The organism is Ruegeria sp. F11 (assembly GCF_056533855.1).
In genome coordinates, this window is record NZ_JBQFOW010000003.1 from 230687 (window position 1) to 288357 (window position 57671).

Below are 57671 nucleotides of genomic sequence, written 5' to 3' on the forward strand. Positions count from 1 at the left end.
CGATGGGCCTTTGCTCGTCGAAGGGGCGGTCGGTGTGATGGTCCCGCTGAACCGCGAGGCGTTTTATCTGGATCTTTTGCCCGCTGACTGAGCGCATCCGGGTTTCGGCCCGAACGGTAGGTCGCCGTTAGAGGCACGTTGCACCCGGCCAGCGCAGAGTATGGGGTTGCGTCCGACTTGATCGGCGCGATGGCGGAGCAGCTCTCACAACCCGGTTTTGCCAAGTTCTGCCGCCGCGTCGGGTCGAACGGCGATCCCCAGCGTTGGACTTCGACGCCGCCCGTGTTGAGTTTCATGCTATCACACAACGCGGACCCGCCCGGGACCCGGGCTTTGACCGGATCTGGATTCCGGATCGCGACCGGATCATCCCGTCGGCCGAGCACGATGCGGCGTTGGCACCTCAACCGGAAAAGGCCCGACGCATTTTCGGGCCGCGCCTTCCCTGCAAGCCGGAGCAAAGCTGGGCAGATTGGCCGGCATGACCGTTCAGTTTGCAGACAGAGTCCAGCGCAGCTTTAGCCGAAGCTTCGAAACCTATCGCAACAATGCCAGCCAGCAGGCCTGGATCGCCAATCGGCTGGTCTCAGAGTTGCGTCAGCACGGCGCGCCGGACAACTTCGCCCACGCTTTCGAACTGGGCTGCGGCACCGGTCATCTGACCAGGCATCTGTGCTACGTCTTCAGTTTTGGCACGTTAATCCTGAGCGATCTGGCCCTGCAGGCCCGCGTACCTGCGAACGCGGCACGGGCAAGCTTTGTCGACAGAAACGCCCGAGAGTTCGCATTGCCGGAGGAGATCGACCTTTTGGCCTCATCCTCGATGATCCAGTGGATGGAAGACCCGACCAAACTGCTGACCAAGACGACAAACGCGCGCGCCCGGTGGATGGCTGGCGATTCCCAGATTCGGACCCGAACAGTACCGCGAACTGACCCCGAACGGCACGTCGGCCCGTGCGCCCGGGCTGTGTCGGCCCGGTGACCTGTCATCCGGTCTGGGTCATTTCCCCCAAGCGATAGCGAGCGACGTACACAGGACTATCTTAATACCTTTCAGCACACAGAACTGCGCCGCCCCCTATTGCGCTTGGGCGCACAGGTCGCCACGGTGGCGAATAAGATTCTGGTGCCGCATCAGCGCACCGCGGGGGACATCAAGGAGACAGCAACGTGGCGGCAACACTCACTTTCGAACACCTCAAGACCCAGGTTTCTGCCGGTGAGGTGGACACGGTTCTCGTCTGCATCGTCGATATGCAGGGGCGCTTGATGGGCAAACGGTTCCACGCCGCTCATTTCGTTGCCAGCGCCTGGGAAGAGACCCATTGCTGCAACTATCTGCTGGCCACCGACCTCGAAATGGGAACGCCGGACGGATATGCCTCGACCAGTTGGGAGGGAGGGTATGGTGACTATGTGATGAAACCCGATCTGGACTCGCTGCGCCCGGTGCCATGGCTGGAGGGCACGGCGATGGTGATGTGCGACGTTCTGGATCATCACACTCACCAAGAGGTGCCCCATGCGCCCCGATCGATCCTGAAGAAACAGGTCAATCGCCTAAAGGCCATGGGCTATGAGGCAATGACTGCCACGGAACTGGAGTTCTTCCTGTTCGAAAAAAGCTTTGATCAGATCCGCAAGGACCGGTTCCGCGATCTGGAGCCGATCTCGGGCTATAACGAGGATTATCACATCCTTCAGACCACCAAGGAAGAGCATGTGATGCGCCCGATCCGCAACAATCTGTGGGAGGCGGGGATACCGGTCGAGAACTCGAAGGGTGAGGCCGAGACCGGGCAGGAAGAGTTGAACATCAAATATGCGCCTGCGATGGACACGGCCGGATATCACACCATCGCCAAGAACGCCGTGAAGGAGATCGCCTGGCAGCACGGGCATGCCGCGACTTTCCTGCCAAAGTGGCATCATGAAAAGGTGGGCAGTTCGTCCCATGTCCATCAGTCGCTGTGGGCAGATGGACAACCCGCGTTTTATGACGAAAGCGATGAGCTGGGCATGTCGGCGCTGATGAAAAGCTATATGGCCGGTCTGCTGAAATACGCCGCCGATTATACCTATTTCATGGCACCTTACATCAACAGTTATAAGCGTTTCCTGAAGGGCACCTTTGCGCCAACCCGGATCATCTGGTCGGTAGACAACCGGACCGCCGGGTTCCGCCTGTGCGGTGACGGTACAAAGGCGGTGCGGGTGGAGTGCCGGATACCGGGCTCGGACATGAACCCCTATCTAACTATTGCTGGGATGCTGGCTGCTGGTATCGCCGGGATTGAAGAAGGGCTTGATCTGCAGCCCGCGGCGACCGGTGACGTGTATCAGGGCGAAACCGGCATGATCCCCGGCAACCTACGTGCGGCGCGGGACGCGCTGCATGGATCGGCCATGCTGCGCGCGGCGATGGGTGATGATGTGGTTGATCACTATTCCCGCGCTGCGGAAGTGGAGATTGAAGAATTCGAGCGCGTGGTTACGGATTGGGAAATTGCCCGGGGGTTTGAGCGAGCTTGATGGGTTGGGTGCGAGGGGCCAGCCCCTCGCGCTCCCCGGGATATTTATTGGCCAGATGAAGCAGGGATCCTGTTTCTTTCGGGAATGGAGAGAAGATGGGGCAGATGTTGCAATGTGTCTCGCCGATTGATGGGTCGGTTTTTGCGGAACGCGAAGTGTTATCGTACGAGGCAGCGTTTGGGATTGCCGCGCGGGCAAGGGCGGCACAGGCGGATTGGGCCGCGCGGCCATTGCAGGAACGGATTGATCTTGTGATGGCTGGCGTGGCCGCGGTTGGCGCGATGAACGATGAAATCGTGCCGGAACTGGCCCACATGATAGGCCGCCCGGTGCGGTATGGCGGTGAGTTCGGCGGGTTCAATGAACGTGCTAGCTACATGGCTGAGATTGCTGAGGCGTCTCTGGCCGATATTGCGGTGGGCGAGGACGAGACATTCAGGCGTTACATCAAACGCATCCCGCATGGGGTGGTATTTGTCGTGGCACCCTGGAACTATCCTTACATGACGGCGATTAACACCGTCGCCCCGGGGCTGATCGCGGGCAATACGGTGATTCTGAAACACGCCACGCAGACCCTGCTGGTGGGGGAACGGATGGCGCGGGCGTTTAATGCGGCGGAGGTTCCCAAAGATGTGTTCCAAAACGTGTTCCTGAGCCATGATGTGACCAACGATCTGATCGCGGGAAAGGCGTTTGACTTCGTGAACTTCACCGGCTCGGTCGGCGGCGGTCAGGCGATGGAGCGCGCGGCGGCGGGGACCTTTACCGGGGTTGGCACCGAATTGGGCGGCAAGGACCCGGGTTATGTCATGGACGATGCCGATCTGGATGCGGCGGTCGACACGCTGATCGACGGAGCCATGTTCAACTCCGGCCAGTGCTGCTGCGGTATTGAACGGATCTATGCGCATGAACGCCTCTATGACGATTTTGTCGCCAAAGCGGTTGAGATCGTGAGGGGGTATAAGCTGGGCAATCCATTGGACCCGGAAACGACGCTCGGCCCGATGGCCAATGTGCGCTTTGCGGATGAGGTGCGTGCGCAGATTGCAGAGGCGGTCGCCGACGGTGCCGTGGCCCATATCGAAACGTTCCCCAAGGATGACGGTGGTGCCTATCTGACGCCGCAAATCCTGACCAATGTCACTCATGACATGCGCGTGATGCGGGAAGAGAGTTTTGGGCCTGTCGTGGGGATCATGAAGGTGTCCTCGGACGACGAGGCCATCGCGCTGATGAATGACAGCGAGTTCGGCCTGACCGCGAGCCTTTGGACCCGCGATGTGGAGCGTGCGGCGCGGATCGGCGACCAGATCGAGACCGGCACGGTGTTCATGAACCGGGCCGATTATCTGGATCCGGGGCTGTGCTGGACCGGCTGCAAGAATACCGGGCGTGGTGGCGGATTGTCGGTGATCGGCTATCACAACCTTACGCGCCCAAAATCCTACCATTTGAAGAAGGTGACATCATGAGCCTTGTTGGAAACTGGTCCTACCCGACCGCGATCAAGTTCGGCGCTGGCCGGATCAGGGAACTGCCCGAGGCCTGCGCGGCGGCGGGGATGAAGCGCCCATTGCTGGTGACGGACAAAGGGCTGGCCGATCTGCCTATCACCAGCGCCACGCTGGATATTATGGAAGCTGCAGGTCTGGGGCGGGGTCTGTTTGCGGATGTGGACCCGAACCCGAATGAAAAAAACCTCGACGCCGGGGTCGCGGCGTATAACGCGGGCGGCCATGACGGGGTGATCGCGTTTGGCGGCGGTTCGGGGCTGGATCTGGGCAAGATGGTCGCCTTCATGGCCGGTCAGACGCGCCCGGTCTGGGATTTTGAAGACATTGGCGATTGGTGGACGCGCGCAGATACGGACGCGATTGCGCCGATTATCGCGGTGCCGACCACTGCCGGGACGGGGTCCGAGGTGGGGCGCGCGAGCGTGATCACAAACTCCGAAACCCATGCCAAGAAGATCATCTTCCACCCCAAGGTGTTGCCGACCGTGGTGATCTGCGATCCAGAACTGACGGTGGGTATGCCTAAATTCATCACAACAGGCACCGGGCTGGATGCCTTTGCCCATTGTGTCGAGGCATTCAGCAGCCCGCACTACCACCCGATGAGCCATGGCATCGCGCTGGAGGGCATGCGGTTGGTGAAAGAGTACCTGCCGCGCGCCTATACGGATGGAAACGACATCGAGGCGCGCGCCCAGATGATGAGCGCGGCGGCGATGGGGGCCACCGCCTTCCAAAAGGGCCTCGGGGCGATTCACGCGATGAGCCATCCGGTGGGCGCGGTGTTCAATACCCATCACGGCACCACGAATGCGGTTTGTATGCCTGCCGTGCTGGACTTCAACGCGCCTGCGATTGCGGATCGCTTCCAAGCAGCTGCCGCTTATCTGGGGATTGAGGGCGGTTTTGATGGGTTCCGCGCCTTTGTGCAGGAGTTCAACGACAGCCTCGGCATTCCGCGCAGACTGTCCGATCTGGGCGTGACTGAGACCGCGATCCCCGAACTGGTTCAGGGGGCTATCATTGATCCGTCCTGCGGCGGTAACCCAATTGAATTGACTGAAGAAAACTTGACCCAGCTGTTCAAAACAGCGCTGTAAGCGGGTGGGTCCGGCGGATGCCGCCGGACCTGCAAACCGCCGGATTACTCGGCAGCTATGGCGCGGTTTGCACCGGCGGGGCCTGCCATCGGAACCCAGTGCAGATCGCGTTGGTACCGCCACGCGAGATCGCCGTTCTCATCCATCGCGATCAGGTGCAGCCAGCGGTTGTCGAACAGCTCCTTGACGCCTGCGTGGCGTTTCAGGATGTCATTCATCGCCTCGCGCGGGGCCTCGATGATCACCGACAGGCGCAGCGGGTCGTGTTGAAAGCCCTCTCCGTCATGGACAGACTGCCAGGGCAGGCCGGGGCGCAGGGCGCCGCCATTGCCCTCGATGACGCCGATCCCGCCCACAACGTTGTGCAGCAGCTTGTTGCCGCCGCCGAACAGGGCGGGCGCAACGGTCGAGCCGTAATATTGCAGGCTGATCCAACTGGCGACCACGACAGGGGCAGTCATGATCAGTTCAAGCACTCCAAAACCGTCATCTGCGCGCCAGTCATAGCTGTGCAGGAAGGACTGTCCGGCGAGGCCTGTGCCGCTTGTCCGGCTGCGTGGCGCAGCGATAAAAGCGCGGCATCCGGCAAGACCCCATTCGGGGCGCAACTCGGCCCAGTCGAGGGCGCGGCGGGCAATGTCGTTTGCATCGGCGGCCCTCGGCAAGCGGTCGGCGCGCTCGGCCCGGGCCATTTGCCCTGCCGTTTGCAGCCATGTTTTTAGCTGAGCAATGTCCTTGGCCCATTGACCCACCGGGTGATCCTGATCGAACAGAGTCACCTTGTCCGTCGTGGTGTGGTGCAGCGCTGGCAGGAACAGAGTATCCGCCGGGATATCAATACCCTCTTGCCGCAAGCCGTCCCGCACCGTGCTGTCATTCAGCAGACCGGCCAACAGGCGGGCGCTGACGTCACCGGCGTACCCTCCGCACGCGCCACATTGCAGTGCGCTTTCGTGGGGGTTGTTGGTTACATCCGCTCCGTGGCCCGCCAGCATGACAATCCTGGCGAAGTTACCGGTCAGTGACATGGCCGACAGAATACTCCGCGCCATGCCGACACGCGTTTGCAGATCAATCGACGGATCAAGCTGCGGGGCGGGGTCGGTTTTCACCGGCTTCGACTTGATCGCCAGCGCGTCAAGCAGCAGCTTTCCGGCATAGACCGGGCCGGTTGCCTCGACAAAGGCAAACGAGGATACGGCGGCCAGCTTGAACCGGCCCCAGGCGCGTTTGGCGCGGGCGGTGTAGCGTCGGTTGAGATCGGCCTGAGTTCCTTCGGCGGCTTTCGATGAGACGTTCGGGCGTAGCAGAGCAGGCCCACGCAACTCGGTCACGTCCGAACCGGCGGCCTTATGGGCGCTGGCGAGGCCGAAGAACCCTGCGAAACCAATGGTCTCAATCCCTTCGCCCTGCGCTTCGAGCGCACGGCGGAAGACCTCGGACCGGACGTCGATGCAGAATGCGGCCTGCACCTGCGGGCGACCGTCGGTCTTGCGGGGGTGATGCGTGGCCAGTGTATGCGCCAGCTTGCGCTGTTGCGCGCGCTCGGCAGCGTCCTGCAGAACCGCGTCGATCACCAGATCGCGGGTCGGTGTCACCGGGGCTTCATGCTGTGCAACGGTCTCGGCCCATCGGTCGGCGATCTGGTCGCGGTAGAGGTTGAACAGGGCCTCTTCGAACACCAGTCGGATGGCCAGAAGCTCGGTTACCGTCGTGTCGCTTTGGCCTTCCAGTTCGGCCTGCCAAAGCAGGTAACGGGCATATTGCGCCCAGCCGCCCAGCGTGATCAGCCAGCGGTGGAAGGTGGTCCCAGCGGCCTCGGGCGTCACGCCAAGCGTTTCCGACGCACGGCCAATGGCCCGCCATTGCGAGCGGTTGGTACCCGCCACAAACGCGCCAAACCCCTTAAGGCCATGGATCTCCAGCGTCAGATCGCGCGAGGCGAACTCGCGCCACGCGCTATAAGCCCCGCCGGCCCGGCTGGGTTGCCACAGGGCCTGACCCTGATCGAAATGGCTGGCTGCCCACGCGCCGATGCGCTCTTCAATCAGGCCAGGCCAGTCGATGCCCGACACCTCGGCCGCCAAATCGGCAACAGTCGGCAGGGGCGGCGGGGTGCTTGGCTCGGCGGTGAGCGCTGACTTGACCTCCTCCATGCTGGGCAGATCAAAACGGGGTTCCGCATTGGCCAGCGCGTCGGCCAAATCCTCATCCAGAATATCGCCTGCCTCCAGCTTGTTCGCAAAAGCAGCGCGGTCGGGTGTGATACGCGCACCCGCGACGCGGGCAAGGCGGGCGGCGGTCACGGCCAGCGGCGCGTCCGTTTGGCCAAGAAACGGGTTCACCGCAACGTTTGAGGCCAGAGGGAACAGCGGCGGGATCTGACGCACCGCGTCATTGGCAATCGCAACCAGTTCCAGCAGCGCGGCGGGATAGCTTTCGTGTTTCATATACATGTGAGGTCCCCGTTTAAGCGGTTTGCCGTCTGGACCATCCGTCCAGCAGCCGATCAAAGAGTGCGTTTGCATAAAGCCCGTTCGACAGATGCACGCGGATACCCGCCGCCGCAGGGTGCGAGGCCCAAAGCGGGAAGGTCGATTGCGCCAGCGCAACCGCGCCAAAGCTGATAAGGGCCAGCACGATCAGCGCCCATTCCAAGGGTCCCGGTGCGGGAGTTGCGGGCAGCGTGCCTGCCGTCAGATGCTGGGCCGCGACTTGCAGAACGAAGTAACTGACCGAGGTCAGACCGGCGTAGATCACCGTGCGGCGGGTCAATGCGCCCGGTGCCGCATCGGCAAAACCCTGTGCCAGCAGATAGGCGACGCCGAAGATCAGGATCACTCCTAACGCGATGGCCTGCATGGATTTTCCGTCAATTCCGAAGACGGCGGCCACCGCACCGTAAATCAGGATGCCGGTCGCAAAGGCCAGCAGCACATTCCGCGCGCTTGGCACCGCGACAGGTCCGGGCCGCCGGATCGCCGCCACGTTGCGCACGGCCTCACCGGCGCTGAGGAAGGCGTGCGCCTTGTACAGCGAATGCGCCACGATATGCAGCAGCGCCAGCGGGAACAGCGCCAGACCGCATTGCATGATCATGAATGCCATCTGGGCAATGGTGGACCAGGCCAGCGAGGTTTTAACTGCAGGCTGTGTCAGCATCACTAGCCCGCCGAACAAGGCGGTGAACCCGCCCAGCATTACCAGCATAGCCATGATGCCCGGAGCCACCAGCATCACGTCGGCGAAGCGGATCAATAGGAACCCTCCGGCGTTGATTACTCCGGCATGCAGCAGGGCCGAGACCGGAGTCGGGGCCTCCATCACTTCGGTCAGCCAGCCGTGGATCGGGAACTGGGCCGAGGCGGTGATGGCCGCCACAGCAATCAGCAGCGCGGCAATGATGGTCATCGCATCGGGTTGCGAGGCGGACAGGATCGCCGAGATATCGGTGGTCCCGTACCCCAAGATCAGAAGCAGGACGGCCAGCGTCAGTGCGCCTTCGCTGATCCGAGCGACGACGGCCTTTTTGCGGGCGGCGCGCTGTGCGGTTGTGCGGCCGGGGTAGAACAGCAGCAGTTGATGCAGGGACAAGCTGGTGGCAATCCACGCCGCCAGCAGCTGTATCAGGTTACCGGACATGACCAGCAACAGGACCGAGGCCAATGTCACCGACATCCAGCCTGTAAACGCCCCCTGCCGCGCCTCGCCATCCATGTATGTTGCCGAATAGCGCAGAACGACCCAGCCGATGAAGCTGACCAGCACCAACATCGTGGCGCTGACGGCATCCAGCCGAACCGACAGGCCGACGCCCCAGACACCAATCAGCGCCGACGTACCCGCGCCATGTGTTATCAGGAGCAGGGCAGACAGCATCGACATGCCGAAAGCCGCCAATGCGGCCCATTCGGCGCGTTTGGGCAGCTTGCCCGGGCGCAAACCCGGATGGCGCGCAGCATAGTATGCCGCGACTAGAAGAATCAGCGGGCCAAGCAAGGGAATTAGCAGATTGTTCACAGGGTACACTCCTTGATCTTTCAGGCTGAGCCAGCCCGTCGGTCATGACATATTCCACCGCTCAACATCATAAAAATTCATTGTTCTCCAAATAAGGTTCTATTAATTAGAATATTATGCCATTGAACTATCACCACCTCCGCTACTTTTGGGCCGTGGCCCATGACGGGAACCTGACGCGGACGGCCGAGCGTCTGAATCTGTCTCAATCCGCGCTGTCCGTTCAAATCAAGGAGCTGGAACAGCGGCTGGGCCATCAACTGTTCGAACGACGTGGGCGCAAGCTGCATCTGACCGAGGCCGGGCGCATCGCGTTGGACCACGCAGATGCAATTTTCGCGACGGGGCAAGAGCTTGTGGCGACCCTGCAGGACGCAGGGAAAAGCAGGCAAGCGCTGCGTGTAGGGGCGCAGGCAACGCTGTCACGGAACTTTCAGATCGGGTTTCTGCGGCCCATTTTGGCACGGTCCGATGTCGAGGTCATCCTGCGATCCGGCAACCCCAGCGAGTTGCTCGAAGGGTTGGAGACGCTTAATTTCGACCTTGTCCTGATGAACCACGAACCCGCCAGCGACAGCCTGACCCGGTTTGAAACACATCATCTGGCCGAACAGCCGGTCAGCATTGTCGGCACCCCGTCCAGACTGGACCCCAGCCGCCCGATCCGGAGTTTGCTGGAGGAACAGCCGTTCATTCTGCCGACCACAAGTAACTCGGTCCGCACCGCGTTTGACGCAATGGCCAGCCGCATGTCGGTGCGTCCGCAAATCGCCGCTGAGGTGGACGACATGGCCATGATGCGTCTGCTGGCGCGCGAGGATATCGGGCTGGCTCTTGTGGCACCCATTGTGGTTCAGGACGAACTGTCCTCGGGTCGCTTGGTCGAAGCGCAAGAGCATCCCCGCATCAGAGAGAACTTCCACGCCGTCACATTGAAACGACGCTTCCCCAATCCGTTAGTGCGGGAATTGCTGTCAACTGACCCGGGTTGATGGCGGCTCAACCGACGGTGCACCACACGCAATCATGATCCGATAGCGGCGTCCCGTCTGCCGAGATTGAAGTCAAAACACCTTTGCCCCGACAGTTCAGGTCTCGTCCGGCCAGCCAGTCCAGCTTCATCACGCGCGAGGGGTGCGGCGTGATCAGGCTGGGGCGGGTCGTCATGCCATCTGCGGTGAAGTCCCAGGAATAACCACGCGTTTTTGCAAGATCGAACAGGGTTTCCCGTTGCCAATTGAAATCGGGAGGCAAATGGTTGCCGGTATTCAGGTCTCCACCAATCAGGATCGGCATATCTGGGGCAAAGGCGTCGATTGCATCCAGCAGGATCTCGAATTGCCCATGACGGTGCGGCGCGCCTGCGTTGCTTTCCAGATGGGTCGAGACAACACACACAGGGCCATTTTCGGTCGGCACGACTGCGGCAATAGCCATACGGCCCCCGACGCGCGGCTGGTCCGGGTCAACCGTACCATCATCGCTGCAAAACCAATGGCCGTGATCGTCCAGGCGGATCAAAGCGGTGCGCTGGAAAGGAACCGAGGACAGGATCGCGTTGCCGTGCCAGCCCAGGGTGTTGAAGTCGTCCTTGCAGAAATGCCGCTCGGTCGGGCCGCCCAGGTCAAGCTCGTGGAACTCGACGCCAAAGGCATAGGCCATGCCCAGTTCGGCGGCCATCACCTCGGTGGTGTGACGCTGCGCGGTGCGGGCCATGCCGTGATCGACCTCGGACAGCAGGACAATTTCAGGGGCGATCTGTTTCAGATGCGCCGCCGTCGCCTCGGGGAACAGGCAGCGTTCCACATTCCAGGCGGCCACGTTGAACTCTGCAGGCAAGCGAGCCCGGCTTGCCTCACCACCCAGTTGCAGGGCGTTCATTGCCCCTATGCTGCGCAGTAGTTCGCGATGGGCTTGCGTTGTGCGGGGGGCGGACAGGATGCTAGCCCGCTGATCCGGAGTCACGGCGGGCAGATCATCCAAAACGTCTGTGATCAAAGGACTTTCCCCGTCTCCGCATCAAACAGCCGAACCGCATCGGGCCGAAGTGAAACCTGTGTCTCACCGATCTGCGCCTTGTGATCCTTGCTGACCATCACGGTGAACGGCTGACCGCCGAGCGCGCCGTGCAGCAGGCGGTGGGCTCCGAGTTCTTCCAGGATGTCGACCCGAAACGGGACAGTGCCCTGATCATCCAACTCGATATCCTCGGGCCGGATGCCAAGCGTGACGGGGCCATTCGCAGACTCCGGCGCGGGCATCAGACCCTCATAGCCGTTGATCCGGACCTGTCCCTGATCCACCTGAGCCTCGATCAGGTTCATCGGCGGGGCACCCATGAATGAGGCCACAAAGGTCGAAGCCGGGTTGTGGTAGATCTCGGACGGCGTGCCGATCTGTTCGATCCGGCCCGAATTCAGAACAATGATACGGTCGGCCATTGTCATGGCTTCAACCTGATCGTGGGTCACATATACAGCGGTGGTGCCGAGGCGTCGTTGCAGGGCCTTGATCTCAATCCGCATCTGGTTGCGCAGCTTGGCATCGAGGTTCGACAGCGGCTCATCAAACAAAAACAGCGCCGGGTCGCGGACCACGGCACGCCCCATGGCAACCCGCTGCCGCTGACCACCGGATAGCTGCGCCGGTTTGCGGTCAACATACTCGGTCAGGTTCAGCATGGTGGCAGCTTCCTGAACCTTGGCATCAATTTCAGCCGCTGGCATGCCCCGGTTCTTGAGCCCGTAGCCAATATTCTTGCGAACGGTCATATGCGGGTACAGAGCATAGTTCTGAAACACCATCGCAATGTCCCGATCCGCCGGGTCCACATTGTTGACTACCCGGTCGCCGATTTTGAGCGTGCCTTCTGTAATGTCCTCCAACCCCGCGATCATCCGCAGCAGGGTGGACTTGCCGCAGCCCGAGGGGCCCACCAGCACGACGAACTCGCCGTCCTGAATTGTGAAGCTGGTGGTCTCGACCGCCTGAAAACCGTTGGGATAGACCTTGCGGATGCCCTCTAATGAAACCTGAGCCATGCGCGTATTCCTTATTTGTCGGATTCTGTAAGGCCCTTGACGAACCAGTTTTGGAAGAAGATGACGATGGCCACGGGCGGGATCATCGCCACGATGGCCAGCGCCAATGCCTGCCCGTGCTCGGGGATCTGACTGTCGGTATAGGTCAGAACGATCTGCTTGATCCCGCGCACCAGCGTAAAGAAGCTTTCGTCGGTGGTGATCAGCGTTGGCCACAGATACTGGTTCCAGCCAAAGACGAACATAATGATAAAGATCGCTGCGATCATCGTCCGGCTCAGCGGAACAAGGATGTCGATGAAGAACTTCCACGGGCCCGCACCGTCAATACGGGCGGCCTCAGCCAGTTCTTCCGGCACCGACATAAAGTACTGGCGGAAGAAAAACGTACCGGTCGCCGACGCGATCAAAGGAACGATCAAACCGGTATAGGTGTTGGTCAGGCCCAGCTTCTGGATCGCTTCGTATGAAGGCAGAATCCGCACCTCGAGCGGCAGCAGTAGGGTGGTGAAGATGACCCAGAAGGCCAGCGTGGCAAAGCGCAGCCGGAAATAGACGATGGCATAGGCCGCCATCATCGAGATGATGATTTTCCCGACCGCAAAGCCGATGCCCAGAATGAACGAGTTCATGAGCATCAACATGCCGTCCACTGTCTGGGTAAACCCGCCTTTTTCGAACATCGCGGCGTGAAAGTTTTTACCCAGATCGTCGCCGATCCCCAGTTGCAAACCCTGACGATGGATCGTCACCGCATCATGGCTCGCGGTGGTCAACGCCAGCAGCGGCGGCAGCATCATGAGCAGAGAGCCGAGGATCAGAACAAAGTGGTCTCCGATCGTCTCCCAGCGGATTTTCCGGGTACGTTTGGCAACGGCAGGGGTGTCGAGTGTTGTATCAGCCATGTCCAGCCCCCTTAAGTATAATGAATCCGGCGTTCAACCAGCCGGAATTGGAAAACGGTCAGGATCAGAACCAGAACCATCAGAACAACCGATTGCGCCGAGGACCCGCCCAGATCGTTGCCCCGGAACCCATCCAGGTAGACCTTGTAGACCAGGGTCATCGGATTGTTGCCGGGCTCACCCTTCATCAGCGCGTCGATGACACCGAACGTGTCGAACATGGCGTAGGTGATGTTGATGATCAGCAGGAAGAAGGCGGTCGGGGCCAGCAGCGGGAAGGTAACCTGCCAGAACCGGCCCGTGGCCGACCGGTTGTCGATCATGGCGGCCTCACGCACGGAACGCGGAATGGATTGCAGGCCGGACAGGAAGAAGATGAAGTTGACCGGGATCTGCTTCCACACGGACACGATGATCATCGCCGTCGCGGTGGCGTTGTAGTCGACGCCCAGTCGGAAATCCCATCCGAAGGACTGAAAGAACTTGGTCATCGGGCCAGTGCTCTGGTCAAAAAACAGAATGCCCAGGAACCCAGCGATGGGCGGGGCGATGGCGTAGACCCACATCAGCAGCGTGCGATAGGTCTTGGCCCCGCGGATCACTTTGTCGGCCTTGACGGCCAGCAACAGGGCAATGGCCAGCGAGAAGAACGTGACCAAAACCGAGAAAACGACAGTAAACCAGGCGATGCGCTTGTACTGATTGTTGCCCAGCAGCGAGGTGTAGTTGTCACCCCCCACAAAAGTCGATCCGAACCCGAACGGGTCTTGCAAAAAGAACGAGGATTGCAGCGCCCAGCCTGCGGGCCAGTAGAAGAAGATCGCAATGATCATAAGTTGCGGCAGCAGCAGCGCCACCGGTAGCCAGATATTGTCAAAGCCCGCGCGTTTCATGGTCCGTCCAGTAGAAAAGAGGGATGGCCGCGCCCAGAAAGCGCGACCATCTTTGGGGTGATCCGGGGCTTAGCCCTGGGTCTTGGCGAAGCGGGCCAGCAGTTCGTTGGCTTCCTCTTCGATTGTCTTGAACGCTGTGTCCACGTCGGTTTCACCGGTCAGGATACGTCCATATTCGCGGTTCATGATGTCGCGGATCTGCACGTAGAAACCCATACGGTAGCCCTTGGTGTTGTCGCCCGCTTTTTCCTGCAGCTGGTTCACACCAACTTGGGCAGCCGGATAACGGTCATAGTGGCCATCTTTCTTGGCAACCTCATAGGCCGCTTCGGTGATCGGCACATAACCGGTTTCCTGATGCCAGAAATACTGGGTGTCAGGTGCGGTCAGGAAGCGGAAGAACTCGGCAGTGGCTTTGTTCTCTTCATCCGACTTGCCAGCCATGGCAAACAGGGCCGCACCACCGATGAAGGTCTGTGTCGGCTCGGCGGTCACGGCTTCCCAATAGGGCAGTTGAACGGCGCTGAATTCGAACGGCAGGTCTTTCTGCAGCAGGCCACCAAACGAGCCCGACGACCCTAGCCACATGGCCACTTTGCCTTCTTCGAACGGCTTCGCGTTGTCACCCCAACCGGTACCGTACCATTCGAAAAGACCGTTTTCCCTCCAATCGTTCACCGCAGTGAAATGTGCTTTGATGGCGTCATTGTTGACCAGAATTTGGGTGTCGGTGCCGTCATAGCCGTTGTTGTTGGTCGCAAACGGCAGGTTGTGGCGCGACATAAAGTTTTCGGTGAAAATCCAGGGCAGGTGCGACTGGCTGAGCGCGATGTAGCCTGCGTCTTTCAGGGCCGGAGCGGTGGTCGACTGGAACTCTTCCCAGGTTTTCGGCGGGGTGACGCCTGCGGCTTCCAGCGCGTCCACGTTGTAATACAGAATCGGGGTCGACGAGTTGAACGGCATGCCGATCATCTTGCCGTCGCTGTCGGCGTAGAAGTAGCGCACACCAGCGATGTAGTCATTGATATCGAAGTCGACGCCATTGTCGGCCAGCAGGTCCTGAACCGGAACGGTTGCGCCCTTGGCAGCGATCACGGTCGCGGCACCAGCGTCGAACACCTGCATGATGTTTGGCTGTTCGCCTGCACGGAAAGCGGCGATGCCTGCAGTCAGCGTCTCTTCGTAGCTTCCCTTGTAGATCGGAGTGATCTTGTATTCGTCTTGCGCGGCGTTGAATTTCTCAGCCACCTTGTTGACGGTTTCCCCCAGCTGACCGCCATGGGCGTGCCACCAGGTGATTTCGGTTTCGGCAAAGGCCGCAGTCGCGGTGAACGCGAAAGCCGCAGCAGTTGCGCAGAACTTGAGATTGGTCATGTTGATTCTCCGGTCCAGTAATGGCGCAGGCGATGCCGCAATTCACGTCATCACGCCAGATTACGGGAGGTCTGCCCCCCAGAAGTGAATTCATTTGCGCGCGCCGGGAGATTCGAAAATCAGACCCGATGTGCACACGTGGTCACATACGCGCATCATATGACGGTTTTTTGAAACTTGCCTAGCAATATTGACAAATTCGACCAAAAAAGGGGAAGCCTTGGACGTGAGCGACGACGTGATCAATCCAGCCGAAAGGCCGCGCCGGGTAACGGCGCAAGCTGTTGCAGATGCTGCAGGCGTGTCGCGTTCGTCGGTCTCGCGGGCGTTCACGCCCGGGGCCTATCTTGATGCAAACAAACGGAAAAAGATCCATGAGGTCGCAACCCGCATGGGCTATCAGCCCAACGCTTTGGCAGCGGGTCTGAAAGGTGGTCGGTCGCATCTGGTGGCGGTTTTCGTGGGCAACATGCGCAATACCTACGATTCAGAATTCGTCAACCGGCTGGTGGGCGAACTGAACATTCTAAACAAGTGGCCGATCCTGATTGATGGCGGCGACACGCGGGCCGAAGCCGCGATTGATCAGGTTCTGCGCTACCCGCTGGATGCCCTGATTCTGAGGGGCGGCAGCATGCCGGAAGCGCTGGTCGCACAGTGCAGTAAATTTGGTGTGCCCATGATTTCGTCCGGACGAATCGTTCACGCACCGGGCGTCGATAATGTGTGCTGCAAGAACGCCGAAGGCACACGGCTCGCCGCGCAGACTCTGATCAAGCGGGGCCGCAGGAAATTCGGATACATCGCCGGGGCGTCTTGTTTCGCCTCCTCGGCCGAGCGCAGATCGGGGGTGATCACCGCCCTCGAACAAGCCAGCCTGCCGCTGATCGCGGAAAAGGCCGGAGAATTTACCGTTGAGGCGGGCTACCGCGCGGCGATGAGGATGCTGCAAGATCACGATCTGGACGCGCTTGTCTGCGCCAATGACGCCAGCGCCATTGGAGCCCTGACGGCAGCGCGCGAGTTGGGCGTGGATGTACCGGGGTCGCTGTCGATTGTAGGGTTTGACGACATCGAGATGGCTGGCTGGCCGATGTTCAACTTAAGCACCGTGAACAACCCCATAGACCAGTCGGTCGAGCACGTCATCCGATTGCTTGAACGCCGGCTGGAAGACCCCGCCAGCCAGAGTGAAACGCTGTTGATTGACCCGTATTTCGTGCCGCGCGGGACGCATTAACAACGTCAGTCACTCCGTGCCGATTTGAACAGGTACAAAAACACGAACAGCGACCCGATGGAGGTGGTCACGATCCCCACGGGCAGTTCCTGCGGCGCGAGAAGAAGCCGAGACAGGATGTCGGACAGGGTCAACAGAATCGCTCCGACAATTGCTGAGGCCACCAGCAAGTTGCGGTGCAGGGTTCCGGCAATGCCCCGGGCGATGTGGGGGACCATCAGGCCGACAAACCCGATCACACCCGCGACCGAAACAAAGCTGGCTGTTGCAAGCGCGGCGACAAAGAACATGCTGAACCGCAGGCCCTGTACCGGAATGCCCAACGTGGCAGCCGTAAAATCCCCGGTCAGCAGCGCGTCCAACCATCGACTGCGGTAGAGAGCATAGCTCAGGATCAGACCGAGGCCGATCAGAACCAGCGGGAAGGTCTCCCACCGGGCCAGACCCAGCCCGCCCAGCATCCAGAAGATTACAGAATGGGCGGCGCGGCTGTCTCCGGCGAAGATCAGGTAGTTGGTGATGGCCGAGAACAGGAAAGACACCGCCAACCCAGCCAGGATCAGTTTCTCCGGCGCGCTGGTGCGCAGGCTGTGAACAAGTGCGAGGACAATGCCCGATGCAATCAAGCCGCCGCAGAACGCGGCTAGCGGCAGGGTCCAGATGCCCAGAACATCGCCGGTGACCGTGATCACCAGAACTGCACCCGCCGCAGCACCCGAGGACAGGCCAAACAGAAACGGGTCCGCCAGATCGTTGCGCGTGGTGGTTTGCAGAACTACGCCAACAACACCAAGCCCAGCCCCGATGACAGCGGCGAACAGGGCCCGAGGCAGGCGCAGATCGAACACGATCCGGTGCATGGGCGACATCTCACCATCGGTCAGACCAGTGCCAAGGCCAATCGCCGAGATAACGTCCCGCACCGGGATCGGCGTTGTTCCGTAGACCACGGACAACAGCAAAAGGGCGATCAGAACGACCGCCCCCAGCAATATCAAACGGCCCGTTTGGGCCATATCAGTTGCTCACCGGGTGCATGGCCCTTGTCATTTTCTCGATGGCGTCGATGTTGGCCGGTCCGGGGGTCAGCTCTTCGTAGCGCAGGCCAATCCAGCGTTTGTTGATGACCGCATCGGTCTGCGACATCACCGGGTGTTCCTGCAGGAACTTGAACGTGTCTTCCGCCCCGTTGCCGGTCTGATAGTCCAGTAGCACTAGGAATTCCGGGTTCGCGGCGGCAACGGCCTCCCACGAGGTGCGGCCCCAGCTTGTATCCAGATCATGGGTCACGTTCACACCGCCAGCAGCCGTGATCATCGCGTCGGGGATGGCGAATTTGCCAGCGGTAAAGGGCGCATCAGCGGGCCCGTCCAGCAGGAAGACACGCGGCTTGGTCACATCTGCGGTTTTGGTTTTGATCGCGGCAAGCTGCTCTTTCCAGCCGGACACCAGCGCCTCGGCCCTGTCTTCGACATGCATCACTTTGCCCAGACGCAGAACATCGTCAAACAGCAGGTCCATGCTGGCCTCGGGACGGTCCTTGTCCAGATGCACGCAGCTCTCAGACAGGATCATGGTCTTAATGCCGAAGGGGGCCAGCGTGTCCGGCGTGACATCACCGCCCGGTTTCATGCCGTAATACCAGCCTGCGAAGAACAGGTCGGGTTCCACCGCGACAAGGTTCTCGATGGTGGGGTACTTCGGCGCAAGCTCGGGGATGTCGCCGCGCTGCGCGTCGAAATCGGGGCTGGTCTTGTACCAGCCGGTGATGCCGGTCAGGCCAACGATCTTGTCCTGCAGGCCAAGCGCAAAGGCCATATCGGTCATGTTCATATCATGCACGACCAGGCGCTCGGGCTGGGTGTCAAACACCAGCGGCTCACCGCAGTTATCGACCGTGACTTCATGCGCCGCCGCGCCGCTTGCAAGACCGGTGATCAGCGCCACGGACCAGAGTTTCTGCTTCATCCTAAATCCTCATAAGGTGACAGTTTACGTTTTCGGATATCGAGCGCGGGGATCACGCGGCCTTCATGCTGAAAGCACAGGTAATCCACGCCAAAGGTTTCGCGGACGCGGTCTGGGGTCAGTACCTCGCTCACCGGTCCAAAGCCGGTCAGGCGCGTGGCCTTCATCAGGGCGACATGGGTCGCGAATTCCGGGATCATGACCAGATCGTGCACGATCATGACAACCGTCACGCCCAGTTCAGCCACCAGCGACAGCATGTGGCCCTTGGCATCGGGGTCCAGATGATTGGTGGGTTCGTCCAGGAACAGCAAATCCGGATTTTGGGCCAAAGCCCGCGCGATATGGGCGCGCTGCCTTTCCCCACCGGACAGCCTGCCCAGCGGCTTTTCTGCCAGATGCGACAGCCCGGTGACATCCAGAACCCGCTTCAGATCGGTTGCATGATCCTTGGCCGATCTTTCCGCTTTGATGGGAATTTGGCCCAACGCCACATATTCCCGCAACCGCAGCCGACTGTCCGGGAACTCCTGCTGGCCGACCACAGCAATCGTCCGCGCCCGCTGCGTGGCAGAGAGTTTGCGCAGGCTTTGACCGCGAATACGAACATCCCCGAACGCGAGGCGTTCGGCCCCGCAGAGCAGTTTCAGCAACGTGGTCTTGCCCGCGCCATTCGGGCCAGCAATCGCCAGAATCGAACCCTCTTCGACGCTGAACGAGGTGTCCTGCAACAGAACGTCGCCGTTCAGCGCGTAATACTCCAAACCCTCGGCCACCAGAAAGCTCATGCCTCATCCTCCGATGGCAGGCGGGGCAGGCGCGATAGGGTTTTGGTCAGCAGGGCAGGGGGACGGTCCGAGGCACTGGTCCAGCCGTCTGGCGTGTCGCGATACTGGCAGGCGAACTCGACCAGCGCGGTCAGGTCCTTTTCGGTCTGAATATCGCCGAACAGATACTGGGCCTTGCCCGGTGCCTGCAGGCCCACGGTCATGGGCCGTTCACACCCTGCCATGCAGGCGATCAGGCGGGTTTTGAAACCTTCAGGAAGCTGGCGGTCCAGAACGTCTTTCGCAACGTCCGCCGAAACAGGCCCCTGACAGGTCTCACAAATCAGCACGTAGTGATCAGTATCGTTCGGCATTCTTCGCCCCGAAAAATGCCAAATGCAGACAGATGCTGCCGGTATCTTGAACACGCACGCGTGCCATCAAAGCCTCCTTCCAGGACGCCCCGCCCCGGGTTGGTTGAACATATGATGGCAGGTCTCCTGACTTGCGGGTCGTTGCTCGACCAACCTTCCCGGCCCTCGGGCCAGTGGCGATTTGGCGTCGCTCTCCGCCTACAGTTGCGGGGGCAGTCACGGCATTGGCCCACAAAGGCCGCACCGTATTCCCATTTTCATCCCTCGGGCACGCCGTCGGGAACCATCCCGTGCAGCTAGTCCGGGGACGGAATATTTGTCAAGAGCGTGGGTTCGACTGCGCCACGCTGACGCCGGTCAATAATCCGCGACAAGAAGGAAATCGGGTTCGGCGTCTTCCTCGATCGTGGCGAAGCGCGGGATCGGGTCTTCGAACACATTGTCGGTGCGGTCGTCATTAACGGTCGAGACCTCGCCAATCAGACAGTCGCCGCGTTCCGCCCAGAAGGCGTGCCAGATGCCGGGCATGAGCGTGACGCTTTGCCCCGGCGCGAGCCGCAAAAGCTCACCGGGCTGGATGGTCACGGGGCAACCGTCGCTGGGCACGACAACGGGAGTGTCCCGGTCGATCCCTCCATCTGCGTCCGAGGCGTAAATCTCCATCACCAGATCACCGCCACCCCGGTTGATGATATCCTCGGCCTTCACGATATGGCGATGCATCGGGGACAGTTGCTTGTCGCGCGAGATCAGCAGTTTCTCCGCGTATAGCATCCCGCGCCCGAGACTCAGGTCATTTGCGTCGCCATTGCGCAGGGTGAACAGAAACAGGCCCAGCTCATCAAACCTGCCCTGACCGTAGTCGGTAATGTCCCAGCCCAGACTGCGATCCCGGATGCCAGCCGCCTTTTCGCTGCGCATCTGGTCGGGGGACCAGTCGGCAAAAGGGGGCAGCACAGCGCCGAAAGAATGGATAAAGGCCTGCGCCTCGGCCTTGATGCGGTTGATATCGGATCGTTTCATGGGATTGCCCTTATTAGGGGTTAAAGCTCGTGCGCCCAGGGCGGGTTCGCCCCGGCGCGGGATACTGTGACGGCGGCAACAGCCGCGCCAGAGGACAAGGCGGCGCGAAGATTGTCGACACCCAGCGCCTGAAGACTGTCTTTGGTCAGGTTTCCGGCTTTGTGCAACTCGGCCAGAACACCGGCGTTGAACGTGTCGCCCGCACCGACCGTATCGACAACATCGACCGGCTGACCTGGCACCGACACTTCGGTTCCGTCCGCCAGATAGCCCGTGGCCCCTTCGCTGCCTCGGGTGACAATAACCACCGAAGGCCCCGCCTGCAGCAAAAGCGGCACTTTCTCGGCCAGAGGTTCCGGGCCCGGCACGATCCAGTCCAGATCCTCGTCCGAGACCTTGACGATATCCGCCTGCGCGATCATCCGGTTCAGCCGCGTGCGATACCGGGTCGGGTCCTGAATGAAACCCGGGCGGATATTGGGATCCAGCATGACCGCACGACCCGCGCCGTGGCGGTCCAGAAGGTCGGCATAGGCGTCGGCGCAAGGCTCGCAAGCCAGGCTGATACCGCCAAAATACAGCGCTGACACGGCGGGCAACTGGTCCGGCATATCCTCGGCCCGCAACATCCGGCCCGCGGTGTTTTCGTCAACGAAAGTGTACGAGGCGTGCCCGTCCTTCAATTGCACGAAAGCCAGCGTTGTCGGTCTGTCCGAGCGGATCACATGCGCGGTGTCCACGTGGCTGTCTTTCAGCGCCTGCGCCAGTTGATCGCCAAACATATCCGAGGACAGACCCGTCAGCATGGCCGCCGGAGCACCCAAACGGCCAAGGGCAATCGCCGTATTGAAAATAGCCCCGCCCGAATGCGGCACAAACCCGCTTGCACCCGAGGTCGTGGGCTCGGCGATCATGTCGATCAGGGCTTCACCGCAGCACAGGATCATCCCGCATTCCTTCCGCGAAATTCAGTTCAGGCGGCAAGTTTACCGCGCGAGCGCATTTTTGCAGAAATTGTTAGCGCCAACAATGCCAAATTCGGCCTGTTCGGACACATAAAGGTTCATCGAACGGCGCAGATCGCTGAACCGCCCACCCGCGTTGAATGCCGCCCGGAACGTATCGCCAAAAAGCCAGCGGTTCTTTTCAGCGACTCCACCGACCAGAAACACCCCTCCGGTCGGCATCAGAGTCACTGCCATATCGCCCATCAAAGCCCCCAGTTGTGTCGTGAACATCTGTGCCGTTTTGACAGCGATGGGGTCAGAGCCATCGCGGGCATCCTGCAGGATGTCCTTTGCCGTTCGCACCGGCGTGTCGGCTTGGCCACTTGCCATGCCGACGGCCTGATATAGGATCGGCAGGCCCGTGCCGCTCAGGAACATCTCTGCCTCCAGCGTCAGACTGTCATCAAAGAAGCTCTCGGGCGAGATGCGGCGGGCGGCGTCGAACACGTCCACCTCATCCCGATGGCGCGGCGACAGACCCACATGGCCACCTTCGCCCGAGGCGGTGTGATAGTGGCCTTCGGAATACAGCAGCGCACCAACGCCCAGTCCGGTGCCGGGGCCCACAACAAGACGGGTTCCGGGTGGCGGAGTATCCTGCCCCTGCAGAACTGCCACATGGTCGCGTGTCACCTCGGCCACGGACCAAGCGGCGGCTGTGAAATCATTGATGACAAACGTATTCTTCGCGCCTGTGGCCTGCGCAAGTTCGACCTCGGACAAGTCAAGATGGGCGTTGGTCAGGCGGATAACCCCGTCTCGCACCGGCCCGGCCCCGGCGGCCACAACCGCCTGGGGATTGGTTCCGATTTCGTCGCGCAGGCTGTGGAAAGCCTCAAGCAGATCAGGCAAAGTACCGGTCGGATGTTTACGCAGATCGACCAGCTCTCCGTTCGAAACAACGCCTAGGCGGGTGTTTGTACCACCGATATCCGCGACCAGATTCCAATGTTCATGCACAGCCCCTGCCGGTTGCGCCAGCGGTAGGGAAACCTTGCCCGCGCCGAGCATTGATTTCACCGCATGGAACGAGGCTTTGGGGGTCCGTTCCAGCGTCTCGAAATCCACATCCACCAGCCCGAAGCGTTTTTCGTACCCGAAAGCCCATTCGTAGTTGTCCAGTAGCGACCAGATGAAATAGCCGTTGACTGGAACGCCCTGATCCAACGCGTTCTGAACGGCAGCCAGATGGCTGTTCAGATAGTCAATCCGGTCATCATCTTGCTGCCGCTTCGGGCTCGCCATGCCGTTTTCGGTCACGAACAGGGGCAGGTCGCCGGTGTACTCGTGACACGTCCGCGCAAGGAAACGAGTCAGGGCGGCGGGGTCGATCTCCCATCCCATCTGGGTTTTGGGCAGCGGGCCGGGCACCTCGGTCAAGCCCGGCCATGCGGAATCAACCGGGGCGATCAGCTTACGGGTATAGTAGTTCAGCCCGCACCAATCGACCGGTGTTCCGATGGTGTCGAAATCATCCTCCCAACCGATCGGCAAGTGAGGCTCCAGCCCCTTCAACACGTTCTCAGGATATGCTTTTTTGAACACGCCCCCTAGAAAGAACCGGTTGTAAATACCGTCATATAGGTCAGCAGCCTCCCGCGCCTCGGGGCTGTCATCGGCGGGTTCGGCCCATTCCAGATTGAACACACCGCCCAGATTGGACATGCCCAGCCCGCGCATCGCCTGAATGGCGCGGCCATGGGCCAGAAGAACGTGATGCATCGCGCGGGCCGTGGCGCGGATATCGCGCAGGCCCGGCGCGTGGTGGCCCTCGAAATGGCTGAGCCAACTGACACACCAGGGCTCGTTGATCGGCGCGACGGAATACATCCGGTCGCCGATGCGACCCATGATCACCTCGGCGAAATCGGCAAACCAACCGGCGATGTCCCGATTCCGCCAGCCGCCCAGATCGGCCAGCGGCGAGGGGAGTTCCCAGTGATAAAGCGTCGCGCAGGGGCGAATGCCGCGCTCCAGCACGGCGTCGACCAGACGGTCGTAATAGTCCAGACCAGCCTGATTGACCGGCCCGCGCCCCTCGGGCAGCACGCGGGCCCAACTGGTCGAGAACCGGTAGCAATCGAACCCGGCCTCGCGCACCAGATCGAAATCCTGCTCGAACCGATTCAGGTGATCGCAGGCCAGATCGCCGTTTTCCCCCCGCACCACATTACCGGGCGAGGCCGCAAACGTATCCCAATGGGTCTGCCCCGCGCCGCCCTGCGCGTGCCCTTCAATCTGATAGGCCGAGGTCGCCACGCCAAAGAGGAAATCTTTGGGAAAATCACTGCGGGTGTATTTCATGATCATATCCTGTTTGGTGCCGGACCGGTTGATCGGCCAACGACCAGTTCCGCCTCGAGCAATCGGGTTTTGATCGGGTCCTCGGGCGACTTGATCCGTTCGATCAGCATGTCGGCTGCCAATTCACCCGCCTGCCGGACCGAGGATCGGGTGGCGGTGAAAATGGGCACATCCTGACCGTTTTTGAGGTAGGACAGATCATCGTCATGGGCAATGACAGACACATCACGCCCCATCTGAAGCCCGGCTTCGTCCAGCGCCCGGCGCACCCCGATGGCCGAGATCATGGACGCGCACAATATGGCCGTTGGCGGGCTGTCCAATTGCAGCATGTCGCGGGTCTCGTGGTGGCCATAGACCTCGGTCATCTCGGCACTGCGCATCAGGTCCGGGTCGGGGTCCACGCCGCTTTGTTGCAATGCCTCAAGGTATCCGTCGCGCCGTCGTTGGGCGAAATCCATATCCTCAAGCCCATTGATCAGTGCGATGCGGCGATGGCCGAGGTCGATCAGAAACCGGGTGGCCCGCAGGAACGAGCTTTTGTTGTTCACGTCGATCCAATCATAGGGAACGGTGATGCCGGTCGACCGTCCATGGACGATGAACGGGACGGACATGCGGTTGAGAACCTCGATCCGGTGTTCGTTCACTTTTGGCCCCTGCAGAACGACGCCATCCACGGCCCCGCGCTGAAACAGGCTGCGATACGCCTCTTCGATCGAGGTGTCGTCGGCGCTGGTGAACATCATGTCGTAGCCATGTTCCGCGTATTTACGCGCGGCACCGGCCACGAAATCCCCGAAAATCGGGTTTACCATTTCATGCTGCGAGGAACTGGGAATCACATGCCCGATCACCATGGACTTCCCCGTCGCCAGCCCCTTGGCGCGGCTGTTCGGTCGATAGCCATGTTTGGCGGCTGCGGCCTGAACGCGAACCCGCGTATCCTCGCTCACCTCGGGATAGCCGTTCAGCGCGCGGCTGACGGTTGTCTGCGACAAGCCAAGGATTTCCGAGAGTTGTTTCAGGTTCATTTCGGTTTCAAAGCGCCTTCAAACGCGTGCTCTTTTCTGTATTGTGGCCAATTTACCGTTCCGTCAACCCGTTTTGCTCAGAATGTTAATTCTATGAGCAGCGAGAAACAGAATATTGACAGGGCATGAATGTTAGCGGATAACACCGTTTATCCAAAGCGCTTTGAAAATATTTAAATGCGCAAGATATCGTCGGGAGGACTATTCATGAAACACGCGCTTTACGCAGGTGCGGCGACGCTCGCCCTGATGGCAGGGGCGGCACAGGCGCAGGGTGAATTGATCCACCCCGCGGGTGAGGGCAGCTTTGACTGGGACGGCTATCAGGCTTTTGCCGATGCGACCGACCTGTCCGGCGAAAGCCTGACAATCTTTGGCCCATGGCTGGCGGGTGAGGGGAAATCGTTCGAAAACCTGGTCGCCTATTTCGACGCGGCGACGGGGGCGAATTCGAGCTATGTGGGCTCGGATTCGCTGGAGCAGCAGATCCTGATCGACGCCGCTGCGGGTTCCGCGCCGAACCTCACGGTGTTTCCGCAACCCGGGCTGGCCGCGAACATGGCCAAGAACGGCTATCTGACGCCACTGCCCGAAGGGTCGGCGGACTGGATCAGGGAAAACTTCGCCGCCGGTCAGTCCTGGGTCGATCTGGGGACATTTGAAAACGCCGAAGGCGCAGACGGCTTCTACGGTTTCTTCTTTAACGTGAACGTCAAATCTCTGGTCTGGTACATCCCCGAAAACTTCGAGGATTTCGGCTATGAGGTCCCCGAGACGATGGAAGACTTCAAGGCGCTGATGGATCAGATGGTCGAAGACGGCGAGACGCCGCTTTGCGTCGGTCTGGCCTCTGGCGGCGCGACCGGTTGGCCTGCAACGGATTGGGTCGAGGACCTGATGCTGCGCACCCAGCCGCCCGAGGTTTATGACGATTGGGTCTCGAATGACATGAAGTTCGACGACCCGCGCGTCATCGCCGCGATCGAGGAATATGGCAGCTTCACCCGCAATGACGACTACGTGGTCGGCGGCGCGGACGACACCGCCGCGATCGACTTCCGCGACAGCCCCAAGGGCCTGTTCGACAGCCCGCCCGCCTGCATGATGCACCGCCAGGCATCCTTCATTCCGGCCTATTTCCCGGAAGGGACCGAGTTGGGCGTGGATGCGGATTTCTTCTACTTCCCGGCCTATGCCGAAAAGAACCTGGGCACACCGGTTCTGGGCGCAGGAACGCTGTTCACGATCACCAATCCCAACCCGGCGGCCGAGGCATTCATGGAATTCCTCAAGACCCCCTTCGCGCATGAGATCATGATGTCGCAGGACGGATTCCTGACCCCACATCTGGGTGCAAACCCCGAGAATTACTCGAACGACACCCAGCGCGGGCAGGGCGAGATTCTGACCAATGCGACAACCTTCCGCTTTGATGGCTCGGACCTGATGCCCGGCGCGGTCGGCGCGGGGACGTTCTGGACCGGCATGGTCGACTATTCCTCGGGCGCGAAGGACGCGGCGACGGTCGCCAGCGAAATCCAGTCGTCGTGGGACGCAGCAAAGTAACCAAGGTTTGGGGCGGTTTCTGAGCCGCCCCGCCTTTCAACGGACGAGGGCGTCATGACTCCGGCACTTCAGGGCCTGCTGACCATCGCCATCGGCGTGTCGGGCTGCGTGGGCTATTTCTACCTCTCGAACCAGTTTCTGGACAAAGTCCTGTTCCCGCCGCGCGGGCCCAATGCAGGCCGCAACATCAACCGGGCGAACATGATCCGGCCCTGGCTGTTTCTGTTCCCGGCGCTTGCCGCGCTTGGCCTGTATCTGGCCTATCCGGTTGTAGAAACCTTGCGCCTGTCACTCACGGAACGCGTGCCCGGCGGCGGGTACAGATGGGTCGGTCTGGACAATTACACCCAGATGGCGGCTGAGCCGAAATTCTGGGAAGCCATGCGCAACAACATGTTCTGGCTGATCGTCGTGCCTGCCATGTCCACCGCCTTTGGCCTGCTGGTGGCGCAGCTGACCGACCGCATCCGCTGGGGAAATTTCGCCAAGTCGCTGATCTTCATGCCGATGGCGATTTCCTTCGTGGGGGCTTCGGTCATCTGGAAGCTCGTTTATGACGCACGCCCAGCGGAACAGGATCAGATCGGCATCCTGAATGCGCTCTACATCTTCTTTGGCGGAACCGAGCCACAGACATGGCTGACGGTTCCGTTCTGGAACAGCTTTTTCCTGATGATCGTCCTAATCTGGATTCAAACCGGCTTTGCCATGGTGATCCTGTCGGCAGCCCTGCGCGGCATCCCGGAAGAAACCATCGAGGCCGCCATTCTTGACGGTGCAAACCCGTTCCAGGTTTTCTTCCGCATCAAGGTGCCGCAGATCAAGACCACCATTCTGGTCGTGTGGACCACGATCACCATCACGGTGCTCAAGGTTTTCGACATCGTGTTCGCGATGACCAACGGCCAGTGGGAGACGCAGGTGCTGGCCAATTACATGTACGACAAACTGTTCCGCGCCAATGACTGGGGCGTGGGATCTGCCTCGGCCATGGTGATCATGCTGCTGGTGGCCCCGATTCTCGTCTGGAACGTGCGCAATGCGCGCAAGGAAATGGAGTAGGGGCGATGAGCGATATTGCAGGAACCAAACCGGCGCTGCGCTGGGTCGTCCATGCCTCGGTCGTTTTTCTGGTCGTATTGTGGATCATTCCGACGCTGGGGCTTTTGATCTCGTCCTTCCGGACGGCGGATCAGATTTCGGGCAGTGGTTGGTGGCGGTCTCTGTTCCCGTCCGAACAGAACCTGACCCTGCGTAGTGCTGCGCCCGAAACGCAGGTGCTGGAAAACGGCGTCTACGTGATCGAAGGACAGCTGTTCGACGGTGACCAGCAGGCCGTGATCTCGCGTTGGGGTATCAGCTCGCGCGACGTTGACGCTTATGTACCCGGAGACATTGCCGAGCTGCGCCGGGGCGGCACCATCACTGTGGATGCCGAGGGCAACTACCGCATGGAGAACACCGAAGAGTTCAGCGGCAATCGCGGCGCGCGTATTTTTGTGACCGCCGAACTGCCACCCGAGTTCACCTTCGGAAACTACCAAAAGGTTCTACTGGACCAGAGCAGTACCGACAGCATGGGCAAGGCCTTTTTCAACACGCTGACCGTGACGATTCCCGCGACGATCATTCCGATCCTCGTTGCCGCGTTCGCCGCTTATGCGTTGGCATGGATGGATTTTCCGGGCCGCGCGCTTTTGATCGCTGCGGTGGTCGGCTTGCTGGTGGTGCCACTGCAACTGGCGTTGATCCCGCTGCTGAAGTTCCACCTGAATATCGGCATCGGCAAAGGTTATCTGGGCGTCTGGCTGGCCCATACCGGATTCGGAATGCCGTTGGCGATCTACTTGCTGCGCAACTACATGGCCGGACTGCCGCGTGATCTGATCGAAAACGCGCGGGTGGATGGTGCGACCGAGTTCCAGATCTTCACCAAACTGATCCTGCCGCTGAGCTTTCCGGCGCTGGCGTCCTTTGCAATCTTCCAGTTCCTCTGGACATGGAATGACCTGCTGGTTGCCAAGGTGTTCCTGATCGATGCGACAGGCCAGACCACGGTCATGACCAACCGGATCGTCGAACTGCTGGGTACGCGTGGCGGCAACTGGGAAATCCTTGCCACCGCGGCCTTCGTGTCGATTGCTGTGCCGCTGGTCGTATTCTTCGCAATGCAAAAATATCTGGTCCGCGGCCTGCTTGCCGGGTCCGTCAAATAGAGGCGTCTGATGAACGTGCAGAACACCGTAGAGCTTTCCCATGCAACCAAAGCCGCCTCGGAATGGTGGCGCGGCGGGGTGATCTATCAGATCTACCCGCGCAGCTTTCAGGACAGCAATGGCGACGGGATCGGGGACCTGAGGGGGATCACTCAGCGTCTCGGCTATATCGCTTCGCTGGGCGTCGATGCGATCTGGATTTCGCCATTCTTCAAATCTCCGATGAAGGATTTCGGCTATGACGTCAGCGATTACCGCGACGTTGATCCGATGTTTGGTACTCTGAGCGATTTCCGGGAATTGCTGGATCAGGCGCATGCTCTGGGTCTGAAGGTGATGATCGACCTCGTGCTGTCGCACACGTCCGACCAGCACCCGTGGTTTAGTGAAAGTCGCGCCAGCCGGGACAATGGGAAATCCGACTGGTATGTCTGGGCCGATCCGAAACCGGATGGCACGCCGCCGAATAATTGGCTTTCGATATTTGGTGGCCCGGCGTGGCAATGGGATTCGCGCCGCCAGCAATATTACCTGCACAATTTCCTGACCTCACAACCGGACCTGAATTTCCATTGCCAGGATGTGCAGGACGCATTGCTGGACGTGGCACGTTTTTGGCTGGATATGGGCGTAGATGGCTTCCGCCTGGATACGATCAACTTCTATTTCCACGACAAACAGTTGCGTGACAATCCCGCGCTGCCGCTGGATCAGCGCAACGCCTCGATCGCGCCGCAGGTAAACCCGTATAACCATCAGGATCACCTGTATTCCAAAAGCCAGCCCGAAAACCTCGCGTTCCTGGAACGGCTGCGCGCCCTGACCGACGAATACGAAGGCCGCGCCTGTTTAGGTGAGATTGGCGACGCCCAACGCGGGCTTGAGATCATGGGCGAATACACCACCGGCGATAAGCGGATGCATATGTGCTACGCGTTCGAATTCCTCGAAAAGCGCGCACTGACGGCGACTTACACCAAGCATGTCTTCGATCAGCTTGAAGACAAAGCGGGCGATGCCTGGCCCTGCTGGGCGTTTTCGAACCATGACGTGCAGCGCCATAGCTCGCGCTGGAATTTGGATGAGGCCGCCATTCGTCAGCACGCGGTCCTGATGATGTGCCTGCGCGGGTCGGCTTGCCTGTATCAGGGTGAAGAACTGGGTCTGCCCGAGGCAGACGTGCCCTATGAGCAGTTGCAGGACCCCTATGGCATCGAATTCTGGCCCGAGTACAAAGGCCGCGATGGCTGCCGAACCCCGATGGTTTGGGCCGCGCAGGATGAGCAATCCGGGTTCAGCACCGGCTCTCCATGGTTGCCTGTCAGTTCACCGCAAGCAGAACGGGCCGTTGACCGGATGGAGCATGATCCGCAGTCAATGTTGCATCACTATCGCCGGGCCATTGCGCTGCGCCACGCGCACCCCGCATTGGCCTCTGGTACGCAAACGGAGATGACCCAATCAGGACCCGCGCTGACATTTCTGCGCACAGATGCGGCTGAACAGATTTTCTGCGCCTTCAACCTCGGCTCTGAGCCGGGCGAGGTAGCTTTGCCCACCGGCAACTGGCGTTCCATCGGTCAGGATCTGGGCGGGGTAGAAGGTCAGGGTGAGGTGGCGCTGAACGCGGCACAGTTCTGCCTGATGGTCAAAGACGAGGGATAAGCCATGTCGGAACTCAAACTTACGGATGTGGCCAAGTCTTATGGGCCGGTTGATGTCCTGAAACATATCGATCTGGACATCGAACAAGGCGAACTGATCGTGTTTGTCGGCCCCTCGGGCTGTGGCAAATCCACGTTGTTACGGATGATTGCAGGGCTTGAAAAGATCACCGGCGGCACGCTTGAGATCGAAGGGCAGGTCATGAATGACGTGCCACCCGCCCAACGCGGCATTGCGATGGTGTTCCAGTCTTACGCGCTGTATCCACACATGACGGTGCGCGAGAACATGGCCTTTGCGCTGAAAATCGCCAAATTGCCTACGGCTGAAATTGACGCCGCCGTCGACCGCACCGCGCGTATCCTGCAGCTTGATCCGTTCCTAGACCGTCTGCCCAAAGCCCTGTCCGGCGGACAGCGCCAGCGCGTCGCCATCGGGCGGGCAATTGTGCGCGACCCCAAGGTCTATCTGTTTGACGAACCACTCTCGAACCTCGATGCAGCCCTGCGCGTCGCCACCCGGATCGAAATCGCGCGGCTGAAAGAGGCGATGCCCGACAGCACGATGATCTACGTCACCCATGATCAGGTCGAGGCGATGACGCTGGCCAGCCGCATCGTGGTTCTGGCCAACAAAGGCATCGCGCAGGTCGGAACGCCACTGGAACTGTACGAGACGCCTGATAACGAATTCGTCGCGCAATTCATCGGCTCGCCTGCGATGAACCTGCTGCCCGGCAAGATTACCGGGACAGGGGCGACAACAACCGTCGCGCTGGACGCGGGGGGAGTCGCCGTTTCGACAATTCCGACGACCGCTGCGGATGAAGGCAAACAGGTCAATATCGGCGTTCGGCCCGAAGATTTCGTGATGACCAACAGCAACGCAATTCTGACGGGCGAGGTAGATTTCACCGAAGCACTGGGCGAAGTCACTCTGTTGTATTTCGCCAAGACAGGCGGCGCGGATCAGGTCATCGCGAAATTGCCCGGCGTGCAGCGAAACCTGCGCGGGCAGAGTGTTTCGGTCACAGCCACCCCAGAAAAAGTGCATTTGTTCCATAACGGAATGTCCATGCGCTAGTGCCAGCTCACGGCGCTTGACAACGCAGGCCTGCCTGTTTCACCATAATTGAAACGTTTCAAAGGTGGGAAATGCGGGTTTCAGCGCAGCTTTATACAGTCCGGCACTGCGGTGATCTAAGCGATCAGTTGCAGCTGGCGGTGGCCTGCGGCTTTACCGATGTTGAAACAACAGGCTTGCACGAACTTTCTGCGCCAGAGATGGCAGGTATCGTAAGGCAATCCGGCCTGCGCGTTCGATCGGCCCATTTTGACTGGGAAGAGTTCAAAGATCGGTTTCCCGAAGTATTAGAAGTTCTGCGCCTTCTGGAATGCCCAGTGGCCGTCATGCCTTGGCTGGCGCCCGAGGCGCGGCCCGACACTGCAAAGGGATGGATAGCAGTGTCGGGCCAGTTATCCGAATGGGCGAACCGCCTGTCCCAGCAGGGTGTGAAACTGGCCTATCACAATCACGATTTCGATGTGTTGGGCGATACAGAGGAAACGCCGCTAGACCTGATCCTGTCGCAACCCAAAATCTACTGGCAGCCTGACATCGGCTGGCTGGTCGCCGCGGGGCTGAACCCTGCGCGCCTTATCCGGCGATATGGCGACCGCATCCTGTCCGTCCACGCTAAAGACGTGAACCCGGCAGACCATGGAGACGCGCGTTGGCGCGATCCGGGGGATGGGGTTGTGGATTGGACTGCCGTTCTCAGGTCGCTGCGCGCCACCCTTTGCATTGACCTGTTTGTGGAACATGATGACTCGTCGGACCCTAAACAAACGCTGAAAAAGGGTCGGCAGTTCCTGATGGAACAGTTGGAAGGGGTCGCTTGATGGCGCGGCCTACGATCAAATCGATCGCCAAACTAACAGGCTATTCCGTCGGCACGGTTTCGAACGCCTTGCGCGGCTCGAAAACGGTCAAAGCTGAGACACGCGAGGACATTCAAAAGGTGGCGACCCGTCTGGGCTACCGGGTAAATCTCGACGGGCTCAAATTGCGCACCAACAAATCCTACCGGATTGCCGTGCTGGTTGGTGTCTCGGCGGGCGCGTCCGAGGAATGGGAGGGGGTGGAGTTCACTCAAATTCTTGCCGGGATTGCCGCCGCCCTGCAGGGCTCGCGGTATGATCTGAGCGTTTTCAGCGTGGCCAGTCTTCAAAATGCGATGGAGAGCCTGCGCAGCATTGTTCAGGAAGGACTTGCCGACGGCGTCATATTCTCGGGCACTCGGCACAACGATCCTCGCATTTCCTACCTGCAGGAACAGGACTTTCCCTTTGTAACCTATGGCATGAGCGACAGCGACATCCCGCACGCGTTCGTCGATTTCGACAGTCAGGCCGCCGCACAGGAGGCCACGGCCCGGTTGCTGCGGCTTGGCCATCGACGCATTGCTATGGTCAATCCTCCGATCGATCTGGTTTATGCCGCGCAACGGCAGCAGGGATATTCTAATGCGCTGGCCGCTAGCGGAGTGGCATTCGACCCGGCTCTGGTATTCAACGGCCCGACCACGGCGCAGAGCGGAAAGCGGGCATTCGACGCCCTGATGCAATTGCCCGACCGTCCCACCGCCATCATCTGCGCCAACGAGGCGATGACGCTGGGCGCCCTGTCGACTGCGGCCAAGTCCGGTATTCAGGTCGGGCGCGATGTGGTCGTGATTTCCACTGACGACCTACGGCTCAGCCAGTATTTTGTCCCTCCACCCAGCACCTATTACGTACCAATTGGCGAAACCAGTCGCCTGCTGGGGGAATTCATGCTGAAATCTCTGGACGGGGCCGACCCGTCCGAGACCCAGAAAAAGATCAGGGCCACCTTTATCGAGCGGCAACCTGACAAACCCGCGCCGACATCGGCGTGAACCAAGTGATCCAACACAGGAGTAACCGGACATGTTCAAGAAACTGCTAGCCGCCGCAACTCTGGCCGCACTCACCGCCCCGGCCGCATTTGCTGCCGATCTGGAGGGGCGCGTGCTCAAGATCGGAACCGATGCCACCTATCCGCCGATGGAAACGGTCGATGAGGCGACGGGTGAGATTGTCGGTTTTGATGTCGACGTGATGAATGCGATCTGCGCCAAGGTCAATTGCGTACCGAACTTCGTCAACACCGCATGGGACGGTATCTTTGCGGCCCTGCAACAGGGTGAGTTCGACCTTGTGATTTCAGGCGTGTCGATCACGCCCGAGCGGGAAGAGACGATGGATTTTTCCGAGCCCTATATCGTCGTCAGCCAGGCCGTCCTGCTGCAGGTTGATAATGCCGACATGACGCTGGACGATTTCAAGGCTGGCGGTCAAAAATTGGCGGCTCAGACTGGCACCACCAATGCGCAACTGGCCGAGGATCTGGTCGGGCGCGAGAACGTTAGCCTGTATGACAACTTCTCAGCCGCGATTCTCGCTCTTCAGAACGCAGATGTGCAGGGTGTGATCATCGATGGCACCTCGGCTTCGGCCTATGAACAGGAGTTTGCAGGCGAGCTGACCGTTGGCATCACCGGCCTGCAATCTGACCCGCTGGGTATCGTCTTCCAGGAAGGCGACGCGACTGTTGACGCCATCAATGAAGGGTTGGCGGCGATCAAGGAAGACGGCACGCTGGACGCGCTGGTCGGCAAATACTGGAGCACTGAGTGACCCTGTAGCATCCTCTCAGGCCCGGCGGTTCGCACCGCCGGAGCCACAGCCCAGCGGAGAACTCCATGTCTCGCCTACGTTCGATCCGCCCGAGCAACCTCGTGTTGCTCGCAGCCGCCCCGTTCATCATCTATCTGTTCGCCACCTCGTCGAAATACCTGCGATCGCTGGTGGCCATTCTGGGGATCGGCAACAATGCAGGGCCGATCTTTGTGGGCTTCCTGCTGGTCCTGATCGTGGCCGTTCTGGGCTACCTCTGCGCCCGGCACGCCCGGTTCGCAGTGCAGGCACCCCTCTGGCTGCGCCTTTCGGCACTGGTGGCACTTCCGGCGGCAATCGCGCTGACTGTTCTGGGGTTCCTCGCACCCCAGATATTGATGCCATTCGCCGAGTCGGTCTTCTTTCACGCGCTCAGCGAAAACACTTCGACCCTGATCGACCGATCCAGCCAGACCTGGGTGTTGTTCCCCGAGGTCGTGGCGCAGGTTCAGCAGGGGCTTCAAATTCTGCTGCTTGCTTATGCTGGCCTAGTTGGCCTGTCTTTGCTTTCTGGACGGCTGCCCGCAAAGCCACGAAACTATGCGCGGTTGGGGTTTGAATTCCTGACCGGAGCGGTTCTGTTCTTCCTGATGTTCATGGCCCATTGGCAGTTCGCCACGGGGGTCGCGATCACCTTCCGGGCGGCGATCTTCGCTTACATTTTCGCAGCTATTCTCGGACTGATCTGGGTGGGTCTGCAATCGTTCAAGCCCAAGGCGCGGACAACGGTCGTCTATGGCTCTATCAGCCTGGCCTTGTTGGCGGTTTCCACCTTCTTCTTCATGCAACCTCAGGTGAATTACGTTCTGGTCGGTAGCACAGAGGCGCGAATTGCAATCGTGCGCGGCACGCCGCAAGCGCAGGCGGATATCATCCGGTTCGGCGAATTTGAGGGCGGCGAAGGTCAACAATACCGCATCCGCAGCGCCACGGATGCCGCCAGCGCGCTGGAACAGATTGAAACGGTCGATAGCGTCTCGGGCGCGTTTGTTCCGGTCAAAGCGCACACACAGGGCTATCCCATTCTTTGGCAGACAAGCTTTCTGCCCGACAGCTATCGCAACCCGGCGCTTGCCTTCGCGGTCTTTGGTTTTTTGCTGATGACCCTGACCATCGGCGGGGCACAGCACAATTTGCACCCGCTGGCTGTCGGGGCCGAGTTCTTTGTGGACACGATTCGGGGCATCCCGATGCTGGTCATCATCCTCTATATCGGCCTTCCTCTGGCCGGGGCGGTCAAGGATGCCACCGGTGGGGGTATTGATATGACGAACATGACGCGCGGGATTATTGCGATATCGGTGGGCTATTCCGCTTACATGGCCGAGATTTTCCGTTCCGGCATCGAAGCGATCCCGAAAGGGCAACTAGAGGCCGGAAGCTCGCTAGGCCTGTCACGCTGGCAGACTGCGCGGCTGATCGTATTGCCACAAGCATTGCGCATTGTGACTCCGCCGCTGGGCAACGAATTCATCGCGATGATCAAGGATACTTCGCTGCTGTCGATCCTGTCGGTCCGCGACATGACCCAGCGCATGCGCGAGTTTCAGGCCGCGAGCTTCCTGCCTTTCGCGCCGTTCAATACGGCGGCCATCCTATATGTCGTCATCACGTTGGGTTGTGCCAGCTTCCTGAAATGGATCGAACGTCGCACCGCAAAGGACCACCGATGAGCAAGCTGGAACTGGGCGTATGCTACTACCCCGAACAATGGGACCCGTCCCAATGGCGCGAGGATGCCGCGCGGATGGTTGGGATGGGGCTGGATTGGGTGCGTATTGCCGAGTTCACCTGGGGGCTGATCGAACCTGAACGGGGCACGTTCCGCTGGGACTGGCTTGACGAGGTAATCGACATTCTGGGGCAGGCCGGGTTGCGCATCATGATGTCGACCCCCACTGCCGCACCACCCAAATGGCTGATCGATGCGCACCCTGACATTTTACCGGTCGGCCCCGACGGGCGCGTGCGCGGCTTCGGGTCCCGCAGGCATTACTGCTTTTCCAGCGAGACCTATCTGGCCGAGGCCCGCCGGATCGCCACCGAATATGCCCGCCGCTATGGCCAAAATCCGCATGTTCATGCGTGGCAGATCGACAATGAATACAACGACCACGACACCGTCCTTAGTTACTCCAAGGCGGCCCGGCAGGGGTTCCGGCGCTGGCTTGCGGATCGGTACGGATCGATCGAATACCTGAACCGGACTTGGGGAACCGTATTCTGGGGTGCAGTGTATTCCGACTTCGATCAGATCGAACTGCCCAACGGGCTCGTTGCCGCGCCAAACCCAACCCACGCGCTTGATTTCATGCGCTATTCCTCGGATCGGGTTCGGCTGTTCAACCAAGCACAGGCAGCGATCCTGCGCGAATATGCGCCGGGGCGCGACATCACCCACAACTTCATGGCCGGAAGTTTCGAGTTCGATCACTACGCCGCAGCCGAAGATCTGGATATCGTCGGGTTTGACAGCTATTCGCTGGGTAATCTGTTGGGTTCAACGCTGCCCGAGGACCAAAAACGCCGCTACCTACGCACAGGCGCGCCGGACTACCAAGGGTTTCACTGCGACCTCTATCGCGCACAGGGGAAAGGCCGGATGTGGGTTTTGGAGCAGCAGCCGGGACCGGTGGACTGGGCCCAAAAGAACCCGTCGCCTGCCGACGGTATGGTGCGTCTGTGGACGTGGGCCGCCTATGCGCACGGGGCGCAGGCGGTGATGTTCTTTCGCTGGCGGCAGGCGAAAAGCGCTCAGGAACAGTATCATACGGCCTTGTTCAGATCAGATGACAGCCCGGATCAAGCGGCGGAGGAACTGGCGCAGATCATGAAAGACCGCAGGGTTTTGCCACCGGCAACGCGAGGGCGGGCCAAAGTGGCTATGTTGATCGATTACCCCTCAATCTGGGCGGCCCATATCTTGCCGCATGACGATGATTTCCCGAATGCTCAAATCTTGCGGGACTGGTATGCCACCTTTTCACAAATGGGGGTTGATCTAGATTTCATCGGCCCCGATGACGAATTGAGCGCTTATTCTCTGATCGCACTGCCTCAAAGCATGATTGTGACCGACGCGCTTGCAGCCCGGTTGCGCAACAGCAAAGCCAAGCTACTGATCGGAGCCCGATCCGGCAGCAAGACGCCAGATATGCACACGCCCTCCAATCTGGCACCGGGGCCGTTGGCGGACCTGACCGGAGTTCGGGTTCTACGTGTGGAATCTTTGCCTGATCTGGCGCAGGAGGACGTACTACTGACTGGCGGCGCTCGCCTGAACTTCACCGGCTGGAGAGAGGTTCTAGAAACCGATGAGGACGTTATCGGCCAATTCGTCAGCCCGTACAGAAACGGGAGTCCGGCTGTGATCCGATCACAGCGCGCGACCTATCTGGCGATGGTGCCACAAGGCGCGTTACTGTCCGAAATTGTTAAGGACGTGCTAAATTGGTGCGGCCTGGAATGGGCGGATCATGGACCCGACCTGCGGATAACCCGGCGCGGCAGCCTGAGCTTTGCTTTCAACTTTGGAGACACCGCAGTGTCATTGCCCACACAGCAAAAATTGCTTGTTGGTGAAAACCCGCTCCCCCCGCATGACGTCGCTATTTGGCACGCGGACGCAGCATCTGACTAAGCCTGTTTCAAAGGACCCGCTACAAACTGGACTTATGAATTTCGCCAACTGTCACTTTTTGGCTGACCAACGCGCGCAGAAAGTCCTATCAATAAGAAATAACAAAAAGACTCAGTCCAATATCGGGAGGAAAAATAATGGCTGACACCAAAACTCTATCCAGACGCACGGTGCTGAAGGGCGCGGGGGCTGCTGCTCTGGCGGCGCCGCTCTACAGCAAAAGCGCACTGGCCTCATCGGGTGAGATCAACATCCTGATGTGGTCGGATTATCTGCCGCCCACTTTCCTGCAAGAGTTCGAAACCCTCACCGGGATCAAGGTGAACTACACCGGCATCGGCTCGAACGAAGAAATCATCAACAAGATGAAGGCCACCAAGGGCCAGGGCTTTGACATCGTCTCGCCCACCAACAACCGGTCCCTGCAATGGGAGCCGCTGGAACTGTTGCAGCCCTTCGACATGAACAAAGTGCCGATTGATCTGGTGAACCCGGCGATGGCCAAGATCGGCACCGACGCCTGGGATTTCGGGGGCAGCGGTTCGCACTGGCTGCCGCATATCTGGGGCACCGAAGGCATCGCCTATCGCACCGACCTGTGGCTGCCGGAAGGCGACGCGCCCTCCTACGGCGACGTCTGGTCGGAAGCGAACGCGGGCAAGACCATGGGCCGCGCCCATTCGATGATGCTGGGTGCCGGTCTTTACATGGAGCGCGCTGGCGAGATGGACCCGGGTTCGGTCTGGGCCGCTTACGGTGACGAAGAGACGATGCGCAAGGTCTGGGGCCAGATCACCGATTGGTGTATTGCCCGCAAAGACCGGATCAAACTGATCTGGAACGACGCCGACACCCAGAAAAACGGCCTGCTGAATGAAGGCGTTATTGTCGGTCAAACCTGGGACGGCCCGCCGCTAGCGCTGAAATCTGCGGGTGAACCGGTGCACTATCAGGCTCCGGTCGAAGGCGCGATGGCATGGGTGGACGGCATCTCGATGCCCACCGGTGCGGCGAATATTGATCAGGTCTACGCCTTTATCGACTTCGCCTATCAGGCGAAACCGGCTGGTGTTGCGATTGACAGCCATGGCTACAACTCGCCTGTTCTGGGGGCCGACCAGTATTCGGGCGACACCTACAAAAAGAACTTTGCCGAGGCCTATCCGGGCGACTCGCTGGCCAACCTCAACCCGTGGCCGGCCGAAGCGCCGTGGTATGCGGAAACCCGGACCGAGTTCGTCAACAAGTTCAAAAGCGCCTGATCGCTTTGCAATCTGGCCCCTCGCAGTGATGCGGGGGGTTCCAACCCCGCGCGTCCAGGGACGGGTCGGGACCAAATGTGGTGCGGCTAAGTCCGGCCAATACGGAGATATCAGCCATGAGTGCAGGGGTCGGAGTAGATCTGGAAAACCTGTGGATCCGTTTCGGCGATTTCGTCGCCGTCCGCGATGCCAACGTCAACATCAACGGGGGCGATTTCTTTTCGTTTCTGGGCCCCTCGGGCTGCGGCAAGACCACGATCCTGCGGGCGGTCTCGGGCTTTCTGGAACCCAGCGAAGGCAACGTCCTGATCGGCGGCAACAACATGCGGGGGATTGGTCCCAACAAGCGCCCGACCGCGCTGATTTTCCAGAACCTCGCGCTGTTCCCACTGATGAAGGTGTGGGAAAACATCACCTTCTCGATGGAGATCAAAGGTGCCAGCGCTGCGGAACGCCGCAAGCGCGGGGACGAGCTTTTGGACATGATCGCGCTGCCGGGGCAGGGCGACAAGCTGCCCAGCGAATTGTCCGGGGGTCAGCGCCAGCGCGTGGCCATTGCCCGTGCGCTTTGCGCCGAACCGGATGTTCTGCTGCTGGACGAACCTCTGTCAGCGCTGGACCTGAAGCTGCGTCAGCACATGCGCACCGAATTGCGTGAAATCCAGCAGCGCGTCGGCATCACCTTCATCTACATCACCCACGATCAGGGTGAGGCACTGACCATGTCGGACAACATCGCCGTAATGCGTGCAGGCGTGATCGATCAGATTGCCGACGGTAAAACCATCTACAACGATCCATCGACGGCCTTCGCGGCCTCGTTTGTGGGGGAAAACAACGTTTTCCGGGGCAAGGTCCAACGCGTCATGGGGAATGAGGCGGTGATCCAGACCAACCGCTCGGGCGATCTTGTAGCTCGGATTTCCACAGCAAATCAGGGCAAGATGAAAGAGGGTGACGACGCGATGATGTTCATCCGCCCCGAGGCCCTTGCCATCGCCCCGGACGGCGCAACCGGCGACCATTTTGTCACCGCGCGCGTAAACCATGAGGAGTTCGAGGGCAACGTCTTCAACATCTTCACCGAAGGGGAAGGCGGCAAAGAGATCAAGGTGTCCCTGCCGAACCTTGGCCAGTCGTTTGAAGATCACACAGGCCAGAACATCACGCTGGAATACGAGACCCGCAATGCGGTTCTGGTTCCGGCGGGTGAACTGGCAGCGGAATAGGGGGTCGGTTGCATGCCCCAGTTCCTGAAAGATTTCTTTAATCGCAACGGCACCGGCATGGGGATTGCGATTCTGGGCTTGGTCCTGTTCTGGACCATTGGCCTGATCATTCTGCCGCAGCTGTCGATGCTGGACTTTTCCTTCCGACCCAACTTGCCCCCACCTGAGATTGGCGGGCCGAAGGATGTCTATACGCTGGAGAACTACAAGTACCTGATCTACGGCCCCGAAGGCGGCAGTCAGGACTACAACACGGTCGATCTGAGGGTCTTTTTCCGCACCCTGCTGGCTGCGATCTGCGTGACGATCTTCAATCTGATTATCTGCTACCCCATCGCCTATTATCTGGGCCAGTCCAAGGGCAGCCATATCCGCATCTTCGCGATCATGCTGATCATCCCCTACTGGATCAACGAAATCCTGCGCGCCTTTGCCCTGCGGATCATCTTTGGCGAGACCGGAGTGCTGAACACCCTGTTCATGGGTCTGGGCATCTGGGACACGCCGTTTGACTTTATCCGCAACGACATCGCGCTCTATGCCGGGCTGGGCTATGCCTACATCCTGCTGATGATCTTCCCGATGTACAACGTGATCGAAAGCCTGGACGGAAACCAGATCGAGGCCGCACGTGATCTGGGCGCGCCCTGGTGGCGGATTCACTGGCGGGTGGTCATTCCCTACGCCAAGCCTGGGATCAGCTCGGGCTGCACAATGGTCTTCATGCTGAGCGCTGGTGCGCTGGCCGCACCGCAGATTCTGGGCGGGCCGTCCTCGCTTTGGTTCACGCAACTGATCTATCAGCAGTTCAACGACAACAATGACTGGCCGCAGGGGGCCGCCTACGCCATCGTGCTGCTGGTGACCTGTATACTGTTCGTGCTGGCGGTGATGCGCCTGTTCAAGGTGAACATGGGGGATATCGGGAAATGAACCTGTCCTTCCTTCGTGTAAGCATCTGGGTCTATCTGGCCATCTTCTTCCTGTACTTGCTGGGCCCGCTGGTGATCATGTCGGTCACGGCATTCAACTCATCCTCATTCCCGCGAATGACGCCGTGGGAATGCCTGACCTTCCAGTGGTTTGGAGAGCTGTTTCAGGATCAGCGTATTCTGAACGGCATCAAGAACTCGCTGATCATCGGGGCCGGAACGGTCGTTCTGTCGGTTGCAATGGGTCTGGCGGGGGCGCTGATGCTGACGCAGATCTGGCCCAAGCTTCGGGCGACCTATTACACCATCATCATCGCTCCGATCCTGATCCCCGGCGTTGTGCTTGGTATCTCGACGCTGGTGTTCTGGGACCGGATCAACCGGATGCTGGGGCTGGGTGCGGATAGCGTGCTATCGAATGGCATCTTCCTGACGGTGATCGGCCAGTCCACCTTTATCGCCAGCTATTGCATGCTGGTTCTGGTGGCGCGATTGCAGCGGTATGACATCGCGTTGACCGAGGCCGCGCTGGACCTTGGCGCATCCCACGCGCAGGCATTCCGCAAGATCCTGCTGCCGTTCATGCGCCCGGCAATTGCGTCTGCGGCGGTGCTGGCCTTTCTCGCCTCGTTCGAGAACTACAACACCACCACCTTCACCTTCGGGGAATACCCGACGCTGACCATCGAACTGGCGCAGAAGGTACGCTATGGCATCACGCCGTCGATCTCGGCTTTGGCCTTTATCATCGTGGCGCTGACCGTGTTCTTTGCCCTGCTGAACGAAGCCAAGCTGAAACGTCAGGAACTGGTCGCGGCTGCCCGCAAGGAGGCCACGGTCGAGGAACTGGCTGGCAAAATCAAACTGCCCAGTTTCTTCGCCGGAAACATGGCGGCGGTTCTGGTTATTGTGTTCGCAGTCGCCACGATCACCGTGGTTGGCACTGCGACGGCCTATGATCCCGGCCAATGCATCGCCGACGTCCGCGAGCAAAAGCAGCTTGAGGCCGAACAGCGTATTCAGGAGTTGCGTCAACAGCGCGAAGAGCAGCGCAGACAGCGCGAGGAAGAGCGCAAGCAACGTTTTGAGGGTGTGTTCGAGCCTGATGAACTGCAACCCGGCGCAACACAAGAGGACGCGCAGCCGGAGGCCGAGGGCAACAACTCTGGCTTCGGCAACGTGTTCTCTCCGAACGCGCTGAGCGGCGATGATGAGGAAGAAACCCAGGAAACCGAAGACCCGCCTTCAAACAATGGCGGTTTCGGCGGGGCCTTTGATCCCAACTCTCTGCAAAGCGACTGATTGCGACGCAGAAGGCGCCCGGATTGGCCTCAGGCCTGTCCGGGCGCGTTGGGTTTCAGGATAGCCACGTCGCAGCCCTGGATTGTGTGACCGTTCCACGTGACCGGATCGGCATTGTAGTTGATCAGGAATTCATGATCTGCCGTTTCCCTGCGCCGAAGCCCCTCTGGCATATGGTGCAGATCCAGACCGGTTTCCTGCGCCGCCATTGCAACCACACGGTTCCACAAGGCTTCGTCCGGGAAACCTGCGAGATACCAGACGCCCTCTGCGCCTTTCAGCGCGGGCGTCCCGTCAGCAAAAGACAAAAGATCCGGCGCGTCGCCCGACACCCGGTCAATCCAATGTTGCGCCGCACCGCCGCCCTCGACTGGGCGCAGCACGTTTGGCGGCAGGGATTCGACCAGATCGACGTTGCAGTCCAAGTCACTCAGGCCGGGGCGGCCCTGTTGCGGGATTTGGAAACCATGCGTGATCGCACCTGTTCTGGGGCCGAGGATCGCGAGGTCACACCCATCAATCAACCGCTGCGCCAGATCGTCTTCCAGCGTTGCCAGCCCGGGCGCGAGGATCAGTTTGTACCCACCTGCCGGGATGTCCGTCGGGGGGACGAAATCCACTGACAAACCAGCGCGCCGCAATGCGCGGTAGGCTGAGAAAACCAGCCGGAAATAGTCAAACCCGGCCCCTTGCGGCTGCGTCGCCCAGGCCCAGTCAGACGCATAGTCGAACAGGATCGCAACATCGGCATTCTTCGGGTTTACCGACCCCAAGCCCGCCAGATCATCCGCGGTTTGTCGCGCTTCGGAAAGGCCCGGCGCTGCGCGGTTGTTCGGCGTCAGCAGCCCCGCATGCATCTGTTCCTGCGCGAACGGGGCCTGCCGCCAGCGGAAATAGCTGACCACCTCGGCCCCATGCGCCACGGCTTCAAGCGACCACAGGCGCACCATGCCGGGCAGGGGGGCGGGGTTGTAGGGGGCCCAGTTCACCGGGCCGGGCTGCTGCTCCATCACCCACCAGCGGCCACGTCCGACTGCTCGGTACAGATCGTGGTGAAAGGCCTGCATGTCGGGGTCGCCTTGCTGCAGAAAGGCGGTCTTGTGCGTCTCGTCCGCCTCGAGCCGGTCGGACAGGAAGCCGATGGGATAGCTGTCCCATGTGGCGATATCCAGATCGTCGCCCACGGCGAAATGGTCAAATTCCAGCACCCGGCCCATATAGTTGTGCAGCAGCGACGCGTCGGTCAGTGGGCGCAGCACGTCCACCTGCGCCTTGTTGAACGCCACCACCTGATCCGAGCTGAACCGGCGGAAGGCCAGCACATGCGCCGGGTTGGCCTCGGTCACGGTCTGGTTGGGCAACTCGATCTGGTCAAAGCTGTTATACTCCATCGACCAGAACACATTGCCCCACGCCGCATTCAGGTCTTCGACCGTGCCATACTGCACCGCCAACCACGCCCGAAACGCCAGCAGCGCCGGGCGGCTATAGCTGACGGTGGTCTCGTGGCAAGCATATTCGTTGTCGATCTGCCACGCAGCGACATGGGGGTTGCGGCCATAGCGTTCGCCCATCAGCCGTGCGATGCGGGCGCATTCCTCGATATAACCGGCGTGGCTAAAGCAATAATGCCGGCGCGAGCCGAACTTGCGCGCGGCCCCCTGCGCATCCACCGCCAGCATATCGGGGTGCCGGTCCAGCATCCAACGCGGAGGCGTGGCGGTCGGCGTGCCCAGCACCACTTTCAGCCCCGCCGCGCCCAGCGTCTCAATGGCGCGATCCAGCCAGCCGAACTGCAGGTCTCCGGGGGTGGGCTCCATCCGGCTCCAGCCGAACTCGCCGATGCGCACCCATGTCAGGCCGGTTTCGACCATGCGGGCGGCATCCTGTGCCCATATCTCTTCGGGCCAGTGTTCGGGGTAATAGCAAACGCCAAGTTCCGGTTTCATAATATCACCCGATGTTCTGCCTGACCTTGCCCCGCACCGGGTGCCGAGAAGGTCATGCCGTTGCTGGGCTGCTGCGCCAGCGCCTCGGCGTCCAGCCCCTGACGGGCGGTGGTGCAGAAAAGCGTGGTCAGATCATCCCCGCCAAAGCCGGGGCACGAGGTATGGGCGGCCTCGAACGAAACCGCCCGCAGGAACTGCCCTGTTGGGTCATAGGCCGCGACCCGCGCCGCGCCCCATTGCGCCACCCACAGGTTACCCGCCGCGTCGACCACCGCGCCATCGGGGTTCAGCCCCTCGGCGCGCAGGTCCAGATGCACGGAGGCTTGGCCCTCGGGCCAGCCGGTTTCCGGGTTCAGCGGTTGGCGCATCACCTGTTGTGTCACCGTGTCGGCATAGTAGGCGCAGGACCGGTCCGGCGCGAAGCAGATCGCGTTCGAGATGGTCACATCCGGCACCAGTTTCCGCAACTCTCCGCGCCACAGGCGATAGATCGCGCCCGCGCCCGGTTCGGCCTGTTTGCCCATCGTCCCGATCCAGAACCCACCCCATGGATCGGCCCGCCCGTCATTCGAGCGCGTCACGGGGTTGTCGGCCTCAAGCGGGGCAACCAGCGTTTGGGCGCCATTCGTCAGCCCAAACCGCCACAGCCCGGTTTCCGAGGCGATCAGCAGCGTGTCCCGATCCACCCATCCGGCGGCCGAGACATGCTCGTCAAATTGCCAGGCCCGGGCTGTATCGCCCTCGCGGGTCATCAGGCGTTTGGCGATGATGTCGAACCAGAACAGTTGTTTGCGTTCGGGATGCCACAGCGGTCCCTCGCCCAGCTCGCAGGGGCGGTCGTCAAAGACCTGACTCATGCGGCGGCCTCGTCATAGGCAGAGACGATGCGGCGAGCGCGGTCGGCGACCTCGTCCACCGTCAGGCCCGGTTTATAAAGCGCCGAGCCGATGCCGAATCCGTCGGCACTGGCTGCGAGCCATTCGCCGAAATTTTCGGGCCCCGCGCCGCCGACCGCAAAGACCTGTGTGCCCGCTGGCAGTATCGCGCGCAGGGCAGACAGGCCCGCGGGGCCGGCCATTGATCCGGGGAACAGTTTCAGGCCGGTGGCCCCGGCGGTCAGCGCGGCAAAGGCCTCGGTCGGGGTGAAGATGCCGGGCCAGCTTTGCAGCCCCAGCGCGGCTGTGCGGCGGATCACGTCGGTATCCGCGTTGGGTGACACGACCAGCTTGCCGCCCGCGTCGGCCACGGCCTGAACCTGATCGGGGGTCAGAACGGTGCCCGCACCGATCAGCGCCCGGTCGCCGCATTCGCGCGCCAGAATGCCGATGCTGTCCAGCGGGTCGGGGGAGTTCAGCGGCACCTCGATCCGGTCGATGCCAGCGTCGATCAGGGCGCGGCCCATGGCGGCGGCCTCGGTCGGGCGCAGGCCGCGCAGGATGGCGATGATGGGACGGCTCATGCGGTTTGCCTCGTCAGGGTTCGGGCTTGCGACAGGCCTGCCAGAGTGGCCTGCGTTGCGGTGATGGTCTCGGACGGCGCGCCTTGTTGCTGCAGCGCTTGCGCATAGATGGCAGACAGGCGATCGGCCCCGATGATGGCCAGTTGCTGCCCCAGCCAATAGGGCCGGGCTGCTGCCAGTTCGGCCCCGATCAGCAGGCCCGACAGGCGGGCGCGGGCGGTGTCGCCATCCTGCCCATGCAACAAATCCGCGGCCCGCAGACCGAACAATCGCGCGGCAAGCTGTTCCGGTTTGGACATCGCGTCGCTTACGGCCTCGGCAAAGGCGTCATCGTTCCAACCGGTGCCGATGGAGTGCCCCAGCACCGATTGGCCACGCAGCAGTTCGAACATCTCGCCGGTCATGAAGGTGCGAAAGCTGATGACCTCTCCGGCGCTGATCTGAGCCCATTTCGTATGTGTCCCGGGCAGGCAGATTACGCCATCCCAATGGGGGCGCGTGGCCAGATAGCCCGCGATCTGCGTTTCCTCGCCACGCATCACGTCCGCCGGATCGGGCTGTTTCAGGCCCGGCACCACAAAGGCGCGGATGCGCGGGTCAGTGTTCGGCACGCGGATCGGAGCCCCGGGCACAGGCGCGGTGGGCACCGCGGCATAGGGAGCCTCGACCCAACCCTGCCGCGCGCCGACCATGCCGCAGGCGATCACGTCGATAGGGGCAGGGCCCAGCCAGCCTTCGACCAGATCCAACAGCGCGGCCTGAAAGTCGCCCTTGGCGAGCCCGCCCATCCCCTTATCAGACTGCGCGCTGTCCAGAACGGTGTCGCCCTGCATCGCCCAGACGCGCAGGCACGAGGTTCCCCAATCGACGGCGATCCATTCCACGTTCATTGCATCACCCCGTCACCACAACGCCGCCATCGACAGCCATGCACTGACCGGTCATCGCGCGGCTGGCCTCGGACGCCAGAAACAGCGTCGGCGCGATCATGTCCTCGGGCGTCAGGTGTTCCTTCAGGCACTGGCGGTCCAGATGTGCAGCCAGATCCTCGGGCGTGGCCCACATATCCAGTTGCTTCTGCGTCAGAACCCAGCCGGGGGCCAGCGCGTTGACGCGGATGTTCTTCGGCCCCAACTCGCGCGCCAGCGAGCGGGTCATGCCGGTGATCCCAGCATTTGACGTGGTATAGATCGGATAGCCTGCGTTCCCCATCATATAGCTGATCGAGCTGAAATTGATGATCGAGCCGCCGTCTTTCATCTGCCGCGCGGCCTCTTGGCAGGCAAAGAAATAGGCCTTGAGGTTGACCTCGATCATCCAGTCCCAGAACGCGGGTGTGGTGTCGTCCAGCGCGTGGCGCTTGTCATTTGCAGCGTTGTTGACCAGCACCTTGATCGGGCCATGCGCCTCGGCGGCTTTGGCCATGGTGGCATGCAGCAATTCGGTGTCGGTCATGTCGCCCTGCAGGAACAGCGGCGCACGCCCGTGTTTATCGCGCATCTGTTCGACAAAGGCGCTGGCATCCGAGCGGCCGATAAAGGCGACATTGGCACCCTGGGCCATGAACCCATCCGTGAGTGCGGCACCAACGCCCGAGCCACCGCCGGTGATATAGACAGACGCTCCATCGAGGTCGTGGAAGGTGGCGGGTTGATCCATCAGTGGCTCTCTCTGGTCACAAGGCGGGTGTCTTTGCCGACGAGGAAATCGAGGTCGGCCCCCTGATCGGCCTGCAGCACATGGTCGATATAAAGCTTTGCATAGCCGCGGGTGTAGTGCGGTGCATCCGGCTGCCACGTGGCGCGGCGGGTGGCAAGCTCGGCCTCGTCAACCAGCAGTTCCAGCTCGCCCTTGCTGGCCGAAACGCGGATACGGTCGCCGGTTCTTACCAGCGCCAGCGTGCCACCGGCCTGCGCCTCGGGGCTCACATGCAGGATCACGGTGCCGAAGGCGGTGCCCGACATGCGCGCGTCCGAGATGCGGATCATGTCGCGCACGCCTTCTTTCACCAGTTTGCCGGGGATCGGCATGTTCCCGACCTCGGGCATCCCGGGATAGCCCTTGGGGCCGCAGCCCTTGAGCACCAGAATGGTGTCGGCTGTGACGGGCAAATCATCCCGGTCGATATTGGCTTTGAGGTCTTCGATGCTTTCAAAGACAAAGGCCTCACCTTCGGTTTCCAGCAACTCATCCGTCGCCGCCGAGGGCTTCACGATGGCCCCGTTGGGCGCAAGGTTGCCGCGCAGCACGCGCAGGCCCGCAGCGGGTTTGACCGGATCGGCGAAGGGGCGGATGACGTCGGTGTTGTAGCATTCGGCCCCCTCGTAATGCGCCGAGATGTCCTTGTTCAGCACCGTTTTCGCAGGCCGCAGGAAGGGTTTGAGTTCGTTTAGAACGACCGGTACGCCACCGGCGTAGCAGAAGTCTTCCATCAGGTATGTGCCCGAGGGCATACAGTTGACGAGCAGCGGGATTTCGGACCCGATTTCAAAGTCTTTCAGGGTCAGATCAACGCCCACGCGACCTGCAAGCGCCAGTAGATGCACCACGGCGTTGGTCGAACCTCCCACGGCTGCGTTTGCCAGAATGGCGTTTTCGAACGCCTCTTTTGTCAGGATATCCGAGGGTTTGAGGTCTTCGTCCACCATCTCGACAATCCGCTTGCCGGTCAGATGCGCCAGCGCCATGCGCCGCGCGTCGACGGCGGGAAGGGCGGCGTTGGTGGGCAGGGACATGCCCATCGCCTCGACCAGCGAGGCCATCGTGGACGCCGTGCCCATCGTCATGCAGACACCGGCGCTGCGCGACATGCCGGATTCGGCGTTCATGAAGTCCTGCAGAGTCATCTCGCCCGCACGAACGTCCTCGGAGAATTTCCAGACATCTGTCCCAGAGCCGATATCTTTACCCTTGAACTTGCCGTTCAGCATCGGGCCGGAACTGACCACGATGGATGGCAAATCGACCGAGGCAGCACCCATCAACTGCCCCGGCGTGGTCTTATCGCAGCCACCCAACAGCACAACGCCGTCGATGCCATAGGCACGGATGGATTCCTCGACATCCATCGCCAGCAAGTTGCGGAACAGCATGGCGGTGGGTTTCATCTGGGTCTCGCCCAGCGACATGACCGGGAATTCAACCGGGAAACCTCCGGCCTCCCACACGCCGCGTTTGACGCCCTCGGCCAGATCGCGCAGGCCTGAATTGCACGGGGTCAGCTCTGACCATGTGTTGCAGATGCCGATGATGGGGCGGCCGTCAAAGGCATGGTCGGGAAAGCCCTGGTTCTTCATCCAGGATCGGTGAATGAACCCGTCCTTGTCGAGTTTTCCGTACCAGTGCTGTGAACGGCGTTTTGTCATGTCGGGCGATGCTTTTCGTGGCTGGGGTTGGATTTGAGTATTTGTGAAAAGATGAAGTTCAGGCGGCGCGCGCCGGGCGGCACCAGTCAGGCAGCCAGTCGGCATGGGCGGTCAGCAGGTCGGTCACAAGGCTGCGGATCTGGCGCAGGTCCAGTTCGGCGGCGGTATGCGGGTCCATCATCGCGGCGTGGTAGATGTGTTCGGGGTTTTCCTCGGTCAGGGCGCGGACGGTCAGTTCCTGCACGTTGATCTGCGTGCGCATCAGCGCAATCAGTTGCGGTGGGATGTCGGTGACGACCGAGGGTTGCACGCCGTTGGCATCGACCAGACACGGGGTTTCGACCGCGGCACCTAACGGCAGTTGCGGGATTTGGCCGGTGTTGGGCAGGTTGCCATAGGCCGTGTAGGGGGTATCGGTGACGATGGCATTCATCAGGTCAGCGGCAAATTCGTGGCTGCGGGTCACGTCGATACCGCGACCATCGGTCAGGGTATTGGCTTGCTCCTTCCAGCCCGCGACCTGTTCGACGCAGCGGGTTGGGTATTCATCGAGCGGGATCGAGAACTGCTGAATCAGGTCCGGCCGTCCGTCCTTGATGAACCACGGTACGTATTCGGCCAGATGCTCTGAGCTTTCGGTGCAGAAGTAACCGAGATGATCCATCACCTCGTACCGCACCTTGTTGGGACAGCGGGGCATCAGCAGCGGAGGTTTGGGCAGCGCGCCGCTGGCGTAACCCTGACGCAACGCGGGGTAGAGATCGCGGCCCTGATGTTCCAGCCTCAGGAAGAAGGCCACGTGATTGACGCCCGCGACTCTGTAGCGGAAGTCCTCTTTGGGCAGGTCGAGGTCATGGGCCAGTTCTTCCACCGTGTTCTGCACCGAATGGCAAAGGCCGACTTGTTTCAGCATCGGGAACCGTTCAGCCAGCGCCCACGTGTTGATCGCCATTGGGTTGACGTATTGCAACAGCGTGGCGTCGGGGCAAAGCTGCATCATGTCCTGCGCCACATCCCAAAGGACGGGAACGGTGCGCAGGCCGCGCATGATGCCGCCAACGCCCAGCGTGTCGGCGATGGTCTGGCGCAGACCGTATTGCTTGGGGATTTCGAAATCGGTCACCGTGCAGGGATCATACCCGCCGATCTGAAAGGCGGTGATGACGAAATCGGCCCCGTCAAGCGCCGCGCGACGGTCGGTATGGGTGGAGACCGAGGCCCCGGTGCCGACCGAGCGGATCATGGCGCGCGCCACGGTTTCGCTCTCAGTCAGGCGCTGTGGGTCGATATCCATCAGCGCAAAGTGACTGTCGGCCAGCGCCGGGGTCAGCAAGGCGTCGCCCACGATGTTCTGCATGAAGATCGTGGAGCCTGCGCCGATAAAGGTGATCTTGGTCATCGGACAAACCTTTGGTTTGGCGTTATTTTACGGCACCGAGGGTCAGGCCCGCGATAAAGTGTTTCTGCATCAGGAAGAACATGGCCACTGGCGGCAGGGCCGCGACGATGGAACCGGCGCTCATCAACTGATAGGCGGCGCGGAATTGCGCGTTGAAGCTGGTGATCCCGGCGGTGACGGGTTGGCTTTCGGCGCCTTGGGTCAGCACCACGGCCCAGAAATAGTCGTTCCAGATGAAGGTGAAGATCAGCACGCTGAGGGCGGCAATCGCGGGCTTCATCAGGGGCAGGACCACGTACCAGAAGATGCGAACCTCGCTGATGCCCTCGACCCGGGCGGCTTCGATCAGTTCAAACGGCAGGGCGCGGATGAAGTTGCGCATGAAGAGGGTGCAGAAGCCTGTCTGGAACGCGATGTGGAACAGGACGAGGCCGGTCTTGGTGTTGTAGAGCCCCAATTCCAACGTCAGGTCGCGCACAGGGACCATCAGGATCTGGAAGGGCACGAAGTTGCCCGCAACGAACATGAAAAAGATCCAGAGGTTCGATTTGAACTTGTAGATGCCAAGCGCAAAGCCGGTCATGCAGCTGAGGGCCACGGCTCCGATCACAGTCGGAACGGTGATCATGAACGAGTTCAGCAGATAGCGTGGCATGTCCGAGTTGAAGAACACCTGCCCGTAGTTGAAGGCCCCCTCAAAGCTGGAGGGCAGCCCCCAATAGTTGGCATTGGTGAAATCCGCCGCCGGTTTGACCGAGAACAGGGCAACCGCCAGCAGCGGACCGAGCCACAGCAACAGGGCAATGGGCAACATGGCCTGATAGGTGATCTGCGCCGCGCGGGGTTGTTTTTCGATGGGTTTGGGAAACATCTCAGTGCCCCTTTTCTTCGCGATACATCGACCACAGGAAATAGGCGATGAAGCACAGCATGATCAGGAACAGGATCACCGCGATCGCGGCTCCGTATCCCATGCGGAAGCCGTATTCGGAGAGCGCGACCTCGAACATATAATAGGCCAGCACGCGGGACGAGCCGAACGGGCCGCCTTGGGTCATGATCGAGATCAGGTCGAAGCTGCGCAACGCGCCGATGATAGTCACGACAAAGGCGATGAACGTGGCGGGGCGCAGTTGCGGCAGGATGATGTGCCACAGCATCCGCCATCCTTTCGCACCGTCCAGACGCCCGGCCTCGATCTGTTCGGGGTCCACGGCGTTCAGGCCGGTCAGATACAGGATCATACAATAGGCGGTCTGCGGCCAGAGCCCTGCGAAGATGATGCCGTAGGTGACGAAGCGTTCGTCGCCCAGCACGTTCAGCGGGCCGAGACCAAAAAAGCCCAAGAATTCGTTCAGCAACCCGAAAGTGGGGTCGTAAAACCAGGTAAACACAAGGCCGACGACGACTTGCGAAATCACAAACGGAAAGAAAAACAAAGACTTATAAAGCCGGATACCCCAGACGGTCTGGTTCAGGAACAACGCGATGAACAGCCCGGCGGGGATCGCAGCCAGATACAGGATCAGCCAGATCAGGTTGTTCTTGAGCGAGATGTAGAACGCATCCCGATCGACCCATTCCCAATAGAGGTCCTCATAATTGCGGAAGCCCACATATTCTGCCGCGCCCAACCCGTCCCATTCATAGAGCGACAGGTTGAAGGACTGGAATACCGGTATGATCACATAGACCATGAAGAACAGCAGGCCGGGGGCGAGAAACAGCCACGGTGCAATGCGCTGTTGATTTCTGTGGAACCAGCTTTCCTGTTCCGGGACGTCGACGGCAACGGTCATAGGGACACTCGGATTGGTGTGGTGGGGGTAAGGCGGGCTCGGGCCCGCCCTACGGTGTTGCGCTTAGGCCGGACGTCAGCCCAGCCTGTGCGGTTCAGTTGTCGTAGATGCGCCCGCGCGCCCGTTCCAGCTTGGCCAGAATCTTGTCGGCATTGTCAGGCTTGACCATGAACTCCTGGAAGCCTTCCATGGACACTTTGGCCATTTCCGCAGGCGCGTCACGATCCCAGAACTGAGCGACGCCGCCGGGGCTGTTCGACGACAGCATCTCAAAGCCCTGCAGCAGGAATTTGTCGTCATCAACAGACGATTTGGCATTCACCGGCAACTGGCCAAGGTTCGCGCCATTGTTGATTTCGCTCTGTACATCGGGCGAGACGACGAAACGCAGGAACTCGCGCGCGGCTTCCTTGTTCGAGGCATTCGCTGGGATGTGGAACGTATCGGTGGGCGCATCTTCGGCCAGTTCAACGTCAGGATTGATGGCGACGAACTGATAGAAATCCAACTGATCGTCGGTCAGGCCCGCTTCGCGCAGCGGTGCCACCGCGAAGTTGCCCATCAGATAGGCCGCCGCCTCACCGTTGACCATGAAAGGCAGGGCTTCCTGCCAGCTATAGGTCTGGTGGTTGTCGATGAACGCACCCATGTCGATCAGCTGCTTCCAGTTGGCGAAGGTCTGCTTGACCCGCTCGTCTTCCCAGCTCACTTCGCCATTGGCCAGTTGCTGGTGGAAGTCGAAGCCGTTGGTGCGCATGTTCAGGTAGTCGAACCAGCCGCCGGCAGTCCACAGGAACTTGGTGCCAATGGTATAGCAGGCGCGGCCTGAATCCACGATTTTCTGGCAGTTGGCCAGCTCTTCTTCCCAGGTGGTCGGCTCGGTCAGGCCCAGTTCGTCAAAGATATCTTTGCGATAGTAAACGCCCCACTGATAGTAGGTATAGGGCACGCCCCACTGTTTGCCGTCGATGGTCATCGCGCCTTTGGTCGAGGCCAGATTCTCGGCAATCGCCGGTTCGGCCCACAGGTCGGACACGTCTTCGAACAGACCGGCCTCGACATAGGGCTTCATCCGGTTGGCCGCATACCATGTTGCCACGTCCGGCGTGTCCGCTGTCAGGAAGTTGCGGATCTGAGTTTTATACGCTTCCCGATCGATGACGGTTGTCTCGATGGCAAGGTCCGGATGCTGTTGCTGGAACTGCTCGATCATCGCTTCCATCGTCGCGCGCGGCGCCGGGTTCGATGTATCAAGGAAAATTCTCAACTCGCCGGTCAATTCGGCAGCAACAGGCGCAGCAAGTGCGACACTGGCAGCCAGCGCCGCTGCAGTGCGCTTGAACATGGAATGCATGGTTTCCTCCCTTAAGCTTCCATTTATGGGTTCCAAATAATGAAACCGTGTTTTACATATTGAAAACTACACATCGAATCGGTTAGCGTTGTCAAGACCCTCGTGGCCCAGCCACAGGGTAAGTGGAGGAGACTAGGCACCCGTGGCAGGTGACGGAACAATAGGCAAAGCATGTGATGTGCTGGACCAGGTGGCGGCGTTCGAACGACCGGTTCGCTTTGCGGAATTGCTGGACTGCAGCAGCTTCCCCAAGGCGACGCTCTACCGGTTTCTGCAGTCCCTGACCAATCAGGGCATGCTGTCTTACGACGCAGATCGGCAAACCTACGCGCCCGGTATGCGCTTGGTGCGACTGGCGCATGCGGCGTGGACGCAAAGCTCTCTGGCACCGATCGCGCGACCGTTTCTGGATGCGCTCAGCCGCGAGACCGGCGAGACGGTTCATCTGGCGCAGCTCGATTCCAGTCAGGTCCTCTATGTGGACAAACGCAATGCCGCCCAACCGGTCGAGATGTATTCGCAGGCCGGCAAAGTCGGCCCGGCGTATTGCACGGGCGTGGGCAAGGCGATGATGGCCTATCTGGACGATGAGGCGCTGAACAAGGCGGTCCTGCAGCAGAGCTTCCATCGGTTCACTGACAAGACCCTGACCTCGGAACAGGCGCTGCGGGACGATCTCAGCCTTATTCGCCATAGGGGATATGCCGTCGATGATGAAGAACATGAGCCCGGAATTATCTGCATCGCCTGCCCGATCCTGACATCGGGCGGCAGGATGTTGGGTGGTATTTCGGTGACCGGATCCACCGAGCGCATAGGTCTGAAACAACTGGAAGCATGGATCCCCCTTGTTCGCCGCGTGGCCGAACAGATCGGGGCCGAGGCACAAACATGGCGGTTCCCCGAGTCCCGCCCGAACGCCAGAAACAACAGGATGCAAGCGACATGACAGGTGTAACACTGAATCAGGCGATCAAACGGTACGGCCAGACGCAGGTCATCCACGGTATCGACCTGCAGATCGAAGATGGCGAGTTCTGCGTCTTCGTTGGCCCCTCGGGATGTGGCAAATCCACGTTGCTGCGCATGATCGCCGGTCTGGAAGAAACCTCGGAGGGTGAGATTCGCATCGGCGCCCGCGACGTGACCCATATGGACCCCGCAAAGCGCGGCGTGGCGATGGTGTTCCAGACCTATGCCCTGTATCCGCACATGACGGTTGCCGAGAATATGGGCTTTGGCTTGCGCATGAACGGCGTGGCGAAGCCCGAGATCGAATCCAAGGTGCAGGAAGCGTCGAATATCCTGAAGCTGGACCAGTACCTCAAGCGCAAGCCCAAGGCCCTGTCCGGCGGCCAGCGCCAGCGCGTGGCCATTGGCCGGGCCATCGTGCGCGGCCCCGAGGTGTTCCTGTTCGACGAACCGCTGTCCAACCTCGACGCCGAACTGCGCGTCGAAATGCGGGTCGAGATCGCACGGCTGCACCAAGAGATCGGCGCGACCATGATCTACGTGACCCACGATCAGGTCGAGGCGATGACTATGGCCGACAAGATTGTCGTGCTGCGCGACGGTCGGATCGAGCAGGTCGGCGCGCCCATGGACCTGTACCGAGACCCCGACAACCGCTTTGTCGCGGGGTTCATCGGCTCACCTGCGATGAACTTTCTGGAATGTGACTACGCCAACGGCCATGTGACCCACCCGGCGCTCGGCCAGCCTCTGCCCATTTCAGCCACCGTCCCGCCCGGTCTGAGCAAAGTGACACTAGGTATGCGCCCCGAACACATCCAGATCGACCGCGCGGCCGACACCTGCACGGTGGATCTGACCGAGGCGCTCGGCGGTGTGTCTTATTCGTATCTGCTGACCCCCAATGGCGACAAACTGATCGTCGAAGAACGCGACGATCAGCGCAGTAAGAACGGCGAGCGGATCGGCATCTCGGTTCAGCCAGAACGTGCAATGGTGTTCGATCCCGAGACGGGGCAGCGGTTTAGGTAAGTCACTGTAACCTTTCTGCATCTCTGCGGAGCGATCGGGGCAGCAGCCTCTTGTGTGTTTGCGGACGGACACCACTTTAAGGTGTGTATTGCCGACACATAGGAGATTGAATGCACGTCCGTATTGCTGCCCTGATTATTGTAGCCGCAACAATTTTGCTGTCGTTCAACAGCCCATCCAAATCGGCTGTTGACTATGCCAGTCTGAGAGAAACCTGTCAGCGTGGCACCTCATCGCCTGCGGGGATCGTTGCCTGCACAACGCTACTTGAGCGCAGCGCGGAAAACCCGCCAATCAAGCAGAGTTACTTGGCTAAACGGGCAGAAGCCCTGCACCGGTATCGTATGTATGACTATGCTCTCGGCGATGCCAATCATGCGCTGAAACTGAACCCAGAGGATAGCCATACGCTTGTGTGGCGGGCGCTTTCTAAAAACGCGCTGGGTGACAAGGATGGTGCAAGCGCTGATCTGGACGCCGCGCTAGAAATCAGCCCGAACGACCCGTTTGTTCTATTTCGCCGCGCTAAACAGCAGATGACGTGGGAAAATGTGGATGCTGCTGTGAGAGGTTTTGAGCGTGTGCTGGAAGTTGACCCAAGCAATGCTAAAGCCGGAGAACATTATCTTGGCATATTACATGAAGAGCGGTCTGCCGAAGAATTCGAAGTTTTGTTGGCCTCGGCGGAACAACGTTGGTCAAATCAAGCTTGGCCTAATAGTGCACGCGTGGGCTTTGAAGTACGATACAATTTTAACCTTGAAAGAGCTCTCAAAGCGGCCAACACGCATGCCCAATTAGAACCCACCATTTACACTGAGTTCTTTATTCCGGCTCTGATTCACATGAAAATCGGTAGCGAAGCGAAGGGAATTGAATATGTCGAAGCCTACGCATCTGCGATGGTGAAACCGGACGTGACCAAACCCGGATTTCTCAAATCCGTTTATGAGAACACTCTGAGTTGGATCATTTACAGAGATAATGGTGAGTGGATATTTCTAAGCCACACTTATGCGGCATTGGGCAAGGCCGACCTCGCACATTCGGAATTTTGGAATTTCCTGGAAAAAAGCGGAGCGCATGGACGCGATCTTGTGATGGACGTCATTGAACGCGCTGGTGTTCAAGTCTCTGATAATGCGCGGGCAGGATCTAAGGAACACATGGATCAGGCAATTACCGCATTCATAAAGCACTTGGACGAAACAACTGGTTTTGCTGACCTTGGGCCACAAAAGTAGAAAACAAGTGCTTGTGAGTTGCAAATGTGATCACAAGGACTTTGATTGGCTGCCTTTGTCCCAGCCTTTTTTCGCAATCAACTCAGCTCCAACCAACCCGTGTCAAATTGCGCGCTCGGTTACGATTGATTTCAACTCAAACCTGATTTAAGGGAGGCCCTGACAAAACAGAGTCACCCAGGGGCGGTATCTTTAGCACGCCCCTCCCGCGCCGCGATGTTGTGGCCCTAACTCTTGGATCGTTCGCCCCTGAAAGGCTTAAAAAAGGTAAATGAATATGGCAGATAAATCGAACTTCGACGTATTGTATACCATTGTAGACGAAGCGCCCGAACTGGCCAGCGCCTCTTTCCTGCCCATCATTCGCAAGTTTGCCTCGGCAGCAGGGGTGAGCGTTGGGACCAAGGACATCTCGCTTGCGGG

Annotated in this window: 49 protein-coding genes, 1 pseudogene and 1 riboswitch (1 of these 51 cut by a window edge); of the genes and pseudogenes, 24 read left to right on the top strand and 26 right to left on the bottom strand. The window is 60.2% G+C overall.

Annotated features, from left to right (window positions below; genetic code table 11):
* Positions 1 to 481: 481 nt before the first annotated feature.
* The 4 genes from ACR0NJ_RS05565 to ACR0NJ_RS05580 all read left to right on the top strand — a co-directional run bounded on the left by ACR0NJ_RS05565 (position 482) and on the right by ACR0NJ_RS05580 (position 5155).
* Positions 482 to 985 carry a methyltransferase domain-containing protein gene (locus tag ACR0NJ_RS05565; protein ID WP_480816132.1) on the top strand — a complete coding sequence of 168 codons (504 nt, stop codon included), beginning with the start codon at positions 482 to 484 and terminating at the stop codon, positions 983 to 985.
* A gap of 188 nt (positions 986 to 1173) precedes the next feature.
* Positions 1174 to 2535: a glutamine synthetase family protein gene (locus tag ACR0NJ_RS05570; RefSeq protein ID WP_480816133.1), complete on the top strand. Its 1362-nt coding sequence runs from the start codon at positions 1174 to 1176 to the stop codon at positions 2533 to 2535.
* A 95-nt stretch (positions 2536 to 2630) separates the two neighbouring features.
* Positions 2631 to 4013, top strand: coding sequence for an aldehyde dehydrogenase family protein (locus ACR0NJ_RS05575; protein WP_480816134.1), 1383 nt, complete (start codon positions 2631 to 2633; stop codon positions 4011 to 4013).
* Complete coding sequence (locus tag ACR0NJ_RS05580; protein ID WP_480816135.1) at positions 4010 to 5155, top strand: iron-containing alcohol dehydrogenase; 1146 nt, start codon at positions 4010 to 4012, stop codon at positions 5153 to 5155. The genes ACR0NJ_RS05575 and ACR0NJ_RS05580 overlap by 4 nt, the downstream gene beginning before the upstream one ends.
* A gap of 44 nt (positions 5156 to 5199) precedes the next feature.
* Here the strand turns inward: ACR0NJ_RS05580 and ACR0NJ_RS05585 are convergent, their stop codons facing one another.
* Both ACR0NJ_RS05585 and ACR0NJ_RS05590 read right to left on the bottom strand, forming a co-directional pair.
* Positions 5200 to 7611 carry a YbcC family protein gene (locus tag ACR0NJ_RS05585; RefSeq protein WP_480816136.1) on the bottom strand — a complete coding sequence of 804 codons (2412 nt, stop codon included), beginning with the start codon at positions 7609 to 7611 and terminating at the stop codon, positions 5200 to 5202.
* Between the two features lie 13 nt (positions 7612 to 7624).
* A complete protein-coding gene (locus ACR0NJ_RS05590; RefSeq protein WP_480816137.1) occupies positions 7625 to 9175 on the bottom strand; it encodes a proton-conducting transporter transmembrane domain-containing protein in 1551 nt (516 codons plus the stop codon).
* Positions 9176 to 9291: 116 nt separating this feature from the next.
* Here ACR0NJ_RS05590 and ACR0NJ_RS05595 point away from each other — a divergent pair, with 116 nt between their 5' ends.
* Entirely contained in the window at positions 9292 to 10167 is an 876-nt protein-coding gene (locus ACR0NJ_RS05595) for a LysR family transcriptional regulator (protein ID WP_480816138.1), read from the top strand.
* A gap of 7 nt (positions 10168 to 10174) precedes the next feature.
* On the opposite strand, the gene ACR0NJ_RS05600 is transcribed toward ACR0NJ_RS05595, so the two are convergent.
* From ACR0NJ_RS05600 to ACR0NJ_RS05620, 5 genes are all read right to left on the bottom strand, one after another.
* The gene (locus tag ACR0NJ_RS05600) at positions 10175 to 11170 is read right to left on the bottom strand and encodes an endonuclease/exonuclease/phosphatase family protein (RefSeq protein WP_480816252.1); all 996 of its coding nucleotides are present in this window, start codon (positions 11168 to 11170) and stop codon (positions 10175 to 10177) included.
* Positions 11170 to 12216, bottom strand: coding sequence for an ABC transporter ATP-binding protein (locus ACR0NJ_RS05605; RefSeq protein WP_480816139.1), 1047 nt, complete (start codon positions 12214 to 12216; stop codon positions 11170 to 11172). Before ACR0NJ_RS05605 ends, ACR0NJ_RS05600 begins: the two co-directional genes overlap by 1 nt.
* An 11-nt stretch (positions 12217 to 12227) precedes the next feature.
* Positions 12228 to 13121, bottom strand: a complete 894-nt coding sequence (locus tag ACR0NJ_RS05610) for an ABC transporter permease subunit (protein WP_480816140.1) — start codon at positions 13119 to 13121, stop codon at positions 12228 to 12230.
* Between the two features lie 11 nt (positions 13122 to 13132).
* The gene (locus tag ACR0NJ_RS05615) at positions 13133 to 14014 is read right to left on the bottom strand and encodes an ABC transporter permease subunit (RefSeq protein ID WP_480816141.1); all 882 of its coding nucleotides are present in this window, start codon (positions 14012 to 14014) and stop codon (positions 13133 to 13135) included.
* Positions 14015 to 14083: 69 nt separating this feature from the next.
* Positions 14084 to 15388, bottom strand: a complete 1305-nt coding sequence (locus tag ACR0NJ_RS05620; protein ID WP_480816142.1) for an extracellular solute-binding protein — start codon at positions 15386 to 15388, stop codon at positions 14084 to 14086.
* A gap of 226 nt (positions 15389 to 15614) precedes the next feature.
* Between ACR0NJ_RS05620 and ACR0NJ_RS05625 the strand changes: the two genes are divergently transcribed.
* Positions 15615 to 16628, top strand: coding sequence for a LacI family DNA-binding transcriptional regulator (locus tag ACR0NJ_RS05625; protein ID WP_480816143.1), 1014 nt, complete (start codon positions 15615 to 15617; stop codon positions 16626 to 16628).
* A 5-nt stretch (positions 16629 to 16633) separates the two neighbouring features.
* On the opposite strand, the gene ACR0NJ_RS05630 is transcribed toward ACR0NJ_RS05625, so the two are convergent.
* The 9 genes and pseudogenes from ACR0NJ_RS05630 to ACR0NJ_RS05670 all read right to left on the bottom strand — a co-directional run bounded on the left by ACR0NJ_RS05630 (position 16634) and on the right by ACR0NJ_RS05670 (position 25105).
* Positions 16634 to 17644 (bottom strand): FecCD family ABC transporter permease, encoded by a 1011-nt coding sequence (locus ACR0NJ_RS05630; RefSeq protein WP_480816144.1) that lies wholly within the window; start codon positions 17642 to 17644, stop codon positions 16634 to 16636.
* A 1-nt stretch (position 17645) separates the two neighbouring features.
* A complete protein-coding gene (locus ACR0NJ_RS05635; protein WP_480816145.1) occupies positions 17646 to 18596 on the bottom strand; it encodes an ABC transporter substrate-binding protein in 951 nt (316 codons plus the stop codon).
* Positions 18593 to 19384 carry an ABC transporter ATP-binding protein gene (locus ACR0NJ_RS05640; RefSeq protein ID WP_480816146.1) on the bottom strand — a complete coding sequence of 264 codons (792 nt, stop codon included), beginning with the start codon at positions 19382 to 19384 and terminating at the stop codon, positions 18593 to 18595. Before ACR0NJ_RS05640 ends, ACR0NJ_RS05635 begins: the two co-directional genes overlap by 4 nt.
* Positions 19381 to 19737 (bottom strand): DUF1636 family protein, encoded by a 357-nt coding sequence (locus ACR0NJ_RS05645; protein WP_480816147.1) that lies wholly within the window; start codon positions 19735 to 19737, stop codon positions 19381 to 19383. Before ACR0NJ_RS05645 ends, ACR0NJ_RS05640 begins: the two co-directional genes overlap by 4 nt.
* Before the next feature lie 99 nt (positions 19738 to 19836).
* Positions 19837 to 20040: riboswitch (cobalamin riboswitch) on the bottom strand.
* A gap of 54 nt (positions 20041 to 20094) precedes the next feature.
* Positions 20095 to 20760, bottom strand: a complete 666-nt coding sequence (locus tag ACR0NJ_RS05650) for a D-lyxose/D-mannose family sugar isomerase (RefSeq protein WP_480816148.1) — start codon at positions 20758 to 20760, stop codon at positions 20095 to 20097.
* A gap of 20 nt (positions 20761 to 20780) precedes the next feature.
* A complete protein-coding gene (locus ACR0NJ_RS05655) occupies positions 20781 to 21707 on the bottom strand; it encodes a carbohydrate kinase family protein (RefSeq protein ID WP_480816149.1) in 927 nt (308 codons plus the stop codon).
* Between the two features lie 39 nt (positions 21708 to 21746).
* On the bottom strand, positions 21747 to 22778 hold the full coding sequence (locus ACR0NJ_RS05660; protein WP_480816253.1) for a glucokinase: 1032 nt from the start codon (positions 22776 to 22778) through the stop codon (positions 21747 to 21749).
* A pseudogene (locus ACR0NJ_RS05665) lies at positions 22773 to 24071 on the bottom strand (GH1 family beta-glucosidase); the annotation flags it as partial. The gene ACR0NJ_RS05660 and the pseudogene ACR0NJ_RS05665, both read right to left, overlap by 6 nt.
* Before the next feature lie 2 nt (positions 24072 to 24073).
* Positions 24074 to 25105 (bottom strand): LacI family DNA-binding transcriptional regulator, encoded by a 1032-nt coding sequence (locus tag ACR0NJ_RS05670; protein WP_480816150.1) that lies wholly within the window; start codon positions 25103 to 25105, stop codon positions 24074 to 24076.
* 207 nt (positions 25106 to 25312) lie between these two features.
* On the opposite strand from ACR0NJ_RS05670, the gene ACR0NJ_RS05675 reads away from it, so the two are divergent.
* The 14 genes from ACR0NJ_RS05675 to ACR0NJ_RS05740 all read left to right on the top strand — a co-directional run bounded on the left by ACR0NJ_RS05675 (position 25313) and on the right by ACR0NJ_RS05740 (position 42675).
* A complete protein-coding gene (locus tag ACR0NJ_RS05675; RefSeq protein WP_480816151.1) occupies positions 25313 to 26671 on the top strand; it encodes an ABC transporter substrate-binding protein in 1359 nt (452 codons plus the stop codon).
* Between the two features lie 54 nt (positions 26672 to 26725).
* The gene (locus tag ACR0NJ_RS05680; protein WP_480816152.1) at positions 26726 to 27733 is read left to right on the top strand and encodes a carbohydrate ABC transporter permease; all 1008 of its coding nucleotides are present in this window, start codon (positions 26726 to 26728) and stop codon (positions 27731 to 27733) included.
* Between the two features lie 5 nt (positions 27734 to 27738).
* Positions 27739 to 28887, top strand: a complete 1149-nt coding sequence (locus ACR0NJ_RS05685; RefSeq protein WP_480816153.1) for a carbohydrate ABC transporter permease — start codon at positions 27739 to 27741, stop codon at positions 28885 to 28887.
* Positions 28888 to 28896: 9 nt separating this feature from the next.
* A complete protein-coding gene (locus tag ACR0NJ_RS05690; protein WP_480816154.1) occupies positions 28897 to 30552 on the top strand; it encodes an alpha-glucosidase in 1656 nt (551 codons plus the stop codon).
* 3 nt (positions 30553 to 30555) lie between these two features.
* Positions 30556 to 31635 (top strand): ABC transporter ATP-binding protein, encoded by a 1080-nt coding sequence (locus ACR0NJ_RS05695; RefSeq protein WP_480816155.1) that lies wholly within the window; start codon positions 30556 to 30558, stop codon positions 31633 to 31635.
* 71 nt (positions 31636 to 31706) lie between these two features.
* The gene (locus tag ACR0NJ_RS05700; RefSeq protein ID WP_480816156.1) at positions 31707 to 32453 is read left to right on the top strand and encodes a sugar phosphate isomerase/epimerase family protein; all 747 of its coding nucleotides are present in this window, start codon (positions 31707 to 31709) and stop codon (positions 32451 to 32453) included.
* The gene (locus ACR0NJ_RS05705; RefSeq protein WP_480816157.1) at positions 32453 to 33490 is read left to right on the top strand and encodes a LacI family DNA-binding transcriptional regulator; all 1038 of its coding nucleotides are present in this window, start codon (positions 32453 to 32455) and stop codon (positions 33488 to 33490) included. The genes ACR0NJ_RS05700 and ACR0NJ_RS05705 overlap by 1 nt, the downstream gene beginning before the upstream one ends.
* Before the next feature lie 31 nt (positions 33491 to 33521).
* A complete protein-coding gene (locus ACR0NJ_RS05710; RefSeq protein WP_480816158.1) occupies positions 33522 to 34271 on the top strand; it encodes a basic amino acid ABC transporter substrate-binding protein in 750 nt (249 codons plus the stop codon).
* Between the two features lie 65 nt (positions 34272 to 34336).
* Complete coding sequence (locus ACR0NJ_RS05715; RefSeq protein WP_480816159.1) at positions 34337 to 35983, top strand: amino acid ABC transporter permease; 1647 nt, start codon at positions 34337 to 34339, stop codon at positions 35981 to 35983.
* The gene (locus ACR0NJ_RS05720; RefSeq protein WP_480816160.1) at positions 35980 to 37950 is read left to right on the top strand and encodes a beta-galactosidase; all 1971 of its coding nucleotides are present in this window, start codon (positions 35980 to 35982) and stop codon (positions 37948 to 37950) included. The genes ACR0NJ_RS05715 and ACR0NJ_RS05720 overlap by 4 nt, the downstream gene beginning before the upstream one ends.
* Positions 37951 to 38087: 137 nt before the next feature.
* Positions 38088 to 39212, top strand: coding sequence for an extracellular solute-binding protein (locus ACR0NJ_RS05725; protein ID WP_480816161.1), 1125 nt, complete (start codon positions 38088 to 38090; stop codon positions 39210 to 39212).
* A 116-nt stretch (positions 39213 to 39328) separates the two neighbouring features.
* Complete coding sequence (locus tag ACR0NJ_RS05730) at positions 39329 to 40441, top strand: ABC transporter ATP-binding protein (protein WP_480816162.1); 1113 nt, start codon at positions 39329 to 39331, stop codon at positions 40439 to 40441.
* A gap of 12 nt (positions 40442 to 40453) precedes the next feature.
* Positions 40454 to 41374, top strand: coding sequence for an ABC transporter permease (locus ACR0NJ_RS05735; protein WP_480816163.1), 921 nt, complete (start codon positions 40454 to 40456; stop codon positions 41372 to 41374).
* On the top strand, positions 41371 to 42675 hold the full coding sequence (locus ACR0NJ_RS05740) for an ABC transporter permease (RefSeq protein ID WP_480816164.1): 1305 nt from the start codon (positions 41371 to 41373) through the stop codon (positions 42673 to 42675). Before ACR0NJ_RS05735 ends, ACR0NJ_RS05740 begins: the two co-directional genes overlap by 4 nt.
* A gap of 29 nt (positions 42676 to 42704) precedes the next feature.
* Here the strand turns inward: ACR0NJ_RS05740 and ACR0NJ_RS05745 are convergent, their stop codons facing one another.
* The 10 genes from ACR0NJ_RS05745 to ACR0NJ_RS05790 form a co-directional block, all read right to left on the bottom strand.
* Positions 42705 to 44624, bottom strand: a complete 1920-nt coding sequence (locus ACR0NJ_RS05745) for a beta-galactosidase (protein ID WP_480816165.1) — start codon at positions 44622 to 44624, stop codon at positions 42705 to 42707.
* The gene (locus tag ACR0NJ_RS05750) at positions 44621 to 45481 is read right to left on the bottom strand and encodes an SMP-30/gluconolactonase/LRE family protein (RefSeq protein WP_480816166.1); all 861 of its coding nucleotides are present in this window, start codon (positions 45479 to 45481) and stop codon (positions 44621 to 44623) included. The genes ACR0NJ_RS05745 and ACR0NJ_RS05750 overlap by 4 nt, the downstream gene beginning before the upstream one ends.
* The gene (locus ACR0NJ_RS05755) at positions 45478 to 46083 is read right to left on the bottom strand and encodes a 2-dehydro-3-deoxy-6-phosphogalactonate aldolase (protein WP_480816167.1); all 606 of its coding nucleotides are present in this window, start codon (positions 46081 to 46083) and stop codon (positions 45478 to 45480) included. Before ACR0NJ_RS05755 ends, ACR0NJ_RS05750 begins: the two co-directional genes overlap by 4 nt.
* Positions 46080 to 46973, bottom strand: a complete 894-nt coding sequence (locus tag ACR0NJ_RS05760; RefSeq protein WP_480816168.1) for a 2-dehydro-3-deoxygalactonokinase — start codon at positions 46971 to 46973, stop codon at positions 46080 to 46082. The genes ACR0NJ_RS05755 and ACR0NJ_RS05760 overlap by 4 nt, the downstream gene beginning before the upstream one ends.
* A 4-nt stretch (positions 46974 to 46977) precedes the next feature.
* Positions 46978 to 47742, bottom strand: coding sequence for an SDR family NAD(P)-dependent oxidoreductase (locus ACR0NJ_RS05765; protein ID WP_480816169.1), 765 nt, complete (start codon positions 47740 to 47742; stop codon positions 46978 to 46980).
* Positions 47742 to 49448, bottom strand: coding sequence for an IlvD/Edd family dehydratase (locus ACR0NJ_RS05770; RefSeq protein ID WP_480816170.1), 1707 nt, complete (start codon positions 49446 to 49448; stop codon positions 47742 to 47744). Before ACR0NJ_RS05770 ends, ACR0NJ_RS05765 begins: the two co-directional genes overlap by 1 nt.
* 58 nt (positions 49449 to 49506) lie before the next feature.
* Entirely contained in the window at positions 49507 to 50847 is a 1341-nt protein-coding gene (gene melA / locus ACR0NJ_RS05775; protein ID WP_480816171.1) for an alpha-galactosidase, read from the bottom strand.
* A gap of 22 nt (positions 50848 to 50869) precedes the next feature.
* A complete protein-coding gene (locus tag ACR0NJ_RS05780) occupies positions 50870 to 51718 on the bottom strand; it encodes a carbohydrate ABC transporter permease (RefSeq protein ID WP_480733432.1) in 849 nt (282 codons plus the stop codon).
* 1 nt (position 51719) lies between these two features.
* A complete protein-coding gene (locus ACR0NJ_RS05785; protein WP_480816172.1) occupies positions 51720 to 52646 on the bottom strand; it encodes a carbohydrate ABC transporter permease in 927 nt (308 codons plus the stop codon).
* A gap of 94 nt (positions 52647 to 52740) precedes the next feature.
* Positions 52741 to 54000, bottom strand: coding sequence for an ABC transporter substrate-binding protein (locus ACR0NJ_RS05790; protein WP_480816173.1), 1260 nt, complete (start codon positions 53998 to 54000; stop codon positions 52741 to 52743).
* Positions 54001 to 54142: 142 nt separating this feature from the next.
* Between ACR0NJ_RS05790 and ACR0NJ_RS05795 the strand changes: the two genes are divergently transcribed.
* The 4 genes from ACR0NJ_RS05795 to ACR0NJ_RS05810 all read left to right on the top strand — a co-directional run.
* A complete protein-coding gene (locus ACR0NJ_RS05795; protein ID WP_480816174.1) occupies positions 54143 to 54949 on the top strand; it encodes an IclR family transcriptional regulator in 807 nt (268 codons plus the stop codon).
* The gene (locus ACR0NJ_RS05800) at positions 54946 to 56004 is read left to right on the top strand and encodes an ABC transporter ATP-binding protein (protein ID WP_480816175.1); all 1059 of its coding nucleotides are present in this window, start codon (positions 54946 to 54948) and stop codon (positions 56002 to 56004) included. The genes ACR0NJ_RS05795 and ACR0NJ_RS05800 overlap by 4 nt, the downstream gene beginning before the upstream one ends.
* Positions 56005 to 56114: 110 nt before the next feature.
* Complete coding sequence (locus ACR0NJ_RS05805; RefSeq protein WP_480816176.1) at positions 56115 to 57248, top strand: tetratricopeptide repeat protein; 1134 nt, start codon at positions 56115 to 56117, stop codon at positions 57246 to 57248.
* A gap of 277 nt (positions 57249 to 57525) precedes the next feature.
* On the top strand, positions 57526 to 57671 hold the start of the coding sequence (locus ACR0NJ_RS05810) for an NADP-dependent isocitrate dehydrogenase (protein ID WP_480816177.1). The gene runs 2068 nt beyond the window's last position; the window shows 146 of its 2214 coding nt (coding positions 1-146); the start codon lies at positions 57526 to 57528; its stop codon lies beyond the right edge, outside the window.

Coding starts and splice junctions, on each gene's coding strand:
- ACR0NJ_RS05565 (WP_480816132.1), top strand. CDS start 482: ATGACCGTTCAGTTTGCAGACAGAGTCCAGCGCAGCTTTAGCCGAAGC.
- ACR0NJ_RS05575 (WP_480816134.1), top strand. CDS start 2,631: ATGGGGCAGATGTTGCAATGTGTCTCGCCGATTGATGGGTCGGTTTTT.
- ACR0NJ_RS05580 (WP_480816135.1), top strand. CDS start 4,010: ATGAGCCTTGTTGGAAACTGGTCCTACCCGACCGCGATCAAGTTCGGC.
- ACR0NJ_RS05585 (WP_480816136.1), bottom strand. CDS start 7,611: ATGTATATGAAACACGAAAGCTATCCCGCCGCGCTGCTGGAACTGGTT.
- ACR0NJ_RS05595 (WP_480816138.1), top strand. CDS start 9,292: ATGCCATTGAACTATCACCACCTCCGCTACTTTTGGGCCGTGGCCCAT.
- ACR0NJ_RS05605 (WP_480816139.1), bottom strand. CDS start 12,216: ATGGCTCAGGTTTCATTAGAGGGCATCCGCAAGGTCTATCCCAACGGT.
- ACR0NJ_RS05610 (WP_480816140.1), bottom strand. CDS start 13,121: ATGGCTGATACAACACTCGACACCCCTGCCGTTGCCAAACGTACCCGG.
- ACR0NJ_RS05615 (WP_480816141.1), bottom strand. CDS start 14,014: ATGAAACGCGCGGGCTTTGACAATATCTGGCTACCGGTGGCGCTGCTG.
- ACR0NJ_RS05620 (WP_480816142.1), bottom strand. CDS start 15,388: ATGACCAATCTCAAGTTCTGCGCAACTGCTGCGGCTTTCGCGTTCACC.
- ACR0NJ_RS05630 (WP_480816144.1), bottom strand. CDS start 17,644: ATGGCCCAAACGGGCCGTTTGATATTGCTGGGGGCGGTCGTTCTGATC.
- ACR0NJ_RS05635 (WP_480816145.1), bottom strand. CDS start 18,596: ATGAAGCAGAAACTCTGGTCCGTGGCGCTGATCACCGGTCTTGCAAGC.
- ACR0NJ_RS05640 (WP_480816146.1), bottom strand. CDS start 19,384: ATGAGCTTTCTGGTGGCCGAGGGTTTGGAGTATTACGCGCTGAACGGC.
- ACR0NJ_RS05645 (WP_480816147.1), bottom strand. CDS start 19,737: ATGCCGAACGATACTGATCACTACGTGCTGATTTGTGAGACCTGTCAG.
- ACR0NJ_RS05650 (WP_480816148.1), bottom strand. CDS start 20,760: ATGAAACGATCCGATATCAACCGCATCAAGGCCGAGGCGCAGGCCTTT.
- ACR0NJ_RS05655 (WP_480816149.1), bottom strand. CDS start 21,707: ATGATCCTGTGCTGCGGTGAAGCCCTGATCGACATGATCGCCGAGCCC.
- ACR0NJ_RS05660 (WP_480816253.1), bottom strand. CDS start 22,778: ATGCTCGGCGCGGGCAAGGTTTCCCTACCGCTGGCGCAACCGGCAGGG.
- ACR0NJ_RS05670 (WP_480816150.1), bottom strand. CDS start 25,105: ATGAACCTGAAACAACTCTCGGAAATCCTTGGCTTGTCGCAGACAACC.
- ACR0NJ_RS05675 (WP_480816151.1), top strand. CDS start 25,313: ATGAAACACGCGCTTTACGCAGGTGCGGCGACGCTCGCCCTGATGGCA.
- ACR0NJ_RS05680 (WP_480816152.1), top strand. CDS start 26,726: ATGACTCCGGCACTTCAGGGCCTGCTGACCATCGCCATCGGCGTGTCG.
- ACR0NJ_RS05685 (WP_480816153.1), top strand. CDS start 27,739: ATGAGCGATATTGCAGGAACCAAACCGGCGCTGCGCTGGGTCGTCCAT.
- ACR0NJ_RS05690 (WP_480816154.1), top strand. CDS start 28,897: ATGAACGTGCAGAACACCGTAGAGCTTTCCCATGCAACCAAAGCCGCC.
- ACR0NJ_RS05695 (WP_480816155.1), top strand. CDS start 30,556: ATGTCGGAACTCAAACTTACGGATGTGGCCAAGTCTTATGGGCCGGTT.
- ACR0NJ_RS05700 (WP_480816156.1), top strand. CDS start 31,707: ATGCGGGTTTCAGCGCAGCTTTATACAGTCCGGCACTGCGGTGATCTA.
- ACR0NJ_RS05705 (WP_480816157.1), top strand. CDS start 32,453: ATGGCGCGGCCTACGATCAAATCGATCGCCAAACTAACAGGCTATTCC.
- ACR0NJ_RS05710 (WP_480816158.1), top strand. CDS start 33,522: ATGTTCAAGAAACTGCTAGCCGCCGCAACTCTGGCCGCACTCACCGCC.
- ACR0NJ_RS05715 (WP_480816159.1), top strand. CDS start 34,337: ATGTCTCGCCTACGTTCGATCCGCCCGAGCAACCTCGTGTTGCTCGCA.
- ACR0NJ_RS05720 (WP_480816160.1), top strand. CDS start 35,980: ATGAGCAAGCTGGAACTGGGCGTATGCTACTACCCCGAACAATGGGAC.
- ACR0NJ_RS05725 (WP_480816161.1), top strand. CDS start 38,088: ATGGCTGACACCAAAACTCTATCCAGACGCACGGTGCTGAAGGGCGCG.
- ACR0NJ_RS05730 (WP_480816162.1), top strand. CDS start 39,329: ATGAGTGCAGGGGTCGGAGTAGATCTGGAAAACCTGTGGATCCGTTTC.
- ACR0NJ_RS05735 (WP_480816163.1), top strand. CDS start 40,454: ATGCCCCAGTTCCTGAAAGATTTCTTTAATCGCAACGGCACCGGCATG.
- ACR0NJ_RS05740 (WP_480816164.1), top strand. CDS start 41,371: ATGAACCTGTCCTTCCTTCGTGTAAGCATCTGGGTCTATCTGGCCATC.
- ACR0NJ_RS05745 (WP_480816165.1), bottom strand. CDS start 44,624: ATGAAACCGGAACTTGGCGTTTGCTATTACCCCGAACACTGGCCCGAA.
- ACR0NJ_RS05750 (WP_480816166.1), bottom strand. CDS start 45,481: ATGAGTCAGGTCTTTGACGACCGCCCCTGCGAGCTGGGCGAGGGACCG.
- ACR0NJ_RS05755 (WP_480816167.1), bottom strand. CDS start 46,083: ATGAGCCGTCCCATCATCGCCATCCTGCGCGGCCTGCGCCCGACCGAG.
- ACR0NJ_RS05760 (WP_480816168.1), bottom strand. CDS start 46,973: ATGAACGTGGAATGGATCGCCGTCGATTGGGGAACCTCGTGCCTGCGC.
- ACR0NJ_RS05765 (WP_480816169.1), bottom strand. CDS start 47,742: ATGGATCAACCCGCCACCTTCCACGACCTCGATGGAGCGTCTGTCTAT.
- ACR0NJ_RS05770 (WP_480816170.1), bottom strand. CDS start 49,448: ATGACAAAACGCCGTTCACAGCACTGGTACGGAAAACTCGACAAGGAC.
- melA (WP_480816171.1), bottom strand. CDS start 50,847: ATGACCAAGATCACCTTTATCGGCGCAGGCTCCACGATCTTCATGCAG.
- ACR0NJ_RS05780 (WP_480733432.1), bottom strand. CDS start 51,718: ATGTTTCCCAAACCCATCGAAAAACAACCCCGCGCGGCGCAGATCACC.
- ACR0NJ_RS05785 (WP_480816172.1), bottom strand. CDS start 52,646: ATGACCGTTGCCGTCGACGTCCCGGAACAGGAAAGCTGGTTCCACAGA.
- ACR0NJ_RS05790 (WP_480816173.1), bottom strand. CDS start 54,000: ATGCATTCCATGTTCAAGCGCACTGCAGCGGCGCTGGCTGCCAGTGTC.
- ACR0NJ_RS05800 (WP_480816175.1), top strand. CDS start 54,946: ATGACAGGTGTAACACTGAATCAGGCGATCAAACGGTACGGCCAGACG.
- ACR0NJ_RS05805 (WP_480816176.1), top strand. CDS start 56,115: ATGCACGTCCGTATTGCTGCCCTGATTATTGTAGCCGCAACAATTTTG.